Genomic DNA, 56,386 nt, shown 5'->3' with positions numbered 1-56,386 from the left:
AGCCCGCAAGATCCGCATCGGCATGGGCCTGCTCGCGACCATCGGCGCAACGTCGCCGTTCGTCGGCCTGTTCGGCACCGTGTGGGGCATCATGAACAGCTTCATCGGCATTTCGAAGTCGCAGACGACGAACCTTGCCGTGGTGGCGCCGGGTATCGCGGAAGCGCTGCTCGCCACCGCGATCGGCCTCGTCGCGGCGATCCCTGCCGTGATCATCTACAACCATTTCTCGCGCGTCACGAAGGTGTATCTCGAGCTCGTCAACCGCGCCTCGGGCGCCGCGGGACGGCTGCTGTCGCGCGATCTCGATCGCACCCATGGCAGCATTCCCGGCGAGGTTCCGCGCAGTGCGCATGGGCGCGCTGCCGCGGCGGAGTAGGCGATGGCAGTCTCGATCTCCGAGAACGACGGCGACGACGATTTCGCGGAATCCCACGAGATCAACGTCACGCCGTTCATCGACGTCATGCTGGTGCTGCTGATCATCTTCATGGTGGCGGCGCCGCTCTCGACCGTCGACCTGCCGATCGATCTGCCGACCTCCAGCGCGACGCCGCAGAAGAAGCCGGACAAGCCGACCTATCTCAGCATCAAGCCGGACCTGACGCTGGCGATCGGGGAGAACGCGGTGAAGCGGGCGGAGCTGATCAATTCGCTGGATGCGGTGCCCGACATGAGCCGGGACAAATACGTGTTCCTGCGCGCCGATCGCATGGTGCCTTATGGCGAACTGATGGGCGTCATGGAGCTGTTGCGCGCCGGCGGCTACACGCATGTGAAGCTGGTCACGCTCGAGGGCGTGCCGGGCGCGCCTGGAGCGGCGCCGGCCGAGCCGGCCAAACCCTGACGGCGAACCGCGATGTCCACCAACCCCGATCTCGATCTGCGTGCGTCGAAGCGGCTCTGGGTGATCGCCGCGGTGACGGCGGTCGGGCTGCATCTGGGCGGCGCGGCGCTGGCGCTGACGAATTTGCGCGGCGACGACGGCGACGAGGGGCTTGGCGCTGCCGGCGCGGAGTTTGCCGTCGAGCTTGCCTCTCCGGATGTGCCTGAAGAAGCCGCACCGCCGGGTGCACCGGCCGACGAGCAGCAGGCCGTGCAGGAGATGGCGCAGCAGAAGGCAGAGGTGAAGGACACCGACCTGCCTCAGGAAAAGCCTGTCGAGGCCGACGACCCCGATCGCATCGTGACGGAGGACACCGCCAAGAAGCAGAAGGAGGAGGAGGCCAAGGTCGCCAAGGTCGAGACCAACGCGCAGGAAGCGCAGCAGGCCTCGGAAGCGGCCGCGCCAACCAAGCTGGAGGATGCGCGTCAGTCGGAGACGACGAAGGCGCCCAATCCTGGGATCGGCAAGGACAAGTTCGCGCTGACGGCCAAATGGGGCAAGAAGATCAGCGCCTATCTCGACCTGCACAAGAAATTCCCGGAGAACACCAAGACCAAGGAGGGCAAGGTGAAGCTTGCCCTGGTGCTCAATCGTCTCGGCAAGGTCTTGTCCGTCGCGGTGATGGAAACGTCCGGGGATGCCGCGTTCGACGACGCGGCGGTCTCGATGGTCCACCGTTCCGATCCGGTGCCGGCGCCGCCGGCGGGGCTGACCGAGGACCAGTTCTCCTTCACGCTTCCCGTCACGTTCAACAAGCCGAAGATGTAGTCGCCGTCATTCCCCGATGCGCAATTGCGCATCTGAGGGCGCGACGAAGTCGCGAGCCCGGAATCCATTTCACCATTGACGTGCGTCGCCCAATGGATTCTGGGCTCTCGCTTCGCGAGCCCGGAATGGCGGGACGTCAGCTCTTCTTCACCAGCGGGCAGACGCTCTTCTCGAGTGGCAGCCAGGCTTCGTCAGCCGGGATCGTCGCGACCAGCTTGTAATAGTCCCACGGATATTTCGACTCTGACGGCTTCTTCACCTCGAACAAATAAGCGGGGTGGATCTTGCGGCCGTCGACGCGGATCGAGCCTTTGCCGAACAGCGGATCGTCGGTCGGCAACTCCTTCATCTTGGCGACCACGGCGCGGCCGTCATGCGGATTGCCGCCGAGCGCTTCCAGCGCTTTGAAATAGTGGATCAGCGACGAATAGACGCCGGCCTGCACCATGGTCGGCGGGTTCTTCTTGAAGCGCTCCATGAAGCGCTTGGTGAAGGCGCGGGTCTGGTCGTTCATGTCCCAGTAGAATGTCTCGGTGAAGTTCAACCCCTGTGCGACGTTGAGGCCGAGCGCGTTGATGTCGGTGATGAACAGCAGCATGCCCGCGAGCCGCTGACCGCCCGAGACGATGCCGAATTCGGCAGCCTGCTTGATCGCGTTGGTGGTGTCGCCCCCGGCATTGGCAAGGCCGACGATCTTGGCCTTCGAGCTTTGTGCCTGCAGCAGGAAGGACGAGAAGTCCGCATTGTTGAGCGGATGCTTGACGCTGCCGAGCACCTTGCCGCCATTCGCGGTGACGACGTTCGAGGTGTCGCGCTCCAGTGCCTGGCCGAACGCATAATCCGCGGTGAGGAAGAACCAGGTGTCGCCGCCGGACTTCACCAGCGCCTTGCCGGTGCCGTTGGCGAGCATGTAGGTGTCGTAGACCCAGTGCACCGTGTTCGGCGAGCACTGTGCGCCGGTGAGGTCGGACGAGGCGGAGCCCGAGTTCAAATTGACGACGTTCTTCTCCTTGGCGAGGTTGGCGATCGCAAGGCCGACATTGGAGGCCGCAAGATCGACGAACACGTCGACCTTCTCGACATCGATCCACTGCTTGCCGATGTTGACCGCGACATCGGGCTTGTTCTGGTGATCGGCCGAGATCAGGTCGATCTTCCAGCCCTTGGCCAGCAGCCCGGAATCCTCGATCGCCATCTGCGCCGCCACCGTCGAGCCGGGACCGCCGATATCCTGATAGAGACCGGACTGATCGCCGAGGGCGCCGACCTTGGCGACCTTGTCCATCGTCTGCGCCGACGCTGTGCCGGCGAATACGAGGCTCGTGGTCACAACCAGGGCTGCAATGGAACGCTTCATCTTCCCTCCAGTATGATTTTGTTTTTGAGTTCCGCATTATGCCCGGCATCGGGCGCATCGCCTAGGGCGCCGCTTCGATCGAGCGCGCGTGATATTCCACGCAGCGGCGATTGAGAGACCGAAAACGCGCGACGCGATGCCGCGGGTTCGCGCGTCGATCATGAAGTCGGCGAATGGGATGAAGCGCGGGCGGCGCTATTTCCAGTAGTAGCGGATCGCGACGTAGACCACGACGAGGCAGGCGAAGATCAGCGCCACCGGCATCGGACGCTTGGCGTTCGGATCGGCGGTGGTCGCCTTCTTGGCAGGCAGGCGGCGGAACGCGGTGACGTTGCCGGTGTCGGCGACCGGTTCGCGCGTGCGCGCCGGAACCTCGGGCGCCTTTCCGGCGCCGCCCATCTCCACGTAGTAGGTGCGATACATCTCCTGGATCGTCGCCTCGCTGGCCTCGGCGTCGCTCATCTGCTCCGTGAGCTTCTTGTAGATCGCCAGGAAATTCTGCGCCTCGGGCGGCAAAGCGGAAGCGCCGTTCAGCTTCGCCATCATCTTCCAGGTCGCAAAGTCCGCGCGCGCGCGGGTGTCGGCGCGTCGTGCAATCAGCATATCGGCAGCTTTGATCACCATGGCCTCGAAGCGTTCCTGTCCCCGCGCATGATCCGGAAAATTGGATACCGATTTTCCGATCAGGTCATGTGCAAATCAAGGCTATGTGTTTCCGGTAATAAGGAGAAGGGCGTTGATTACATAGCCGGTCAGAATTCGCAGTATCGTTGAAATAACATCAAGATTTAGGCCGACCTGCCTGCCGATCACGGGCAGCAGGATCAGCAGTCCGATCAGGATCAGCATGCCGTAGGGCTCGAGTCGGGCGAGCGGGATCGCCAGCGGCCGCGGCAGCAGCCCGACCGCGACCCTTCCGCCGTCCAGTGGTGGGATCGGCATCATGTTGAAGATCGCGAGCACGATGTTGATCAGGAACGCGTTTTTCAGATTGTCCGCGGTCCATTTTGCCGCATCGGCCGGAACCAATGGCAGCACGTGGAATGCCAGCGCCGCCGCGGTTGCCAGGATGATGTTGGTGACCGGGCCGGCCAGCGCCACCCACACCATGTCGAGCTTGGGATGGTTGAGCTTACGGAAATTCACCGGCACCGGCTTGGCGTAGCCGAACAGGAACGGCGAATGCGCGAACAGCAGCACCGCGGGCAGGATCAGCGTGCCGAACGGGTCGATATGCTTCAGCGGGTTGAAGCTGACGCGGCCGAGCTTCCAGGCGGTGTCGTCGCCGAGCCGGTGTGCGACGAAGCCGTGCGCGGCCTCGTGGAAGGTGATGGCGATGATCACCGGCAGCACCCAGACGGAGATGTCGTAAAGGGAGATGTTCAATTGCGTGCCGCCTTGAGTTCGCTTTGACCAGACCCTCAGGCTAGCACGGATTCGATAACGACTTCGCCGGCCAGTGGCGCTGTGGCTCAGCGCGCGTCGGGTGCGACGACGGGCTTCGCCGTGCGTGCCCGTTGCGGCTGGGTGGTCGCGATCCAGATGCCGGCGAACACGGTGACGATGCCTGCCATCAGATTCCAGCTCAGCGGCTCGCCGAGCAGGACCGCGCCGACCAGCGAGGCCGCGATCGGATTGACGGTGACCGAGATCGCCACCCGGGTCGGCGTCGTCCGCTCCAGCGCGAAGGCCCAGAGATAGAAGGTGAGCGCTGCGCCGAACGCGCCGAGATAGGTCGCGCCGAACCATTGCGGCACGCCAAACTCCGCGACCGGCGCGAAACTGCCGCGCAGCAGCGAGGCCGCGATCAGGACCGCGGCGCCAGCCGCCATGGCGAGCGTGGTGAAGGGGATCGGGCCGGAGCGTCGGATGAAGGGTTTCGACCAGATGCTGTAGAGCGCCATGCACAGCGCGGCCGCGACCATCAGCAGATCCCCGCGCCAGGCGCCCGGCGGCGCGGTGGCGAGGCCGGAAAGCAGCGCCATCGAGACACCCAGGATGGTGACCAGCACGCCTGTGGCCTTGCGCGCGGTGAGTGGCTCAGCACCGAGCGCCGCGCCGACCAGCATGGTCAGCAGCGGCAAGGTCGAGAGCGCGAGCGCGCCCCGCGCGGCTGTTGTTGATATCAGTGAGGCATTGAACAGGATCGGAAACGCCGCGAAGAACAGCAGGCCGAGACCGATGACGCCGAGCCAGTCGCGCCGCGGCGGCCAGCTTCCACGTTGCAGCAGGGCCAGCGGCAGCAGCAGCAGGACGCCGATGCCGAAACGGAACGCGCCGATCGCCAATGGATCGATCGCGCCGACCAGGAACCGCGTCGCTCCGATCGAGGTCCCGCCGATCGCACTGGACAGCAGCGCGGCCAGTACCCCCCAGATTTCGCCCATCCCGTTCGATCTCTCTGTTTCGCTTGCGCAATCTAGGGATGAGGAGGTATTCATGGAATGGAATAAATATGATGGATAAAATCACAGATCGTTATGAGTGCGCCCGTCCTGGACCCGGATCTCCTGCAAGCCTTTGTCGCGGTGGCGGACCATCGCTCCTTCACCCGCGCCGCCACGGCGCTGAACCGGACCCAGTCCGCCGTCAGCATGCAGGTGAAGCGGCTGGAAGAACGGCTGCAGGCCGAACTTTTTCACCGCAGCACGTCCAGCGTCGACCTCAGCGCCGCCGGCGAGGGGCTGCTCGGCTACGCCCGCCGTATTCTCAGCCTCAACGCTGAGGCGATCGGCCGGGTGCGCGAGCACGGCACCGACGGGCGGGTTCGCCTTGGCGTGATGGACGACTACGGGACGTTGATGGTGCCGCCGCTGCTCAAGGAATTTGTCGCCAACTATCCGCTGATCCATGTCGAGATGGAGACGGGGCTGACATCGTCGATGACGGACCGGCTCGGCGAAGCCTATGACCTCGTGATCGCGATGCACCCCGAGGGGCGCGGCGAGGGTGAGTTGCTGCGCACTGAGCAGGCGGTGTGGGCCGCCAGCGCATCGCATCGTGTCGAAGAACTTGATCCGCTGCCGGTCGCGCTCTATCCGCAGGGCTGTCTGTTCCGGGCCTGGGCGATGCAGGCGCTGGACGAAGCGAGCCGGCCGTGGCGGCTCGCTTTTGTCAGCCATAGTCTTTCTGCGGTCGAAGCGATCGCGGCGCAGGGGCTCGCCGTGACCGTGGTTAAGTCCGGTACTTTTCCGCCGGCGCTGCGACGCCTGACCGCGCGTGACGGCATGCCGCGGCTGCCGCGGGCCGAAATTCGTCTGCACCGCGCGCCAAATCTGTCGCGCGCGGCATCACTACTGGCAGATCATCTGGTCGCCGCGCTTCGGCAGCAGGCGAAGCGCGCGGGTTAGTAGGTCGCGCGGCCGCCAGAGATGTCGAACACCGCGCCGGTCGAGAAGGCGCAGTCCTCCGAGGCCAGCCACGCCGCCATCGCGGCCAGCTCCTCGACCTGCACGAAGCGGGCCTTCGGAATCTTCGACAGCATGAAGTCGATATGCGCTTGCGTCATCTGGTCGAAGATCGCCGTCTTCGCCGCAGCCGGCGTCACCGCATTGACCAGGATGTCGTGCTGCGCGAGCTCCTTGCCGAGCGACTTGGTGAGCGCGATCAGGCCGGCCTTCGACGAGGAATAATGCGCGGCGTTCGGATTGCCTTCCTTGCCGGCGATCGAGGCGATGTTGACGATGCGGCCGTATTTTCGGCCGATCATGGTCGGCACGATTGCCTTGCAGCAGATGAAGGGACCCTCGAGATTGATGCGCATCACCCTGCGCCAGTCGTCGAGATCGGTCTCCCATACCGGCTTGTTGGCGCCGGTGATGCCGGCGTTGTTGACGAGGATGTCGATCTTGCCGAATGCCCTGAGCGTTTGATCGCGCGCGGCGTCGACCGCAGCGGGATCGGTGACGTCGGTCTTGATCGCGATCACGTCCTCGCCGATCGCCCGCGCGGTCTGTTCGGCGAGCGGCTGGTCGAAATCCCAGATCGCGACCTTGGCGCCGGATGCGACGAAGCGCTCGGTGATGGCGCGGCCGAACCCTTGCGCGCCGCCGGTGACGACGGCGCAGCGGCCGTTGAGATCGATCTTGTTCATGCTGGATGCCTTTGCGTGCCCGTCAGAGCATGAAGCCGCCGTCGACGACCATGTCGACGCCGGTGGTGAAAGCGGCTTCGTCGCTCGCAAGATACACAGCCATGGCTGCGATCTCCTCGGCGGTTCCAAGCCGGCCCATCTTCTGGCGGGCGACGAACTTCTCGCGTCCGTCCGGACCCGCGGCAGCTGCGCGCTCCAGCATCGAGGGCGTTTCAACGGTGCCGGGGCAGATCGCGTTGCAGCGGATGCCCTGGGTGATGAAGTCGAGCGCGACCGCGCGCGTGAGCAGCGAAACCGCCGCCTTCGACGCACTGTAGACGTAGCGATTGGCCGGCGGCCGCAACGCCGCGCAGGACGAAATGTTGACGATGCTGCCGCCACCGCCTTCCAGCATCGCAGGCAGAAACGCCTTGATGGTCCGGTGCATGGATTTGACGTTGAGATCGAACGAGAAGTCGAAGTCTTCGTCGGAGCACTCCAGAATGGTGCCGTGATGCACGAAGCCCGCCGCATTGAGCAGGATGTCGATCTTGCCGACGCGCTTGGCGAAGCTGTTGACGTCGGCGGTGCTGCGAACGTCGAGCCGGGCGGTCTCGGCGATGCCTTCCTTGCCCAGCGTGGCGACGCCGCTCTCGTTGATGTCGGTGGCGATCACGGTCGCGCCTTCACGCGCGAATGCGATCGCGCATGCGCGCCCGATGCCGGCCGCCGCGGCGGTGACAACGGCGCGCTTTCCCTTCAGTCTGTCTGACATGCTTTTCTTCCCTTCCTCTTGCCCGTCATTCCGGGGCGCGCGCAGCGCGAACCCGGAATCTCGAGATTCCGGGTCTGGTGCTTACGCACCATCCCGGAATGACGGTTTGATGCTTCAATGATTATCCCGCGCCACGCCGACCTTGCCGGCGATGTCGTGGTAGCGCGTCGCAAGCTCGAGGCAGGCGCCGGTGGCGTGCTGGCCGACGGTCTGGCGGTAAAGCTCCTGCCACGGCGTCTGGTTGGCCGGGTGCGGGAAGCCGCCCTTGGCCTTCAATTCGGCGCGGCGGGTGCGCAGCTCATCTTCGGAGATCATGATGTTGGCGCTGCCCTTGTTGAGGTCGATGCGCACCTTGTCGCCGCTCCTCAGGATCGCGAGCCCACCGTCGGCGGCGGCCTCCGGCGAGGCGTTGAGGATCGACGGCGAGCCCGATGTGCCGGACTGCCTGCCGTCGCCGATGCAGGGCAGGGACAGGATGCCACGTTTGATCAGCGCCGCCGGCGGCTGCATGTTCACGACCTCGGCGCCGCCGGGATAGCCGATCGGGCCGGTGCCGCGGATGAACAGGACGCAGTGCTCGTCGATGTCGAGCGCGGGATCCTCGATGCGGTTGTGGTAATCCTCCGGGCCTTCGAACACGACGGCACGGCCCTCGAAGGCGTTGAGGTCCTTCGGGTTGGACAGATAGCGGTCGCGGAACTCCTTCGAGATCACGCTGGTCTTCATGATCGCGGAATCAAAGAGATTGCCGCGCAAGACCAGAAAGCCGGCGTCCTTCACCAGCGGCTTGTCGTAGCCCCAGATCACATCGCCGTCGGGCTTGGGCGCCTCCTTGCAATTCTCGCCCATGGTGCGGCCGTTGACGGTGAGGGCGCCTTCATGGATGCGCTTGTGCTTGATCAGCTCGCGCACGACAGAGGGCACGCCGCCGGCGCGGTGGTATTCCTCGCCGAGATAGAAGCCGGCCGGCTGCATGTTCACCAAGAGCGGAACGTCGTGGCCGTATTTCTGCCAGTCGTCGATCGACAGCTCGACGCCGACATGGCGCGCCAGCGCGTTGATATGGATCGGTGCATTGGTCGAGCCGCCGATCGCGGAGTTGACCACGATGCAGTTCTCGAACGCCTCGCGGGTCAGGAAGTCGGACGGCTTGACGTCTTCCCAGACCATGTCGACGATGCGTTTTCCGGTCTCGTAGGCGATCTGGCCGCGCTCGCGATAGGGCGCCGGGATCGCCGCGCAGCCCGGCAGCGAGAAGCCGAGCGCTTCCGCCAGCGAGTTCATCGTGGAGGCGGTGCCCATCGTGTTGCAATGGCCGACCGAGGGCGCCGAGGAGGCCACGATCTCGATGAACTGCTCATAGTCGATCTCGCCCGCGGCGAGCCGCTCGCGCGCCTTCCACACCACGGTGCCGGAGCCGGTGCGCTGGCCTTCGTGCCAGCCATTCAGCATCGGTCCGCCGGACAGCACGATCGCCGGCAGGTTGACGGTCGCAGCCGCCATCATGCAGGCCGGCGTGGTCTTGTCGCAGCCGGTGGTCAGCACCACGCCGTCGAGCGGATAGCCGAACAACACCTCGACGAGGCCGAGATAGGCGAGGTTGCGGTCGAGCGCCGCGGTCGGGCGCTTGCCGGTCTCCTGGATCGGATGGGTCGGAAACTCCATGGCGATGCCGCCGGCGGCGCGGATGCCCTCGCGGACGCGGTGGGCAAGCTCGAGGTGATGCCGGTTGCAGGGCGATAGGTCGTTGCCGGTCTGGGCGATGCCGATGATCGGCTTGCCCGACTGCAATTCCTCGCGGGTCAGGCCGTAATTGAGGTAGCGCTCGAGATAGAGCGCGGTCATGCCCGGATTGTGCGGGTTGTCGAACCATTCCTGGGAGCGGAGCCCGCGGCCCTTGCCCTTTGTGGTCTCGCCTGCGGCGCTATGCCCGTTGGTGTGGGGTTTTGTCATTGGTTTCTCCCGCAATGCAAATCTTGCTGGGCCCATTCAAGGGCTCTGGTTCAACGTCGTTCTACCTTGCGCAAATCGTCGGTTATTACAAACTCAGGCGATCACGCAGAGGTGTTTCACTGGATGGATTGGACCTTAGTTGAAGGCACTTGGTTGCGCTATCATTTTGTCATTTTTCGCGTCCTTGTGACGGGCTGGTGTCGGGTGGATGTCAGTTGCGTCGCGCCGAGCTTTGCCGATCCATGACACTAAAGCCGAGATCGACGACGGGCTCAGCGGGCCGGCGGCCTTCCAGCGTCTCGATCACCATCATGGCAGCGTTTCTGCCCATTTCGTAGCGATTGGTGCGGACGCTGCTCAGCGTCGGCTCGCTCGAGGCCATGAATTCGAGGTCGTTGAAGCCGACGATCGCCATCTGCTCCGGTACCGCCATGTGGCGGCGCTTGCATTCGAACAACGCGCCGAGCGCAAGGTCGTCATTGACGCAGAACACGGCGTCGATGTCGGGCGCCTTGGCGAGCAGGTCGGCAAACAGCGTCCCGCCCAAGGTCACCGAGGTCGGTATGGCCGTCGTGACGATGAGCTGCGGATCGAACAGCGCCGCCTCGGTCATCGCGGCGCGATAGCCGTCCAGCCGCCGCTGCACCCGCGGATCCATCCGCGCGCCGAGGAAGCCGATCCGCCGGTAGCCCTGCGCGAGGAGGTGGGCGATCGCACCTTTTGCCGCATCAAAATGCGAGAATCCGATCATCATGTCGATCGGGGCGGGGCCGACCTCCATGATCTGCACGATCGGGCAATCGACCGTTTCCATGATGCGGCGGGAATCGGCGGTCTGGTTGATGCCGGTAATGATCAGCCCGGCCGGCTTCTGTGCCAGAAAAAGACGCAGCAGGCGTTCTTCCTGGAGGATGCTGTAGCGGGTGTTGGCGAGCTGAATGCTGTAGCGGCTGCCGTCGAGCGCGTCATAGATGCCGCGCAGCACGTCGGCGAACACATTGTTGGTCAGCGACGGGATCAGGACACCGATCACCTCGGTGCGCTGCGACGCAAGCGCGCGAGCCGCGAGATTGGGCACGTAACCGAGTTCTTTTGCCGCACTCTCGACCCGGGCGCGCTTGCCGGCCGACAGTGCCTCCGGATTCCTGAAGAAGCGCGAGGCCGTAATCGGACTGACACCGGCGAGCTTCGCGACTTCGGCGAGCCGGATCTTGCCAGGCGTGATGCGCTTTCGGGCCATTTGCCGCTCATATCACGACGTTCGTCGCAGACAAACCGATATTGACAGCGCTACCAAGCGATTGCTAATCGAACGATTGCCAAAACCGGATAAACTGCGGACAATATCGTCAGTCCAACAGAGCCGCGCACCCAGCGTGGCCGGAACAAAACAGAGCGGTGGCGGCACTCGTCGTACGCCGTCGGGAACTTGAGGGAGGGAAGTGGATGTCGTCGGTCCAGATTCGCGACGTGCGGAAATCGTTCGGCAATTTTGAAGTCCTGCACGGCGTGTCGATCCCGATCGAGGACGGCGAGTTCGTCGTTCTGGTCGGCCCGTCGGGCTGCGGCAAGTCGACCCTGCTGCGCATGCTGGCGGGACTTGAGAACATTACCTCAGGAACGATCTCGATCGGCGACCGCGTCGTCAACAATGTCCAGCCCAAAGAGCGCGACATTGCGATGGTGTTCCAGAACTACGCGCTCTATCCGCACATGACGGTCGCCGACAACATGGGCTTCTCGCTCAAGCTGCGCGGCGCCAAGGCCGAGGAAATCTCGACCGGCGTCAAGCGGGCGGCGGAAATCCTCGCTTTGACGCCGCTGCTCGAGCGCTATCCGCGCCAGCTCTCCGGCGGCCAGCGCCAGCGCGTCGCGATGGGCCGCGCCATCGTGCGCGATCCGCAGGTGTTCCTGTTCGACGAGCCGCTGTCGAACCTCGACGCCAAGCTGCGCGTGGCGATGCGCACCGAGATCAAGGAGCTGCACCAGCGGCTGAAGACCACGACGGTCTACGTCACCCACGACCAGATCGAGGCGATGACCATGGCCGACAAGATCGTGGTGATGCATGACGGCATCGTCGAGCAGATGGGCTCGCCGCTCGAGCTGTATGACACGCCGGCGAACCAGTTCGTCGCCGGCTTCATCGGCTCGCCCGCGATGAACTTCCTCAAGGGCAATGTGAAGGTGAACGGCGCCGCCTATTTCGAAGGGCCGAACGGGGTCAAGCTGCCGCTGAAATCCGCGCCGGCCAATTCCGACGGCAAGCCCGCGGTCTATGGTGTGCGGCCGGAGCATTTCACCATCGCCGATGACGGCGCCGAGGCCGAGATCGTGGTGGTCGAGCCGACCGGCTCGGAGACCCAGGTGTTCGCCAAGCTCGGCGGCGAGCAGGTCGTCGCCGTGTTCCGCGAGCGCCATCTGTTCAATCCCGGCGACAAGGTTCGACTCAAGCCGGATCCGGGCCTGGTTCATCTGTTCGACGATGCGACGGGGAAACGACTAAATAGCTGACGGACTGATCGATCATAATGGCCGACCAACAGGCCAGATCAAAAAAACAATAAAAACACATTTATTGGGAGAAGGACGATGCACGATTTGACTCGCCGCTCGCTACTTCAGGGCGGCACCGCGCTGGCCGCAGCCGGGATGCTCACCGGGCCGGCGTTGTTTGACTTCGCCAAGGCCTGGGCGCAGAGCGCGCCCTGGAAGGCGGAGCCCGGCGCCAAGCTCACTGTGATGCGCTGGAAGCGCTTTGTGCCCGCGGAAGACGACGCGTTCAATGCCATGGTGGCGGCCTTCAAGGCGGCAACCGGCACCGAGATGAACGTATTCAGCGAGTCCTTCGAGGACGTGCAGCCGAAGGCTTCGGTTGCCGCCAACACCGGCTCGGGTCTCGACCTCGCCTGGGGCCTGCACACGCTGCCGCAGCTGTTCCCGACCAAGGTCCTCAAGATGAACGACGTTGCCGATTATCTCGGCAACAAGTATGGCGGCTGGACGGATGCGGCCGCCAAGACCTGCAAGCTCGGCAATGATTGGCTTGGCATCCCCGTCGCCACCAACGGCGGGTACATGACCTATCGCAAGTCGGCGACCGACAAGGCGGGCTTCAAGGAATTCCCGAAGGACTTTCCGGGCTTCCTCGAGATGTGCAAGGCGTTGAAGGCGAACAACACGCCGGCCGGCTTTGCGCTGGGACATGCCAGCGGCGACGCCAACGGCTGGCTGCACTGGTTGCTCTGGGGCCACAACGCCTGGACCGTCGACAAGGACGACAAGGTCATCATCAACTCGCCGGAGACGATGAAGGCGCTGGAATATGCCAAGGCGCTGTCGGAGACCTTCATTCCGGGCGTCGCGTCCTGGAACGACTCCTCCAACAACAAGGCGTTCCTGGCCGGCGAGCTCTATTGCACGCTCAACGGCATTTCCATCTACGTGGCCGCCAAAACTGATCCCACCAAGAAGGAACTTGCCGAAGACACCTATCACGCGCTGCACCCGATCGGCCCGATCGGCAAGCCGACGGAATTGCAGCTGGCGTTTCCAATCCTTGCCTTCAACTTCACCAAATATCCGAATGCCGCAAAGGCGTTTGTCGCGTTCATGCTGGAGAAGGAGCAGTACGACAAGTGGCTGGATGGCGCTCAGGGTTACCTTACGCAAACGCTGAATGCGTATGAGTCGGCGCCGGTGTGGACGGCGGACCCCAAGAACGCCGTGTTCGCGCAGGCCTCCAAGCGCACGCTCCCGGCCTCCGGCATCGGCACGCCCGGCGAGAAGGCGGCGACCGCAATCGCCGACTTCATCGTGGTCGACATGTTTGCGAACTACTGCACCGGTGCCAAAGACGGCAAGGCCGCGATGGTGGAAGCCGAGCGGCAATTGAAGCGTATCTATCGCTGATGTGATCGGCGCGGGCGGCGGATCGCCGCCGCCCGCACCGTCATTTGGAATGACATCACTGGAATATTGCGTGGTCATGCTCAATCTTTTGAGCAATCGGGACATCGCCTATGGCTGACATTGCGCTAGCGCCGCGACGTGCGAAGACCGAAATCCGCGAAGCGACCGCCTGGGACAAGCTCCGCCACAACAAGAACTGGCTCGGCTTCTGGTTCATGTTGCCGGCGTTGGCGTTCCTGATCTTCTTCCTGGCCTATCCGCTGGGGCTCGGCATCTGGCTGTCCTTCACGGATGCGCGGATCGGGCGCGTCGGCCACTACATCGGCACCGAGAACTATGAATGGCTGTGGGACGATTCGATCTTCTGGCTGTCGGTGTTCAACACGCTGATCTACACCTTCATCGCCAGCGCCATTAAATTCGCGGTCGGGCTCTATCTGGCGCTGCTGCTCAACGAGCGCATGCCGTTCAAGGCGCTGCTGCGCGCCGCCGTGCTGATCCCCTTCATCGTGCCGACGGTGCTGTCGGCGCTGGCGTTCTGGTGGATCTTCGATTCCCAGTTCTCGATCATCTCCTGGTCGCTGAAGCATCTCGGCCTGATCACGCAAAACATCAATTTCCTCGGCGACAGCACATGGGCCCGGATCTGCGTGATCTTCGCCAATATCTGGCGCGGCGTGCCGTTCGTCGCGATCACGCTGCTGGCGGGCCTACAGACCGTGCAGCCATCGCTCTATGAAGCGGCGACGCTCGATGGCGCCTCGCGCTGGCAGATGTTCCGCTTCATCACCTATCCCTTGCTGACGCCGATCATCGCAGTCGTGATGACGTTCTCGGTGCTGTTCACCTTCACCGACTTTCAGCTGATCTGGGCGATGACCCGCGGCGGCCCGGTCAACGCCACCCATCTAATGGCGACGCTGTCCTATCAGCGCGCGATCATCGCCGGGCAATTGGGCGAGGGGGCTGCGATCTCGAGCGCGATGATCCCGTTCCTGCTCGCCGCGATCATGGTGTCCTGGTTCGGCCTGCAGCGCCGGAAGTGGCAACAGGGAGAGAGCAATGATTGATCTCTGCCGCTTGCTGGTATCTTTGCGCGAACGGGGCAAGCCCCGCGCGCGCCCGGGAGAAAACAATGACTGATCTCCCCGCCCAGAAGGCCGACCTCAAGTCCATCCTGTCGACGCCGGCGCGCGTCGATAATAGCGAGGGCATGAGCTATTTGCAGTCGGTGCCGCGGCGGATCGTGACGCTCTACATCCCGCTGTCGATCATCGTCATCATCCTGCTGTTCCCGTTTTATTGGATGGGGCTGACGGCGATCAAGCCGGACGACCAGCTGCTCGACCTCGACAGGTACAATCCGTTCTGGACCTGGAATCCGACCTTCAAGCACATCCACAAGCTGCTGTTCGAGAGCTACTATCCGCACTGGCTCTGGAACACGATGTATGTGGCGATCGGCGCCACCGTGCTGTCGATCATCGCCAGCGTGCTCGCGGCCTACGCGATCGTGCGGCTGCGCTACAAGGGCGCCAATGTCGTCGGCGGTCTGATCTTCCTGGCCTATCTGGTGCCGCCGTCGATCCTGTTCATTCCGCTTGCCACCGTCGTCTTCCAGTACGGCCTGTTCGACTCGCCCTTAGCGCTGATCCTGACCTATCCGACGATCCTGATCCCGTTCTCGACCTGGCTGCTGATGGGCTATTTCAAGACCATCCCGTTCGAGCTCGAGGAGTGCGCGCTGATCGACGGCGCCAGCCGCTGGCAGATCCTGATCAAGATCGTGCTGCCGCTCGCCATTCCCGGCCTGATCTCGGCCTTCATCTTCTGCTTTACGCTGTGCTGGAACGAGTTCATCTACGCGCTGACGTTCCTGCAATCGACCCCGAACAAGACCGTGCCGGTCGCCATCGTCAACGAATTCGTTGACGGTGACATCTATCGCTGGGGTTCCCTGATGGCAGGGGCGCTATGCGGCTCGCTGCCGCTGGTTATTCTTTACGCCTTCTTCGTTGAGCATTATGTCTCGGCGATGACGGGTGCCGTGAAGGAATGACGCGCAAGGCCCGCAGCTGAATTCGAACAACAAAGCCAACAAGACAAGAAAAGGAGAGCAGGGTCGTGCACATTCTGATTCTGGGCGCCGCCGGCATGGTCGGCCGCAAGCTGACCGAACGTCTGCTGCGTGAGGGCCGTCTCGGCAAACAGGACATCACCAGGATGACCCTGCAGGACGTGGTCGCGCCGCAGAAGCCCGCGAATGCCGCGATCCCTGTCAGTGTCGTGGCGTCAGATTTCGCCGATGCCGGCGCTGCTGCACCCCTGATCGCTGAGCGTCCCGACGTGATCTTCCATCTCGCCGCGATCGTCTCGGGCGAGGCGGAGGCCGAGTTCGACAAGGGCTACCGGATCAATCTCGACGGCACGCGCTACCTGATCGACGCGATCCGCGCCGTCGGCGGCGGCTACAAGCCGCGGCTGGTGTTCACCTCTTCGATCGCGGTGTTCGGCGCGCCGTTCCCCGAGAAGATCGGCGACGAGTTCTTCCACACGCCGCTGACCAGCTATGGCACGCAGAAGTCGATCTGCGAGCTGCTGATCAACGATTACACGCGCAAGGGCCTGCTCGACGGCATCTCCATCCGTTTGCCTACAATTTGCGTGCGCCCGGGCAAGCCGAACAAGGCGGCGTCCGGATTCTTCTCCAACATCATCCGCGAGCCGCTGGCGGGCGAGGAGGCGGTCCTGCCGGTCTCCGAGGACGTCCGGCATTGGCACGCCTCGCCGAAGTCTGCGGTCGGATTCCTGGTCCATGCCGGCACGATGGACCTCAATGCGATGGGGTCGCGGCGCAATCTCAGCATGCCCGGGATGTCCGTCACCGTCGGCGAGCAGATTGCCTCGCTGGAGCGCGTCGCCGGCAAGAACGTCACCGCGCGGATCAAGCGGGTGCCCGATCCGACCATCATCAGCATCGTCTCGGGCTGGCCGCGCGATTTCGCCACCGACCGCGCGCTGAAGCTCGGCTTCACCACCGCCGAGAAGACGTTCGACGACATCATCCGTATCCACATCGAGGACGAGCTGGGCGGCAAGTTCGCCGCCTAGCTCAGCAGGCGCACGGGTCTTGGGATGACCAGGGTTGCCAGCATCGGCGAATGCATGATCGAGCTGCGGCAGGCGCCGGGCGGCCAGCCCGGCGGGCTGTATTCGCGTTCCTATGGCGGCGACACGCTCAACACCGCGGTCTATCTGTCCCGGCTGGGCGTCCACATCGATTACATCACGGCGCTTGGCGATGATCCGCTCAGCGATGAGATGATCGCCGGCTGGGCGGCGGAAGGCATCGGGACCAAGCATGTCGCGCGATTGGCGGGCAAGCTGCCCGGGCTCTATCTGATCCAGACCGATGATAGGGGCGAGCGGCGGTTCTTCCACTGGCGCGACAGCGCCGCCGCGCGCGAGCTGATGGACCTGCCCGATACGGAAGATTTGCTGAACTCGCTCGCGACGTACGATCTCGTCTATCTCTCGGCGATCACGCTCTCGATCCTGCGCGAGGAGGGGAGGGAACGGTTGATGGCGGCGCTGAAGCGCGCGCGGCTTCTTGGCACGCGCTTCGCGTTCGACACCAATTTCCGCGCCCGCGGCTGGCCGGACCTGACCGTCGCGCGGAAGGTGTTCAGCAGCGCGTTCGAGACCGCCGATATCGTGCTCGCTTCGACCGAAGATCTGGCGCCGCTCTACCCCGGCGAGAGCAACACGGCGCTGCTCGCCGGCATCTCGAGCCCCGAGGTCGTGCTCAAGCTCGCCGAGCCCGCTTGCATCGTGCGCTCCCCCGCGGGGACCAACGAGGTGAGGGCGGAGCCGCTGATCAAGCCGGTGGTCGATACCACGGCGGCCGGCGACAGTTTCGCCGCGGCCTATCTCGCCGCACGCCTCGGTGGCGCCGAGCCCATCGAGGCGGCGCGCGCCGGCCATCGTCTGGCCGGCGTCGTGGTGTGCTATCCCGGTGCGATCATTCCACGCTACGCCATGCCGCCGAAGAAGGCGCCTCGTCCCCCACCATCCCGCAAGGCCTCGCTATGACAACGACACCAAAGCAGGACCAGATCGCCGAGTTGATCCGTCAGGCCACCGTGATCCCGGTGCTGACCATCGAGCGGCTCGCCGACGCCGTACCGCTCGCCAGGGCGTTGGTCGCCGGTGGCGTGCGGACGCTGGAGGTGACGCTGCGTACGGCGGTCGCGGTCGATGCGGCCAAGGCCATCATCGCCGAGGTGCCGGACGCTGTGGTCGGGATCGGCACGATCCTCAACACCGACGATCTGGCGCGCGCCGAGGCGCTCGGCGCCAAGTTCGGCATCAGCCCGGGCGCGACGCCCGAGCTGTTGAAGGCGGTGGCCGCCAGCCGGCTGCCCTTCGCACCGGGGATCGCGACCGCATCCGAGCTGATGCAGGCGCTGGCGCACGGCTTCGACGTCGTCAAATTCTTCCCCGCCGAGCAAGCCGGCGGTATCAAGGCACTGCGAGCCTTGGCCGGCCCATTCCCGAACGTCAGGGTCTGCCCGACCGGCGGTATCGGCGAGGCCAATGCGGCGACCTGGCTTGCCGAGCCCAATGTGCTTGCGGTCGGCGGCTCCTGGCTGTGCCCGGCCTCCGATATCCGCGCCGGCAACTGGGCCGGCATAACCGCCATGTGCGCCAAGGCGATGAAAACGCTGAAAGCTGGCTGAAGATACGCTACATAACTCCCGAACAGGAACAGGGAGATACGGCCATGACAGCAGCCAGCATCGTGGGTTGGGCGCACACGCCATTCGGAAAGTTCGACGCGGAGACCGTCGAAGGTCTCGTGGTCAAGGTCGCCAATGAGGCGCTCGCCGATGCCGGCATTGCCGCGTCCGATGTCGATGAGATCATGCTCGGCCATTTCAATGCCGGCTTCTCGCCGCAGGATTTCACGGCCTCGCTGGTGCTGCAGGCCAATCCGGCGCTGCGCTTCAAGCCGACCACCCGGGTCGAGAACGCCTGCGCCACCGGGTCGGCCGCCGTGCACCAGGGCATCCGCGCCATCGAGGCGGGCGCCGCGAAGATCGTGCTGGTGGTCGGCGTCGAGCAGATGACCAGGACGCCTGGCCCGGAGATCGGCAAGAACCTCTTGAAGGCGTCGTACCTGCCCGAGGACGGCGACACGGTCGGCGGTTTCGCCGGCGTGTTCGGCAAGATCGCGCAGGCCTATTTCCAGAAGTACGGCGACCAGTCGGATGCGCTGGCGATGATCGCCGCCAAGAACCACAAGAACGGCGTCGCCAACCCCTATGCGCAGATGCGCAAGGATTTCGGCTTCGAGTTCTGCCGCGCCGAGAGCGAGAAGAACCCGTTCGTCGCCGGCCCCTTGAAGCGCACCGATTGCTCGCTGGTCTCTGACGGCGCTGCCGCGCTGGTGCTGACCGATGCCGAGACCGCCAAGTCCATGGGCAAGGCGGTGAACATCCGCGCCACCGCCCATGCGCAGGATTTCCTGCCGATGTCCAAGCGCGACATCCTGCAGTTCGAAGGCTGCACCACCGCCTGGCAGCGCGCGCTGGACAAGGCCGGCCTGCAGCTCTCCGATCTCTCCTTCGTCGAAACCCACGACTGCTTCACGGTCGCCGAGCTGATCGAATATGAAGCGATGGGCCTGACCCCGAAGGGGCAGGGCGCGCGCGCGATCATGGAGGGCTGGACCCAGAAGGACGGCAAGCTGCCGGTCAATCCGTCCGGCGGGCTGAAGGCCAAGGGCCATCCGATCGGCGCCACCGGCGTCTCGATGCATGTGATGACCGCGATGCAGCTTACGGGCCAGGCGCCCGAGGGCATGCAGCTCAAGAACGCGCAGATCGGCGGCATCTTCAACATGGGCGGCGCTGCGGTCGCCAACTACGTCTCGATCCTCGAGCCGGCGAAGTAGCTTGAACATTGCCGAATGGCTGGCGGCGACGGCGCGGGCACGTCCCGATGCGCCGGCGCTGCTGACCGGCTTTGATCTGGACGCCGACTACGCGACCTTCGCTCGCCGCGCCGCCTCGATCGGGGCGGCGCTGGCGCGCGATCATGGCATTGCCGCGGGCGACCGCGTCGCGCTGTTTGCGTCGAACTGCACGCAATATCTCGAATGCCTCTACGGCATCTGGTGGATCGGCGCCGCGGCGATTCCGATCAACGCAAAACTGCACGGCCGCGAGGCGGCGTGGATCTGCGGCAATGGCGGCGCAAAACTCGCTTTCGTCTCCGATAACACGGTCGGTGCGCTGAGCGAGGCGAAGGACGATTGTCCCGCCGGCATGACCCTGCTGTCGGTCGACAGCGACGCCTACAAAACGATGCGGAGTGGCGAGGGCGCGCCCGCGCCGCTGCCGCGCGAAAGCAACGATCTCGCCTGGCTGTTCTATACATCGGGCACGACCGGCCGGCCCAAGGGCGTGATGCTCAGCCACGGCAATCTGCTGGCGATGTCGCTGTGCTATCTCGCCGACGTCGATCCGGCGACGCCGCACGATGCCTCGCTCTATGCGGCGCCGATCTCGCATGGCGCCGGCCTCTACAATTTCCCGCATGTCCGGATGGGCGGCCGCCACGTCGTTCCCGAGTCCGGCGGCTTCGATCCGGACGAGGTGCTCAACCTCGGCCGCCAGCTCGACAATGTCGTGATGTTCGCGGCACCGACGATGGTGCGCCGGCTGGTCGATGCCGCCAGGAAGCGCGGCGAGAACGGCGAGGGGCTGCGCACCATCATCTATGGCGGCGGCCCGATGTATACCGCAGACATCCGCGACGCGATGGCGACGATGGGCCAGCGCTTCGTGCAGATCTATGGCCAGGGCGAGTCGCCGATGACGATCACGGCGCTGTCGCGCGGCTGGCACGCCCGGAGCGATCATCCGCGCTATCTGGAATGGCTGGCCTCGGTCGGCACCGCGCAGAGCGTCGTCACCGTGCGCATCACCGGCAAGGACGGCAAGCCGCTGCCCGCAGGCGAGACCGGCGAGATCGAGGTCAAGGGCTTAACCGTGATGCTCGGCTACTGGAACAATCCGAAGGCCAATGCCGAGACGCTGAAGGACGGCTGGCTGCGCACCGGCGATGTCGGCCGGCTCGATGCCGACGGCTTCCTGACGCTGTCGGACCGTTCCAAGGACGTCATCATCTCCGGTGGCACCAACATCTATCCGCGCGAGGTCGAGGAAGCGCTGCTGACGCATCCCGACGTCCGTGAGGTCTCGGCGATTGGCGTGCCGGATCCGGAATGGGGCGAGATCGTCGTCGCCTGCGTCGTGCTGGAGGATGGCGCCACCCCCAACGACGGCAGGCTCGACGCCCACTGCCTTGCCTCGATCGCCCGCTTCAAGCGGCCCAAGCGCTACGTCTATCTCGATGCCCTGCCGAAGAACAACTACGGCAAGGTGCTGAAGACCGCGCTGCGGGAGATGATGGCCAAGGGCATGGGCCAAGGCGCGATGAGGCCGGGTTGAATCGAAAACATCGAAAACAACCCCATGCACAGTAGGGATTGGGGTGACTAAAGCCGTTAGGGGATAGGCCACAGCCTCCCGTCGCGCTAAGCTGGCTGCGCCCAGTCACCGGGAGAACGGACCATGGGAATCGAGACGTCTCTGTCGCTGTCGGAAGTGAACGATCGCATCGCGATCCTCCGGGACAATATCAGGCAGCTGATCGAGCAGGCCGCAGGCGCTGCGGGCGCCGAAGTCGAGGAGCGCATCGCCCAGCGGCTCGAGCAGCAGAATGCGGAACTGGAGAAGCTCCTGAAGGCGCGCGAGGTGATGACGGGGCAGTAACCGGCATCGGGCCGGCGGTAGGCACGCTTCGCCCGCCCTGCGTTCCGTCGCGCGGAAACGATCCGGCCGCCACCGCGCATACGCCCATACGCCCGGCGCAGCTTGATCTCGGCAAAGACCTCCCGTTACTAGGCTTCAATCCAGAACAGCCGGGGAGCGAGCAGCACGATGGGACCATTGCAGGGTATCAAGGTCGTCGACATGACGACCGTGCTGATGGGACCCTACGCCACGCAGATGCTTGGCGACTACGGCGCCGACGTCATCAAGGTGGAATCGCCCGATGGCGACGTGACGCGGCAGATCGGTCCGACCCGGCATCCCGGCATGGGCCCAGTGTTCCTCAACACCAACCGCAGCAAACGCTCGGTCTGCCTCGACCTGAAGAAGCCGGCAGGGCGCGAGGCCGTGCTGCGGCTGATCGCGAAGGCCGATGTGCTGGTCTACAATGTGCGCCCGCAGGCGATGGCGCGGCTGCAGCTCGGCTACGACGTCGTCGCCAAGGTCAATCCGCGGCTGATCTATGCCGGCGTGTTCGGCTTCGGCCAGGACGGGCCGTATGCCGCGAAGCCCGCCTATGACGATCTGATCCAGGGCGCGACCGCGCTGCCGGCGCTGATGGCGCAGACCTCGGACGGCGTGCCGCGCTACGTGCCGAATGCGCTGGTCGATCGCATCGTCGGCCTCACCGCGGTCGGCGCGATCTGCGCGAGCCTCGTGCACCGCGACCGCACCGGGCAGGGCCAGCGCGTCGACATCCCGATGTTCGAGACCATGGCCGGGTTCGTCATGGGCGACCACATGGGCGGGTTGACTTACGACCCGCCGCTCGACAAGGGCGGCTATGCCCGTCACCTCTCGCCGGACCGGCGGCCGTACAAGACGCTCGACGGCTATATCTGCGTGATCGTCTACAACGACAAGCAGTGGGAGAACTTCTTCAAGGCGACCGGCCGCAACGATCTGCGCAGCGATCCGAAGTTCGCGACCTTCGCCGGCCGCGCCAACAACATCGATGTCGTCTACGCCGAACTCGCGCGCATCCTGCAGACCAAGACGACGGCCGAATGGAACGAGATCCTCGAGAAGGCCGACGTGCCCGTGATGCCGATGCACGATCTCGAGAGCCTGCTCGAGGACCCGCATATGGTCGCGACCGGCGTCTTCCCCGTCGTCGAGCATCCGACCGAAGGTCGTATCCGCAGCATGACGCCGTCGGCGCGATGGTCGGAGACCAAGGTGGAACGGAACCGGCTGGCGCCGCGGCTCGGCGAGCACAGTGAAGCGATCCTGCGCGAGGCGGGTTTCTCGACTGAGGAGATCGCGGCGATGCTGCGCGACGGCGCGGCCAAGGCGCTGAAGGCATAGGAGACGACAGATGGATTTCGCACTCTCCGCCAACCAGGAATCGATCCGCGACGCGGTGGCAAAAATCTGCTCGCGCTTTGACGAGGCCTATTGGCTGAAGAAGGACAAGGAGGGCGGCTATCCGGCCGACTTCCATCGCGCGCTGGCCGATGCCGGCTGGCTCGGCATCTGCATCCCCGAGGAGTATGGCGGCTCCGGCCTCGGCATCACCGATGCCGCGATCATGATGCGCACGATCTCCGAATCCGGCGCCGGCATGTCCGGCGCATCGGCCGTGCACATGAACGTGTTCGGGCTCAATCCGGTGGTCGTGTTCGGCACCAAGGAGCAGTGCCAGCGCATGTTGCCGCCGATCATCGACGGTCGCGACAAGTCCTGCTTTGCGGTCACCGAGCCCAACACCGGCCTCAACACCACCCAGCTCAAGACCCGCGCGGTGCGGCACGGCGACAAATACATCGTCAACGGCCAGAAGGTGTGGATCTCGACCGCGCAGGTCGCCAACAAGATCCTGCTGCTCGCGCGCACCACGCCGCTGGAGGAGGTGCGGAGCCCGACCCACGGCCTCAGCCTGTTCTACACCGACTTCGACCGCAAGCGCGTCACCGTGCATGAGATCGAGAAGATGGGCCGCAAGCCGGTCGACTCCAACGAGCTGTTCTTCGAGAATTTCGAGATCCCGGTCGAGGACCGGATCGGCGAGGAAGGTCGTGGTTTCGAATACATCCTGCACGGCATGAACCCCGAGCGCATCCTGATCGCGGCGGAAGCCGTCGGCCTCGGTCAGATTGCGCTGAAGCGGGCGTCGGAATATGCCAAGGGCCGCATCGTGTTCAACCGTCCGATCGGCATGAACCAGGCGATCCAGCATCCGCTGGCGAAGTGCTGGATGGAGCTCGAGGCGGCCTGGCTGATGGTGCTGCGCGCCGGCTGGCAATATGACCAGAACCTGCCGTGCGGCCCCGCGGCGAACTCCGCAAAGTATCTGGCGGCGGAAGCCGGCTTCCACGCCTGCGAGCAGGCCGTGATGACCCATGGCGGCTTCGGCTACGCCAAGGAGTACCACGTCGAGCGTTACCTCAGGGAGTCGCTGATCCCGCGCATCGCGCCGATCAGCCCGCAGCTCATTCTCAGCTTCATCGGCGAGAAGGTGCTCGGCCTTCCGAAGTCGTATTGATGATGGGAAGTGTTAGTGATGGTCGTCATTCCGGGATGGTCCGAAGGACCAGACCCGGAATCTCGAGATTCCGGGTTCGATGCTTCGCATCGCCCCAGAATGACGCTCTGAGAGAGGTGAGGTGAAATGAGCTTCGTCACCGGCGTCGGCCTCACATCTTACGGCAAGCATGAGGGCTTGTCCTCGCTCGACCTGATGAGCAAGGCAGCCGAGCTTGCGATCTCCGATGCCGGGCTGAAGCGCGCCGACATCGACGGCATCCTGTGCGGCTATTCCACGGTCGCGCCGCACATCATGCTGGCGACCGTATTCGCCGAGCATTTCGGCATCCGCCCGTCCTACGCCCACGCCGTGCAGGTCGGCGGCGCGACGGGACTCGCGATGACCATGCTGGCGCATCACCTCGTCGATGCCGGCGTGGCGAAACACGTGCTGGTGGTCGGCGGCGAGAACCGGCTGACCGGGCAGAGCCGTGACGCCTCGATTCAGGCGCTGGCCCAGGTCGGGCATCCCGACTACGAGGTGACGCTGGGGCCGACGATCCCGGCCTATTACGGCCTGGTCGCGACCCGCTACATGCATGAATACGGGCTGACGCAAGAGGATCTCGCCGAGTTCGCCGTGCTGATGCGCAAGCACGCCCTGACGCATCCCGGCGCGCAGTTCCACGAGCCGATCACGGTTGCCGATGTGATGGCCTCGAAGCCGGTGGCGATGCCGTTAAAGCTGCTCGATTGCTGCCCGGTGTCCGACGGCGGCGCGGCCTGCGTGATCAGCCGCGAGCCGACCGGCGAGCGGCGGGTCCGCATCCGCGGCTGTGCCCAGGCGCACACCCATCAGCACATCACGGCCGCGCCCGCGTTGAGTGAACTCGGCGCGGAGATTTCGATCGCGAAGGCGAAAGCGGCGTCGGGCATCGCGATCTCGGACGTCCGTTACGCCGCGGTCTACGACAGCTTCACGATCACGCTGGCGATGCTGCTGGAAGATCTCGGCCTCGCCGGACGCGGCGAGGCCGCGGCGCGAGTGCGCGCCGGCTATTTCAATGGGGATGGTGAGATGCCGCTCAACACCCATGGCGGCCTGCTCAGCTACGGTCATTGCGGCGTCGGCGGCGCGATGGCGCATCTGGTCGAGACCCATCTGCAGATGACCGGCCGCGCCGAAAACCGCCAGGTGCGCGATGCCTCGGTCGCGCTGCTGCACGGCGACGGCGGCGTGTTGTCGTCGCATGTCAGCATGTTCCTGGAGCGCGTGCGATGAGTGGACCGATCGCTGACTGGACCAAGGGCGCGGAAGCCATCATCTATCAGACCTGCAACGCTTGCGGCGCGCGGCAATATTTTCGCCGTAGCTTCTGTGCGGCGTGCGGCTCGCCTGATCTCGCCGAGCATCGCGCGAGCGGGGCAGGGACGGTGTATGCGACATCGCTGGTCTGCCGTGCCGCAACGCCGGAGACGCGGGCGCATGTGCCCTACAACATCGTGCTGGTCGATGCCGACGAGGGCTTTCGCATGATGGCGCATGGCGATAGCGACCTTGCCATCGGCGACAAGGTCTCGGCGCGCTTCACGCAATTTGCGGGACGGCTGGTGCCGTATTTCGAAAAGGCGAAATGAGAGGGGCTGAACGATCCAGTCAGAACGCGAAACCAGGCTGAATTGGTTCGCTCTCGCCCCTCCAGTTGCGGATGACTTGTTTAGGCATGATCTTTCCGAAAACCGCTACACACTTTTCGGGATCATGCCTCAGTGCCAGTAAAAGACAAAGCTGGCGATGACGAGCATCGCCGTCACCGCCAGCATTTGCGCAAGCGCTTCCGAGGCCGCCCTCTTGGTGGCTTCCTTCATGCGTTTCCCCTAGACTTGGGCGTGACTCATCGTTGCGCAGATTACGCGCTCGACGGCCAGATTTTTTACTCGGAACACCCCGCGTCGAGCATTCGCTTTGATGAGTCCCCACTCAGCGAATATCGACTTTGGCAGGGTTGTCTTTGAATGCGGCGGCAATTTGACTCGGGCGTGTTGCTCCTGCGACGGCTGCCCGATACTGTTTCGAACCCGACAGAAACGACAGCAAGATCAAGGTTAGGAAATGGCCCGTATCGACTACTCCGATCCCGCGAAGGCAAGCCCGCGGACCCGCGAGATCCTCGACAAGAACCGCAACGCCAACATCTTCCGCATGATGGCGCATTCGCCGAGCTACTTTGAACAGTACTGCCGGCTCGGCGGCGCGATCCGCCACAAGGGTGAGCTCGATCCGATCGTGCGCGAGCTTGCGATCACGCGCACCGGCATTCTGTGCGAGGCGCCTTACGAGATCGTCGCGCACAAGCGCATCGGCAAGAATGTCGGCGTCACCGACGAGCAGAATGCCGCGCTGGAGAATTGGCAGTCTGCGACCTGCTTCAACGAGGTGCAGCGCGCCGCGCTCACCTTCACCGACGAGATCGTCAAGCTGAAGAAGCCGACGGATGCGACGTTCAAGGCGATCGCGTCGCTGTTGACGCCGGCCGCGCTGATCGAGCTGCAGCTCTCGGTCGGTTTCTACATCATGACGTCGAAGTTTCTCGAGACGTTCGAGATCGACATGCAGCCTGTGACGGAAGTGGTGAGCTGAGGTCTAGCCGGGCGCAGACTCCTTTGCCTCGCCCCGCTTGCGGGGAGAGGCCGGAGCGCATGAAATGCGATCCGGGTGAGGGGGAGCCTCCGCGAGTCTAACTCGGAGTCATTTTGCGGAGGCGGCCCCTCACCCCAACCCTCTCCCCGCAAGAGCGGGGCGAGGGGGACGAGAGACCTACCCCGACGTCAGCAGATCCACCTTCGCGTTCGCCACGATCAGCCGCTCGGTAAGGATCTGCGCGAGGTTGCGCATGATCCGCTCGCCCGCGCGCGGGTGCTGCTCGCGGAAGCGCTCGAAATCCGTGATCGCGACCTCATAGGCGGTGGCCGACATATCGGCGATCACGTCTGCGGTCCGCTTCGGCTCCAGCAGTGCCATTTCGCCGAACGCCATGCCGGCAGTCAGGGTCGCGAGACGGATGCCGTCGGGCAGGGTGACGTGGACCACGCCGCTGCGCAGGAAGAACAGCGAGGTCGCCTCGGTGCCCGCGGTGATGATCTTTTCGTTCGGCTGGTAGGTCCTGACCGCGCAGAGCGCGGCGAGATCGGCGATCTCGGCCTCGCTCAATCCGGCGAGCAGCGGCTGCTCGGAAAGCTCTGTCGTCTCGAGGAAGTCGATCGAGCCGCCATAGCGGTAGACGATCTGGTCCTCGGCCCATTCGATCGCGGTGTCGAGCAGGTAGAAATCCCTGATATTGCTGAGCCGGTTGGTCCACTCGCTGATTGTGGTCCATTCGCGCGAGGTCCGCTTGATGCCGGAGAGGATCACGGTGACGCCAAGCTCCGCCAGTTCCTGGAAGGCCTCCGCGACCAGCCTAGCGCCGGCGCGGGTCGTCGCGGTGACGCGACGCAGGTCGAAGATCACGAACTCCGGCCGCGGGCTGCCGGCGAGGCGGCGCGAGACATAGTCGACATTGGAGAGTGACAGCGTGCCGACCAGTTCGATCACGCGCACCTCCTGGAAGTGCTTTGCCAGGATCTCCTGTTCCTGCGGCCGCCGCACCCGGCGCGACGGGTTCTTGCCGATATTGTAGTCGGCGATGATGCTGTGGCGGGCGTCGTCGCTGCGGTTCAGCATGTGCAAATCGTAATGCGCCGACAGCGCCTCGCAGACCTTGATGCCGCGCACGCTGTTGCCGTGCTTGTCGAGTTTTGGCGAGTAGCTACCGAGCCCGAGCCGCGCCGGCAGTGCCGCCAGGATGCCGCCGCCGACGCCGCTCTTGGCAGGGATGCCGACGCGGTAAATCCATTCGCCGGCGTAGTCGTACATCCCGGACGACGTCATCACGGACAGCGTGCGCGCGATCGCGTAGGGCGTCACCACCTGTTCGCCGGTCAAGGGATTGATGCCGCGGTTGGCCAGCGTCGCCGCCATCACGGCGGTGTCGCGCGCGGTGACGAGGATCGCGCATTGCCGGAAATAGACGTCGAGCACCGCAGGCACGTTCTCGGTGATCACGCTGTTGGTGCGCAGCAGATAGCCGATCGCCCGGTTGCGGTCGCCGGTGGCGCTCTCGGAGGTGTAGACCGCATCGTCGACGTCGAGCTCGCGGCCGGCGAAGCGGCCGAGCGCATGGCGGATATAGTCGAACGCGCCGTCGCCCTTGTCGGCATGGAGCAGGCCGGAGCAGGCGATCGCGCCAGCGTTCACCATCGCATTGAACGGGTGGTTGTCGGCATTGAGCCGGATCGAATTGAAGGGGTCGCCGGATGGTTCGACGCCGATCACGCTTTCCACCCGCTCGGCGCCCAGCGTGTCCAGCGCCAGCGCGAACACGAACGGCTTCGACATCGACTGGATGGTGAAGGGCACCCGGGTGTCGCCGACCTCGTAGACATGGCCGTCGAGCGTCGCCAGGCTGATGCCAAAATGGGCAGGATCGGCCTTGCCGAGCTCGGGGATGTAGTCGGCAACCGCGCCGGCCTCCTCCGGCAGGAAGTCTGCGTAACAAGTATGCAGAAACCGCAGCAGCGGCGGCTGCGAGCGGGCCCAGTTGACGGTAGAGGCAGTGACGGGAGGAGGTGATCGCTTCATCGCCTCCAGTTGTGCAACGCAATCAGGGCGCGCGCAACCGAGCGCGCCTCGACGTCAGCCGTGAGGCGGCCGGATCGGACGCGATCGGAGGGGCCACCGACTTTCGAACAGATGTTCACAAAACGAGCGGTTGCTCGGCATTTGTTTCGTCATACGAAACTTCCTGATCGGGAATGTTTCGAAAGCGAAACAGCGTGCGCCATTGTGTTGGCTGCAGGGCAACCACCACCCAGGATGCGGCATCTGGGAATTTGATCCGTGCGAGGCGGCGGCACGCCCGCCGTCAGGTCTCGACGATCGCGATCGCCTGGCCTTCGGCGATGACATCGTCAATCCTCACCAGAATCGACTTGATTTTGCCTGCTGCCGTCGATGTGACCGGTATCTCCATCTTCATCGCTTCGACGAACGCAATCTCGTCGCCATCGCCGATGCTGCTGCCGGTTTCAACAGGAAGCGCGCAAACGCGCCCGGCAACTTCGGTCACAACCTTGATCTCTGGCATTCCACTCTCCGATACCGTCTAGCGGAAATTTCATCCGGCGAACGGCTTTTTGTTGTGGCGGCAGATTGCCTGAGGTAGCTTCATCTGCAAGTGGAATTTTATTCCGCATGACGGAATGGAGCCAAACAAAATGGGACGGCGCTCGGAACGGCTTAGCAGGCAGGGAATGCTCGCCAGCGAGACTGGCGATGGCGATGTGATCCAGGTGGTGTCGCGCGCCTTCGATGTGTTGCGGTGCTTCGAGGGACATGAAGCGCGGCTCGGCAATCTCGAGATCTCGAACCGCTGCGGTCTGCCGCGTTCGACGGTGTCGCGCTTGACGCACACGCTGACGCGGATGGGACAACTCGTCTATCTGCCGCGCGACCAGAAATATCGCATCGGGCCGAGCGCGGTCGCGATGAGCACCACGATGATGAAGGGGCTGCAGCTTCGCAACCTGATCCGGCTGCGCTTGCAGGATGTCGCGGACCAATTGCCCGGCACCGTGGGCTTCGTCATCCCCGACCGTTTTCATCTGGTCTATCTGGAGTTCGCCCGCGCGGCGAACGCGCTCGGCCTGCATGAGGCGACCGGCAGCCGCATCTCGATGGCGACCACCGCCGCCGGCCATGCCTACACCGCCGCGCTCGATCCCGCGATCGGTGATGCGCTGATCGCGGAGATGGAAGGCGAGTTGCCGGAGGGCGCCAAGATGCTGACGCCGCGCATCGCGGCCAACCGCCGGCATCTGCAGGAGCACGGCTATGTCGTCGCCTGCGGCCTGTGGAGCCCGCACATCAACGGCGTCGCGGTGCCGCTGTGGTCGCCGCAATATCAGACCTATGTGGTTACCACGATCGGCCTGCTCTCGGCGATGTATGACGAGGCGCGGCTGCATCGCGAGGTGGCGCCGCAGATGGTCGATCTCGCCGCCGCGCTCGGCAGCCTGCTCGAAGGCGCCGACGGCGACATCTTCAACAATCGGATCGAACGCAAGTCGCTTCCGGTGACCGCCCATAACAACAACAAAATCATCAAGACGGAGGCAATGAATGAACTGGAAGCCGGAACTCGACGACCTCGCCCGGCGCGAAGCGTTCGCGCGGGAGATGGGAGGCGTTGACAAGGTCAAGCGGCAACGCGACCAGGGCCGGCTCACAGTTCGTGAGCGCATCGACAAGCTCGTCGACCAGAACAGCTTTCACGAGGTCGGTGCCATCTCCGGCATCGCCGAATACGACGAGAGCAACGAACTCAAGCATCTGACGCCGGCGAACTGCGTGTTCGGCCGCGCCAAGGTCGACGGCCGCACCGTGGTCGTGGTCGGAGACGATTTCACCGTGCGTGGCGGCTCGGCCGATGCCTCGATTTCCGCCAAGCCGCTGATGGCGGAGGAGATGGCGCACGACTTCCGCCTGCCGATCATCCGCGTGATCGAGGGATCCGGCGGCGGCGGCTCGGTGAAGACCATCGAGACCAGGGGCGCCGCCAATCTGCCCGGTGGCGTCGGCGGCACCCGTTCGTACTGGTTCACGCTTGCCAATCTGGCGCAGGTGCCGGTGGTCGGCCTCGGGCTCGGCTCGGTCGCGGGCCTGGGTGCCGCGCGGCTGGCGGCCACGCATTACTCGGTCATGACCAAGAGCTCCGCGATGTTCGTCGCCGGTCCGCCGGTGGTGAAGCGGCTCGGCCAGGATCTGACCAAGCAGGAGCTCGGCGGCGCCGACATCCAGACCCGTGCCGGCGGGATCGACCAGGCCGTTGACACCGAGGAGGAGGCGTTCGACTACGCGCGGCGCTTCCTGTCCTACTTGCCGTCGTCGGTCTACGATTTGCCGCCGACCATTCCCTGCACCGACGACCCGGAACGTGCCGAGGAATCGCTGATGAAGGCCGTGCCGCGCAACCGCCGGCAGGTCTACAAGATGCGGCCGATCATCGAGGCCGTGGTCGACAAGGGCTCGTTCTTCGAGGTCGCCGCCAATTTCGGCCGGCCTGTCATCACCGGGCTGGCGCGGATCGAGGGCCGGGCGGTGCTGCTGCTCGCCAGCGATCCCTTCCACTATGGCGGCTCGTGGACCTCGGACGCGTGCCAGAAGGTGGTGCGCTGGGTCGACTTCGCCGAGACCTTCCATCTGCCGGTGGTCTATCTGATGGATTGCCCCGGCTTCATGATCGGGCTCGAGGCGGAGAAGTCGGCGACCATCCGCCACGGCGTGCGCGCGATGGCCGCGGTCAACCAGAGCACGGTGCCCTGGTGCACCATTATCATCCGCAATGCCTTCGGCGTCGCCGGCGTGGTGCATCAGCCGGCCAACCGCTTCTCGATGCGCTATGCTTGGCCGTCCGCCTATTGGGGTTCGCTGCCGCTCGAAGGCGGCATCGAAGCGGCCTATCGCGCCGAGATCGATGCGGCCGAAGATCCCGCCGCCAAGCTGCGCGAGATCGAGGATCGCCTCAACAAGCTGCGCTCGCCGTTCCGCTCGGCCGAGAAATTCTGGGTCGAGGAGGTGATCGACCCGCGCAAGACGCGCTCGCTGCTCTGCGAGTTCGCGCGCCTCGCCGAGCCGATCCGCAAGGCCGGGCCGCCGAGCAACATGTCGACGCGGCCGTAAGCCTTTGATGTTGTCATTCCGGGGCGGTCCGCAGGACCGAACCCGGAATCTCGAGGTTCCGGGTTCGATGCTACGCATCGCCCCGGAACGACATCACGCTACTACTCCGCCTCGCGATGCACGTCGTGGATCACGATGCCCATGCCGTTCTCGGGCATCTTGATCCATTCGCGGCGCTTCAGCGAGCGCTTGGTATCCTCATGTCCGCTCGCCCAGTGCTCGCGCATCGAGGTGCCGGAGAATTCGTGGTCCTTGGCGTCGCCCTCATAGGCCTTCTGCTGATAGATCAGCTGCAGCAGCGTGATGCCGGGCAGCCGGCTGTTGGCCTTCTTGAGCTGGCGCTCGTCGTCCGAGAGCTGCTCGTCCGGAATCTTTCCCAGCGCGTTATGCAGGGCGGTGCGCAGATTGTAGGTCTTGCGGTAGACGTCGGTGTTGTAGCGGGTGCGCGACGAATACATGATGTCCTTGTGGCGGGCCATCACGTCCTGGATGTCGCGCGGCAGCGCGCCGCGCGCCGAGAACAAATCGACCTGGAACACCAGCGAATTCATGTTGTCTTCCTGGTCGAGCAGATGCTGCAGCGGCGTGTTGGAGACGATGCCGCCGTCCCAGAAGTGATCGGTGCCGACCTTCACCATCGGCAGCGCCGGCGGCAGCGCGCCGCTCGCCATGATGTGCTCGGGGATGATCTCGTCATGGGCGTTGTCGAAATAGATGAAGTTGCCGGACAGCACGTTCACCGCGCCGACCGCAAAGCGCAGCTTCTTGGAATTGATGCGGTCGAAATCGACCAGTTCGAGCAGCGATTCACGCAAGGGCGTCGTGTCGTAATAGCTGGTGGCGGTGCGGGCGCCGGCCGGGCTCAGCCACGGATTGGACTGATGCGGGGTGAAGAAGCCGGGCTGCCCCAGCGTCGTCGTCAGCCATGAGCTGGTGAAATTGCGCGCCTTGCGGAAGATGTCGCCATCAGGCGTGTAGTGCCAGATCTTGCGGCTGGTGATGCGATCCCAGAAGGTGTGCAGCCGCTCCAGCCGCTTGTCGGGCGGATTGCCGGCGATGATCGCCGAGTTGATCGCGCCGATCGAGACGCCGCAGACCCAGTCGGGCTCGATGTTACACTCATGCAGCGCCTGATAGACGCCGGCCTGATAGGCGCCGAGCGCGCCGCCGCCCTGCAGCACCAGCGCCACGCGATCGCATCCTTGGGGACGCCAGCCTGGCGTCGCGTGCTCGATATCGTCGACATGAGGGGTACGCGCGTCCATATCGGACACTCCAAAAAATTCGCGGCGAGAATTCAGGGCGCCGATGACGCGGTGATGACAAGCGTCGCGCCGACGCACGGCGCATCCGCCATGCCTGCCTGCATGGTTAGCATTGGCCTCATCAGGCAAATGCGGGTCACGCCCCGGGGGTCATGCCCCTGAAGGAAATCCCTCATATCGCTGTCAATCTCGGCCGCTAGCCTCCGCGCAAACTTTGCAAAACAGGGGGTGATTGCGATGCGCAGGGAAGATCTGCTCAAGCTTCCGTCCATGCCGGCCGCCGGTCCGAGCTATCCCGCCGGTCCCTACCGCTTCATCGATCGCGAATTCCTCGTCATCACCTATGAGACCGATCCGGAATTGATCCGCGCCGGCCTGCCTGAGCCGCTGGAGCCGATCGAGCAGGCGATCGTGCATTACGAATGGATCAAGATGCCCGACAGCTCCGGCTTCGGCAGCTACACCGAGTCCGGCCTCGTGATCCCCGCGCGGCTGCGCGGCGAAGAGGTCAACTTCGTCTGCCAGATGTATCTCGACGATGATCCGCCGATCGCGGCCGGCCGCGAGATCTGGGGCTTTCCGAAGAAATACGCCCATCCCAAGCTCGAGATCGTCAAGGACACCCTGACCGGCACGCTGGAATATGCCGGCCAGCTCGTCGCAATGGGCACGATGGGCTACAAGCACGAGAGCATGGCGGGCAACGGCGACGTCACCCGCGCCACGCTGTCGAAGACGCAAGTCAATCTGAAGATGATCCCCGGCGTCGACGGTCATCTCGAGGTCTGCCAGCTGGTCGCGATTAACCTGACCGACATCGTCGTCAAGGGATCGTGGATCGGGCCGGGCCGCCTGCACCTCGTGCCGCACGTCAACGCGCCGGTCGCCGACTTCCCGGTCAAGCGCGTGGTCGGCGCGCATCATTACATCGCCGATCTGACGCTGCCGTTCGGCCGCGTCGTGCACGACTACAACAAGGAAGCAGCCGAGGCGGCTGCGCCGACCGGCCTTGCGGCGGAGTAGAGCTGTCGCCGACACAGACCAAGGCGGGCAGCGGCCTCAGGCCGCCGCCGGCTTCGGCTCTGCTGCCGGCTTCGGCCGTGCGATCGCGAGCGTGATCACCGCCGCGCAGACGCAGAGCGCGCCGGCGATGAAGAACGCCGGCAGATAGCTGGAATAGACCGTGCGCGATACGCCGGCACCGAACGCGGCGGCGCCGGCGCCGAGCTGGTGGCCGGCGAAGATCCAGCCGAACACCAGATTGGCGCGCTCGGCGCCGAAGCGCTGCGCGGTGAGCCGCACCGTCGGCGGCACGGTCGCGATCCAGTCGAGCCCGTAGAACATCGCGAACAGCGACAGGCCGTAGAACGTGAAATCGGAGTAAGGCAGGTACAGCAGCGACAGGCCGCGCAGGCCATAGTACCAGAACAGCAGATAGCGGTTGTCGTAACGGTCCGACAGCCAGCCCGAGATGATGGTGCCGAAGAAGTCGAAGATGCCCATCGCGGCGAGCAGGCTCGCGGCCTGCACCTGCGGAATGCCGAAATCGAGACACATCGGGATCAGATGGACCTGGACCAGACCGTTGGTCGAGGCGCCGCAGACGAAGAAAGTCGCGAACAGGATCCAGAACACCGACGATTTCGAGGAGTCGCGGAGCGTGCCGAGCGCGACCGCCATGATCGGCGCATTGGCCGGCGGCGGCGCGGGGAGCGGCGCGGTGCCCGCATCGCCGAACGGGCGCAGGCCGACGTCGCTCGGCCGGTCGCGGAGCAGCATCAACACCGCAAAGGCGGCGATGCCGAGCATGACGCAGACGAATCCAAGCGCAACGCGCCAACCATGGCGCTCCGTGATGGTGGCGAGCAGCGGCAGGAAGGCGAGCTGCCCGGTCGCGACGCTCGCGGTGAGCATGCCGATCACGAGGCCGCGCCGCGCCACGAACCAGCGCGTGGCAATGGTCGCGCCGAGCACCAGCGCGGTCATGCCGGTGCCGATCCCGATCACGACGCCCCACAGCAGGATGAGCTGCCAGACCTGCGTCATCGCCAGCGACGCGACAAGGCCGGAGACCACGATCAGCTGCGCCGCCAGCGTCACATTGCGCAGGCCGTAGCGGTTCATCAGCGCGGCGGCGAACGGTGCCATCAGCCCGAACAGGATGAAGCGGATCGACAGCGCCGAGGAGATTTCGGCGGTGGACCAGCCGAACTCCTTCTGCAGCGGCACGATGAAGACGCCGGGCGCGCCGACGGTGCCGGCCGAGATCAGCGCGGCCAGGAAGGTCACGGCGACCATCACCCAGCCATAGTGGATGTTGCGGCGGGCGAGAGTGGAAGCAAGCCAGTTCGAGATCATTATGGTCCAGGTCAAATGCAATGAGGGGGCTGTTGGTGATGCGCAATATGGCACGAGGGAGCCATGTCTAAAATGACATTGTTCCCTCGTTTTCGGACTCAAGCACGGACGGTCCCGTCGCGCCCGGACGGACGATCCGGAGGGGTGCCATCTCTCCGCGTCATTGCGAGCGAAGCGAAGCAATCCATCGATCCGCGCATGTGGATGTATGGATTGCTTCGTCGCTATCGCTCCTCGCAATGACGGATGGCGCTGGTCAGTGCGTCACCCGCTCGACGGCGATGGCGGTGGCTTCGCCGCCGCCTATGCACAGCGCGGCGACGCCGCGCTTCAGGTTCTGCGCCTCCAGCGCGTGCAGCAGCGTCACGATCAGCCGCGCCCCGGTGGCGCCGATCGGATGGCCGAGCGCGCAGGCGCCGCCGTTGATGTTGAGCCGGTCTCTGGGGATGCCGAGGTCGCGCTGCGCCGCCATCGCGACGACAGCAAACGCCTCGTTGATCTCGAATAAATCGACATCGCCGACGCTCCAGCCGACCTTGTCGAGCAGTTTTCTGATCGCCGGGATCGGCGCGGTGGTGAACCACTGCGGCTCCTGGCTGTGGGTGGCGTGGCCCTTGATCTCGGCGAGCACCGGCAACCCGTTGCGATCCGCGAGCGAGCGCTTTGCCAGGATCAACGCCGCGGCGCCGTCCGCATTGGCCGAGGAGGCGGCCGGGGTGATGGTGCCGTTGGCGCGGAATGCCGGCTTCAGGCCGGGGATCTTGGCCGGATCGACCTTCAGCGGGTGCTCGTCATTGGCGATGATGCGCGGACCGGCCTTCTCGCTAAGCGTAATCGGTGCGATCTCGGCCTTGAAGGCGCCGCCCTCGACCGCCCTGCGGGCGCGGCTCAGCGTCTCCATCGCAAAAGCGTCCTGGTCGGCGCGGGTGAACTGATAGGCCTCCGCGGTCGCCTCGCCGAAATCGCCCATCGAGCGGCCCGTCTCATAGGCGTCCTCGAGCCCGTCCATCATCATGTGGTCGATGATGCGGTCGTGGCCGGCGCGATAGCCGCCGCGTGCCTTCTGCAGCAGATACGGCGCGTTGCTCATGCTCTCCATGCCGCCGGACAGCACGATCTCGGCCGAGCCCGCCTTGATGATGTCGTGGGCCAGCATGGTCGCCTTCATGCCGGAGCCGCAGACCTTGTTGACGGTGGTGGCGCCGGTGGCATCCGGCAGCCCCGCGCCGCGCGCGGCCTGGCGGGCAGGGGCCTGGCCCTGGCCGGCGGGCAGCACGTTGCCCATGAACACCTCGTCGATGCGCTCGGGCGCAAGTTTCGCGCGCTCCAGCGCCGCGCCGATCACATGCGAGCCGAGCTTGTGGGCGGCGAGCGGCGTCAACTCGCCCATGAAGCGGCCGAGCGGGGTGCGGGCCGCGGAGAGGATGACGACGGGATCGGTGCTGGATGCCATGGCGGAACTCCGTTCCGTGCGGGAATCTGATTGGATTATATGCATCATATGATGCAGCACAAAAAATGCAACCGCGTCATCCATGACAAAATGTCGTGTTCGCATGAGTTGGTGCGGGGATGTTTCACCCCGATCTCCGCTGTCGTCCCTGCGAAAGCAGGGACCCATACGCCGCGGCGGGTGTAGTAAAGGGACTCGTCGTTCCGGCGTCGTGCACCAATAACCATTCGTGGTTATGGGTCCCTGCTTTCGCAGGGACGACACCGAATGTGTTGCATGCGCTGTGAGAGGCCGACAGCTTTTACCGCATGTATGGCTTCCAGCCAGAATACTTCGAGAAGATGAAGGGCGCGCTGCGGCAGGCTGGGCTGCCTGAATGAGCGCAGGGGCGCCTAGACGCCGGAGCGCATGGCCGGCACATACGGGCCGGCCATCAATAGCGGCCACCATCGCGCTTTTGCTGCGTGAGCCATTCCGACAAGGTTTTCGTTTTCGGTGCTGGATCGCGGGAGGGCTCTCGGCGGATGTTGTTGCCGGAACGCGTTGACCGGAGCTCGATCGATTCGGTTTTCATGGTTGCAGCCGCGGATGCGGTCGATCTATCCGCAGCTTCCTTTTCGAGGCGCAGCTTTTTCAATCGCGCCATCTTGTCCCGCTCTGCCTCGGTTTCAGCAGTGTCGGATAGCAGCGCCTTGTGGTGAGCAGTCTCTGCCGAACCCAGCACTCCGATAATCGTGGTCTCGCCCAGCGCTTTGCAGGCCTCGAGCCGATGCAATCCCTCGAGCAAGACGAGCCGGCTCTCATCCGGCCGAACGAGAATCGGGACTTGTTGTCCAATTTCCAGAATGCTGGCCGCTATCTCTTGAACGACCTCAAGCCTGAGGGTCTTCCTCTTCTTCAAGGGAACGTAGATCTGGTCGATTGGAAGGCTTTCCGGGCCAGGCACGCTGTCACTTCCTCCTCAGGGGCGACCCAAAACAGGTTCAAGGATGCAGCGCTACGCCGTGGCTGGAGCCTTGTAAATCGGAGCGGGGCCTCAAGCGCTCGACTTGATGCCCTAATCCGACCGCCAGGCGCCGAGCAAGAATCGCCGCTTCGGCGCCGAGCCCGCCTGCTTTTGCACGTCGGGCAGATCGACGGCGTAACGCTTCATCAGCAGCTTGATTGCGATCCCGATGATCACAAAGGGCGTCACGTAGATCGCGAAAACTTCGAAGGCTGTCATGGTGTCCTCCGCGGTCTCGGACAGGCATTGTAGCACATCATCGCATGGGGCGGAGCAGACGGATGCTCCGGCAGCGCGTGCTGGTGGGCAGTGCAACACGCCGCTACCACCGCGCATGGCCGCATGCGGCGGCTTCGATTGACACGTCCTGCCTCGGCGTTACGCTGCCGGAACAGGGGCTTTTTCCCAAGAGAATCAATATCTGCAATCAAGACCCAGAAGAACCAAGAAAAGGGCAGGACACGCCGTGACACGCGTCATCGCGTCGTGAGCGGGACCACGCGGACCTCCGCGCTCGCACCGTTTCGCATCCGCAGCTATCGCTTCCAATGGCCGTCCGACCTGCTCACCTCCTGGGCGTTCGAGGTCGAGACGCTGGTGCTCGGCTGGTACATCATGGTCGAAACCGGCTCGGTGCTGCTGCTGACCGTGCTCGCTTCGCTGCAATATGTCGGCACCCTGGTCGCGCCTGTCGTCGGCATGATCGGCGACCGGATGGGGCACCGCGATCTGCTCGCCGTGATGCGCTTTGCCTATACCGCGCTCGCCGGGACCATCATGACGCTGGCGCTGACCGGACATCTGGCACCGCTCAACGTCATGATCATCGTCGCGGTCATGGGGCTGATCCGCCCGTCAGACCTCGGCGTGCGCGGCGCGCTGCTCGCCGACATCATGCCGCCGGAGCAACTGGTCGGCGCCATCAGCCTGGCGCGCACCACGCAGGATTCGGCGCGCATCGCCGGCGCCTTGACCGGGGCCGGATTGTTCGCCGCGCTCGGCATCGGCTATGTGTATGTCGGGATCGCCAGCTTCTATTTCATCGCCGCGATCCTGATGCTGTGCATGGGCCGGCCGAAGTCACACGGCGCCGCCGATCAGTCTGATATCGACCTGCCGGGCTCGAAACTGCTGCGCGACCTCAAGGAGGGCATTGTCTACGCCTGGAGCGGCCCAGGCATGCGCGCTGCGCTCTGCGTCGCCTTCCTCGCCAATCTCACCGCGTTTCCGCTGACCAACGGGCTATTGCCCTATGTCGCGCGCGACATCTTCCACACTGACCAGACCGGTCTCGGCTATCTCTCCGCGAGCTTTGCGGTCGGCTCGCTGATCGGCTCGATCACCCTCAGCATGGCCGGCGGCGTGCGGATCGCGCGGCTCCTGATCGGCGCGACGCTCGCCTGGTACGCGATGCTGCTGGTGTTCGTCGAGCTCAGAACCATGCCGGTGGCGATGGCCTGCCTGGTGCTCGCCGGCATCGCGCAGAGCATGTCGATGATCTCGGCCGCGGTGATGCTGATGCGCAACGCCAGCGCGCATCTGCGCGGCCGCGTGATGGGCGTGCGGATGATGGTGATCTACGGCCTGCCGCTCGGCCTGCTCGCGGCCGGCAGCCTGATCGACCTGATCGGCTACACCGCGACCGGCACGCTGCTTGCCGCCGCTGGCTTCATCGCGATGCTCGCGATCGCGCTGCACTGGCGGGCCGACCTGTGGCCGGTGCACGCGCCGGCGAATGCGAGGTGAGGGGAATGCGTAACCCGGATGAAGCGAAGCGTAATCCGGGGCAGTCATTCCCGCACGTCGCTTCGCTCATGCGGGCTACGGCTACATACTAAAAGATAACTCCCGAAGTGAAGTGATGATCACTGGTAGAGACATCGTCAGGTACATCATCTGGGTGAGCTTTGTTCTGACCATCCTCGCCTTTTGCGCGACGTTCCTGCCGCGCGCAGGCCACTCCCAAACACCAAGAGGGCTTGGCATTTGTAGCCCGGATGACGTGCAGCGAAATCCGGGGCGACTGTCCTGCCGAGCGCGCAGTCCCGGATTGCGCTTCACTTCATCCGAGCTACAAGACTGGCCACAGAACTGAACCACCGATTGAGGATGTGCATGGACGAGCAGCACAGAATTCGGCTGATTGGCGGTCAATATGAGGAAACAGCTCTCTTCAGATTATTCGATGAGGGTGACGCCTGCAGGCTTCTGTGCGAATACCGACACAAAACCATCGAGCACACTGCGAGCGATTTCTTCCAGGCTCTGTGTGATATTCGCAGTCTGTTAGCCGAAAATGGCCTCATACCGTTCTGCTACGGAGCAAGCCTGAACGTATATCCGTCGGGGATGGCAAGAGATATGGGCCAAGGTCTCAAGGCCTATAAACTCGCCGTGGGCCGGCATGCCAAGATGAGCGATCTTGTAGAGATATTTGGTAGCGGTCCCGACGTGAATCCGGCTTCTGTCGCCGCGCAGGAGCAGTTTTTCAGCAATTGGCTTGCGTCGCCACGCTCGTAACTACCATTTCGGCACGAGTCCAAGGCAACTATAGCCCCCCGATGAGGGAAACGGCATCTGGGGCGGCCAGTCCCGCAGATCGCTGAGCTAATGCGGGCTACTAGCTGACCGTATGATCCCTATGGCCTAAGAAGAATTGCGGGCAGCCTCAAGTTGGCGGTGCAGCTCATCAGCGATTTCGGATTCATCTTGCTCGCGGACCGGCCCGAGCTTGGTCGCGAAATCCCTTGCCTGTTCGACAGTAGCGCCAGCGTAGGCCATGACGTGAAGATGTGTGTCCTGCCATGCCGGTCCATTGATCCGCACGGTCCAGCGCCACTGATCATCGTGGCATATCCCGAAGATCCGCCGTCCGTTTATCGGGTGCGTGACGCATAGTGGTCCTTCCCACCATGTTTCTTCATGCATAGCGCAGTCTCTCGGTCAGCGGCGAGTATAGCCTGGATGAAGCGAAGCGTAATCCGGGGCGGCTCGATCCGCGATGACGCGTCCCCGGATTTCGCTGCGCTCCATCCGGGCTACGAGGCGCGCGTTTTGTGTCGATCATGCCGCCTGCGCGGCGCGGCGGATGTGCACCGGTACCGACTTGTACGACGGCGTGCCGCTTTCCTTGTCCTGATAGTCCAGTGGCACGAGGCCGTTGGCTTCAGGATAATAGGCGGCGACCGAGCCGCGGGCGATGTCGTAGACGATCGCGGTCAGCGTCAAACGGCGCGGCTCGCCGGATGGCAGCGCGGTTTCGATCTCGACGAGGTCGCCATGGGCGAGGCCGCGCGCTGTGAGATCAGCCTCGTTGGCGAACAGCACGTCGCGCCGGCCGAACACGCCGCGATAGCGGTCGTTCAAGCCGTAGATCGTGGTGTTGTACTGGTCGTGGCTGCGGATGGTGGCGAGCTTGAGGACCGACTTGTCCGCCAGCACCGGGTCCTCCTCGAGGCCGTCGAAGATCAGGAATTCGGCCTTGCCGGATGCGGTGGTCCATTTGCGCTCGGTCGGCGGCAGCGGCAGGCGGAAGCCGCCGGGAATCCGGATCCGCGCGTTGAAATCCTTGAAGTCCGGGAAGACGCCCTCGATGGCGTCGCGGATGCGGTCATAATCGGCGATCAGCTCGGCCCACGGCACTTTGCTCGCCGGCAATGTCGCCATCGCGATGCCGGCAATGATTGCCGATTCCGAAAGCAGATTCTCGGAGGCCGGGGTCAGCTTGCCGCGCGAGGCGTGCACCATCGACATCGAATCCTCGACGGTAACGACCTGCGGGCCCGAGGCCTGGATGTCGCGCTCGGTGCGGCCGAGCACCGGCAGGATGATCGACTGCTTGCCGACCAAGAGATGCGAGCGGTTCAGCTTGGTGCCGAGGTGGACGGCAAGCTCCAGCTTGCGCATCGCGGACGTGCAGCGTTCGGGGTCGGGGAGGGCGATGGCAAAATTGCCGCCGAGGCAGACCAGCACTTTCGATCGGCCGTCGTCGATCGCCTCCATCGCGGCGACCGCGTCATGGCCGTGATGGCGCGGCGGCTTGAAGCCGAAGGTGCGCTCGATGCCCTCGAACATCGCGATGTTGGGTTTCTCGGTGATGCCGACCGTGCGGTTGCCCTGCACGTTGGAGTGGCCGCGCAGCGGGCAGATGCCGGCGCCGGGCTTGCCGTAATTGCCCTTCAAGAGCAGCAGGTTTGCGATCTGCTGCACATTGTCGGTGCCGCGCATGTGCTGGGTGATGCCCATGCCGTAGGTGACGATGGTGGCTTTGGACTTCGCGTAGGCGGCCGCGACCTCGCCGAGCTGGGCACGGCTGAAGCCGGAGACGGTCTCGATCTTGTCCCACGCCGTTGCGCGCAGATCGGCGGCGAACGCGTCAAAGCCGTTGGTGTGCTCGGCGATGAAGGCGTGATCGAGCACGTCGTGGCTCGCATCATCCTTCTCGATGAGCGCCTTCATGACGCCCTTCAGCACCGCAGCGTCGGCGCCGACCTTCGGCTGGTAGTAGGTCGAGGCGATCCGGGTCGAGCCGAGCGTCGCCATCTCGATCGGGTCCTGCGGATCGGCAAAGCGCTCCAGCGCGCGTTCGCGCAGCGGATTGAACACGATGATCGGCACGCTGCGGCGCGAGACCTCCCACAAGGTGCCCATCATGCGCGGATGGTTGGTGCCGGGATTGTGGCCCATCGCGATGATCAGCTCACAATGATCGAAATCGTCCAGCGACACCGTGCCCTTGCCGATGCCGATCGATTGCGGCAGCCCGACGCTGGTCGCCTCGTGGCACATGTTCGAGCAGTCGGGGAAATTGTTGCTGCCGTATTCGCGCGCGAAGATCTGGAACAGGAAAGCGGCTTCGTTCGAGGCGCGGCCGGAGGTGTAGAACTCGGCCATGTCGGGATCGGGCAGGCTGCGCAGCGTCTCGCCGATCCGCGCGAGGGCGTTGTCCCAGCTGATCGGCTGGTAGGTGTCGCTCGCGGCATCATAGGCGAGCGGCTCGGTCAGCCGGCCCTCGTTCTCCAGATGGAAATCGGTCCAGCCGAGCAGCTCGGTCACGGTGTGCGCGGTAAAGAACTCCGGCGTGACGCGCTTGCTGGTCGCCTCCCAGGTCACGGCCTTGGCGCCGTTCTCGCAGAACTGGAAGGTGGAGGTGTGTTCCTTGTCTGGCCAGGCGCAGCCCGGACAATCGAATCCGTCGGGCTTGTTGGTCCGCAGCAGCGTGATCGGCGCCTCGACCAGATCCATCTGGGTGCGAACCGCCTCCGCGGTGGCCTTGAGGGCGCCCCAGCCGCCGGCCGGAGCATCATAGGGGCGGATACCGGGAACGTCGCGCTTTTGGACCATATGTCCTCCTGCAGCTTTTGAGTGGCGACCCCGTGCGTTTGCCCCGAAATTGATCGTTGGTTTTGGCACCGGCGCTCAGATCGACGTTCTCGATCCGAGACGGCTGGTTTGTGATTGAGGTTAGACTAGTTGGCTGGGCTCGGCGGTCAACAGTCTGTCAGATGCCTAGCCCGGATGAAGCCAACGGGTCGCGCGAACGCGCGCCCGATGACAGGCTCTGCGCAATCCGGCGGAGTGGTCTCGCGGATAAAGTCTCCCGAATTTTGCCGCGCTCCATCCGGACTACGAGACCGCCGTTCGATGAGCAAAGTCCACTCGCGTTGGCTGTGGAGGACATCCCGGCGTCACATATCTGTTGGAGCCCGGTGTTAGGACCGGCTTGCACCGCCTCGCATTTTCCGCGGGGTGCTCTCCGCATTGCCTGATCTATCGTATTGCTCCCCCCTGACAAAAAAGGCTCAGCTCCATGACGCGCTTGCTCTTTGGCACTGCCGCCGGTGTCTTGCTTGCGGTCGCATCGACCGCCCATGCCGGCTCCACGCTCTCATACGTTCCGGACAGCCTGACACAATCCGTGATCGAACACGGACCGTGGACGCTGCATCAGTCCGGACATCATTTTCATCACGACGCTTCCGGCATCGTGCCGCCGGGCACGCTCACGCCGCCCTACAATCCGACCCTCTATGGGACGCCCTATGCCGACTATTGCTCGGCGAGCGGCGAGACCACGATCAATCACGGCAAGAGCGTGATGCAGCCCTACTATTTTCCGTTCGTTCGCCGTCGCGGCGCCGTCCTCGAAGGCCTGTTCGACTATCGCCCGCGCAATGAGCAGGAGGCGACGGTCGCCGCGATCTCGACGGATTGGGGCGCGACCTGGCAGTTCAAGGGCAAGGCGCTGGCGCTCAACCCCTACTGCCCGTGGGATGCGACCGATCCGGACAACCAGAACGTCAACGTCAATGGCGTGAAGACGGCGTACGGCTCGTCGAGCGCAAATGCCGGCGACAACGGGCTTGGCCACGCCTTCGTGCTGTCCGTGAAGGGCAAGCAACGCGTCTATCATCTCAACCGCGCCGATGGTCACATCGACAGCGATCAGCTCGTGGTCCATCCGCTGCATCGCGGCGAGGACTTCTCGCTGTTCGGACTTCCGGAGCTCGGATTTGTCAGCCCGCTTGCGTCCGGCGGCTATCCCAAGCTCGAGGCCACCGCGGGCGCGACCACCGGCCTGATCGATCCCGACGCCATTCTCGGCGCCGTGCACATGGGCGAGAAGACCGCCGTCGTCTACGTCTCCAAGAGCCTCACCCCCGGCGACAAGAGTTTCCCGGCCAACCAGGTGTGCTCGCCAACGCCGGCCTTCGCGCTGACCAACCTCGTCAACAAGAAGCCGCGGAAGCCCAACCATGACGTGATCACGATTCGTATTGCAACGACGTCTGATGGCGTGAACTTCACCGACGTCGGCGCGGCGACCGGCCTCAACGACCAGACCACGGTTGCGCTGAACGGCATTCGCTGGCTCGGCAGCGGCAGCATCCTGCGCATCCATGACGGGCGCTTCGGCATGTTCTTCGGCGCCGGAAACTGCCTGGACAACGACTCTGACGGCTTCCACTTCATCGGCTACGCCGAAACCGACAATCCGGTTCGCGGCGCCGGCGATCTCCTGAAGTGGCACGTGGTCAACGGCTTCGACAATCCGATCCTGTCCACGGACAAGGTCGTCGATCCCGCCGGCCCGCGGCCGTATCCACTGAATGCGCCGCTCGTGAACGTTCATGGCGCAGACGCCCTGACGGCCGCGCAAGTCGCGCCCTTCGTACCGCCGGGCGAGGGCTACACCACGAACTTCTTCAGCGGCCGGGTCTACGATCCGCAGGCGGTGCTGACCGACGAGCGGACCGTGACGATCGTGTTCGCCGGTTACAACACGCCGCAGCCGAGCAACAATCTCGGTGATTACCGGTCGATCGGTCGGTTCCAGCTTGGCGTCCAGCGCGGCTACTTCATGCCGCCCTTCGTCGAGTCCGACGACTGAGGCGCACGGAAATCCGGACCAACAAGGACGCGGATCGAGGTCCGAACGCCTCGATCCGCGTCTTCCTATTTCCTATTTCTTCCGATCCAGGAAACCCTGCAGCAGCCGCTGCGGCTCGCCGGTCTGGAACGATTTCCCGAATACGCCGACGCTGAGGTTGACCGACTCGGTCAGCGGCAGCTCTTCCCATTGCCTTAGCAGGTCCTTCTGGATCCGCAGCGCTTCGGGGCCGCATTCCAAGAGCGCCTTGACGGTGTGCTCGACGGCCTCGTCGAGGCCGCCGGGCTTTGCGACCGTGTCGACCAGGCCCCAGGCGAGCGCGGTCGGCGCGTCGATGTTCTCCGCGGTCATCATCAGCCAGCGGGCGCGGCCCCAGCCGATCAGGCGCGGCAGTAGCGCGGCATGGATCACCGAAGGGATGCCGACCTTGACCTCGGGCATGCCGAACATCGCATCATGCGCCGCGATACGGACGTCGCAGGCGGCCGCGACCTCGAGGCCGCCGCCGAGGCACCAGCCGGGCAGGCGGGCGATGACCGGCGCCGGGAATTTGCGCACGGCCTCGCAGAGGTCGCGCAGGCAGCTGATGAAGGCTTCGGCGGATTTCTGATCGAGCGTCGCCATCTCCTTGATGTCGGCGCCGCCGATCATGCTGCGCTCGCTTTCGCCGGTCAGGATCACCGCACGGATGGTCGGATCGGCGGCCAGGTGCTCAAAGCCTTCGCGCACGCCGTTGGTCACAGTCGAACTGACGATGTTCAGCTTGCCGGCGTTGCAGATGGTGAGGCGGACGACGCCTCTGTCGTCGCGGTCGATGCCGCAGTGGGGATTGAGCATGTCCATGGAATGGTTCCGGCGCAGGAATTGATCGACACGTCATTCCGGGATGGTGCGAAGCACCAGACCCGGAATCTCGAGATTCCGGGTTCGATGCTGCGCATCGCCCCGGAATGACTCCTGCATGTCCCGGACAAACCCCGTCCCTGTCAAGGCACTGGCGCTGTGGTTGCGTCGCGCCGCTTCGATCTATAGAATTATATGCATCATATAAATGGAGCCGTCATGACCGCCGCCGAGACATCAGATCTTCATTCCCCCGAGCTGACGCGCACGCGCGTGGTGGAATGGCAGGCGCCCGGGCCGGTGGCAAAGGCGGCGATGCCGATGTCCGGGATCGAGGCGATGCGTGCGATCCGCGACGGCGTGTTGCCGCCGCCGCCGATGGCCAAGCTGATCGGCTTCCGCGTGGCCGTGGTCGACGAGGGGCGGATCGTGATGGAACTCGATCCGCATGAGAGCCTGGAGAACACCATCGGCCTGCTGCACGGAGCGACCGCCGCGGCGCTGCTCGACACCGCGATGGGCTGCGCGATCTCGACCATGCTGCCGGCGGGGCAGACCTCGGTCACGCTCGACCTCAAGCTGACCTATCTGCGCCCGCTCTCAGTGCGTTCCGGAACCATTTCGGCCGAGGGCAAGGTGATCAAGCTCGGTCGCCAGACCAGCTACGCCGAGGGCTTCGTCCGCGACAGCAGGGGCAATCTTGCGGTGCACGCGACTGCGACATTCTCGATGCTCGGCGGGGAACCCCAGGGGGTGAACAAGACGAAATAACTGCAGCATTCCCGGCGCAAGTCTGCTATTATATGATTAGAAACATTCCATGAGATCGGCATGCGCTATTCGAAAGAACACAAGCAGGAGACCCACGCGCGAATCGTGAAGAAGGCCGCAACGCGGCTGCGCGAGAAGGGCGCCCATGGCATCGGCGTCGCCGACCTGATGAAGGACGCCGGGCTGACCCATGGCGGCTTCTACGCGCATTTCGACTCGCGCGAGGCGCTGGTGATCGAGGCCTTCAATTATGCGATGGACCGCGCCACCGAGCGCTGGCGCAAGGTCACCGCGGAGGTGGCGCCGGAGAAGCGGCTTTCGACCATCGTCGACGGCTACCTTTCGGCAACCCATCGCGACGATCCCGGCCAGGGCTGCGCGGTCCCGGCGCTCGGCGCCGAGATCGCCCGCGAAAGCCCGAAGACCCGCAAGGCCTTCGCGCTCAAGCTCGACCAGATGATCGACATGATTACCGACCAGATCCAGGACGTGCCGCGCAAGACCGCACGCAAGCAGGCGATGGCGACACTGGCGACCATGATGGGCGCCATCGTGATGTCGCGGATCGCCGGCAACGGCGAAATGTCCGACGAGATTTTGAGCGCGGGCCGCGAGGCGGCGCTGGGACGCGCGGCGGCGAAGGCGCCGGCGAAGAAGAAGGTGAATTAGGCAACCTGCTTCCCCAACGTCGTCCCGGCGAAAGCCGGGACCCATAACCACAGGATCGTGTTCTGACGGGGATCGTGGCCCCAGCGCAGCCAAGCAATCAAGATTCGGGGTAATGGGTCCCGGCTTTCGCCGGGACGACGGAGAGAGATCACGCCCCGCTGAACAGCGCGCGCTCGGCTTCCACGGTCTCGTAGATGTAATCCGCCACGGCGCGGATGCGGGCGAGGTCCTTGCTGTCGGCGTGCATCAAAAGCCAGAAGGTGCGCGAGATCCGCACCTCGTCGCGCAGCACCGGCTGCAATTCGGGGTGGGCTGATGCCATGAAGTGCGGCAGCACGGCGATGCCGAAGCCGGCGATGGTGGCGTTGAGCTGGGCGATCAGATTGGCGCTGCGGAATTTCGCGGAGATCTTCGGCGAGACCTGCGGCAGGTAGTCCAGCTCCGGCGTGAACAGCAGCTCCTCGATATAGCCGACGAAGCGGTGCCGCGGCAGGTCGACGCGCGCGGCAATCTTGGGCGCCTGCGCCAGATAGGCGGGTGCGGCATAGAGCCCGAGCGTGTAGTCGAGCAGCTTGCGGCCGACGATGCGGCCTTCCTTCGGCATGGTCAGGCTGATCGCGATGTCGGCCTCTCGCTTGGACAGCGAGAACAGCCGCGCGGTGGCGACGAGCTGCAGATCGAGATCGGGATACCGCTCCGTGAACTTGACCAGCCGCGAGGCCAGGAAGTGACTGCCGAAGCCGTCGGGTGCACCGATCCGCACCGTGCCGGTGAGATGCGCGCGGGAGCCGCCGACCGCCTCCTGGTTGGCGACGATGGTCGATTCCATCGCCTCCGCGCTGTCGGCGACGCGCTGGCCGGCCTCGGTCAGCAGGTAGCCGGTCTTGCGGCGATCAAACAGTTTTGCGGAGAGGTGGCGCTCCAGCCGGTCGACACGGCGGATCACTGTGGCATGATCGACGCCGAGCTGCTTGGCGGCAGCCGAAACCGACCCGCCGCGCACGATGGCAAGCACGAAGCGGAAGTCGTCCCAGTCGATTGTGCCGCCGCCTTGATCCAGCATTTCCGCACATCTATGGTGCAATTTATCGGACTTGAATCCTATAAAATGCAGGGTCAATAGGGTTTGTAAAGTGATCCCGCCGGCCGGCTGGCGATTCAGGTCCTTCAGGGAGGTTTATCCATGCGCTCGATCGGACATTTCATCGGTGGCAAGGAGGTCAAGGGCACCTCGGGCCGTACCGCAGACGTTTTCGAGCCGATGACCGGCGACGTCCAGGCCAAGGTCGCGCTGGCCTCGAAGGCCGAAGTCCGCGCCGCGGTCGAGAACGCCAAAGCCGCTCAGCCGGAATGGGCCGCCACCAACCCGCAGCGCCGCGCCCGCGTCATGATGAGGTTTGTCGAGCTGGTGCAGCGCGACTACGACAAGCTCGCCGAGCTTTTGGCGCGCGAGCACGGCAAGACGGTTCCCGACGCCAAGGGCGACATCCAGCGCGGCCTCGAGGTCGCCGAATTCGCCTGCGGCATCCCGCATCTGATGAAGGGCGAGTACACCGGAGGCGCCGGCCCGGGCATCGACATCTATTCGATGCGCCAGCCGCTCGGCGTCGTCGCCGGCATCACGCCGTTCAACTTCCCGGCGATGATCCCGATGTGGAAGTTCGCGCCGGCGATTGCCTGCGGCAACGCCTTCATCCTGAAGCCCTCGGAGCGCGATCCGGGCGTACCGATGAAGCTCGCCGAGCTGATGATCGAAGCGGGCCTGCCGGCCGGCATCCTCAACGTCGTCAACGGCGACAAGGAAGCGGTCGACGCCATCCTCGACGATCCCGACGTCAAGGCGATCGGCTTCGTCGGCTCGACGCCCATTGCCCAGTATATCTATGAACGCGCCGCGCAGACCGGCAAGCGTTGCCAGTGCTTCGGCGGCGCCAAGAACCACGCCATCATCATGCCCGATGCCGACATGGACCAGGCGGTCGATGCGCTGATCGGCGCCGGCTACGGCTCGGCTGGCGAGCGCTGCATGGCGGTGTCGGTCGCCGTTCCCGTCGGCAAGACCACCGCCGACCGGCTGATGGACAAGCTGATCCCGCGCGTCGAGTCGCTCAAGATCGGCACCTCGGTCGATCCGTCGGCCGACTACGGTCCGCTGGTGACCCGCGAGGCGGTCGAGAAGGTCAAGAGCTACATCGACATCGGCGTCAAGGAAGGCGCGACGCTCGCGGTCGACGGCCGCGGCTTCAAGATGCAGGGCTACGAGAACGGCTTCTATCTCGGCGGTTCGCTGTTCGACAATGTCACCAAGGACATGCGGATCTACAAGGAAGAGATCTTCGGCCCGGTGCTCTCGGTGGTGCGCGCCAAGGACTATCACGAGGCGCTGGCGCTGCCGTCCGACCATGACTACGGCAACGGCGTTGCGATCTTCACCCGCGACGGCGACGCCGCGCGCGACTTCGCGGCCAAGGTCAACGTCGGCATGGTCGGCGTCAACGTGCCGATCCCGGTGCCGATCGCCTATTACACCTTCGGCGGCTGGAAGAAGTCGGGCTTCGGCGATCTCAACCAGCACGGTCCGGACTCGGTCCGCTTCTACACCAAGACCAAGACGGTGACCTCGCGTTGGCCGTCCGGCGTCAAGGACGGCGCGGAGTTCTCGATCCCGACGATGAAGTGATTTCCGGGGCCGTCATTGCGAGGAGCGCAGCGACGAAGCAATCCATTCTTTCCCTGTGTGGAGACGTGGATTGCTTCGCTTCGCTCGCAATGACGACGGGGTAACAAGGGTAGGCGGCGCGATGCAGTTCGCTCTCAACGAGGACCAGATCGCGGTTCGCGACATGGCGCGGGCGTTTGCGGCGCAGAAGATCGCGCCGCACGCGCTCGAGTGGGACGAGAAGAAGCACTTTCCGGTGGACGTGATGCGCGAGGCGGCTGGCCTCGGCATCGGCGGCATCTATATCAAGGACGACGTCGGCGGCTCGGCGATGACGCGGTTCGACGCGGCGTTGATCTTCGAGGCGCTGGCGACGGGCTGTCCGACCACGTCCGCCTTCATCTCGATCCACAACATGGCGTCCTGGATGATCGATGCCTATGGCAACGACACCCAGCGCCACACATGGTTGCCGAAACTCTGCACCATGGAGCTGATCGCCAGCTACTGCCTGACCGAGCCGGGCGCCGGCTCGGATGCTGCCGCGCTGCGCACCCGTGCGGTGCGCGACGGCGATCATTACGTGCTCAACGGCCAGAAGCAGTTCATCTCGGGCGCCGGCAGCACCGACCTCTTGGTGGCGATGGTGCGCACCGGCGGCGATGGTCCGGGCGGCGTCTCGACCATCGTCATCGACGGCAAGACGCCGGGCGTGTCGTTCGGCAATAACGAGCGCAAGATGGGCTGGAATGCGCAGCCGACCCGCGCTGTCATTTTCGAGAATGCCCGCGTGCCGGTCGCGAACCGGCTCGGCGAGGAGGGCATCGGCTTCAAGATCGCGATGGCCGGCCTCGACGGCGGCCGTCTCAACATCGCGGCGTGCTCGCTCGGCGGCGCACAGGCGGCGCTCGACAAGGCGCTAGCCTACATGAAGGACCGCAAGGCCTTCGGTAAACGCCTCGACGAATTCCAGGCGCTGCAATTCAAGATCGCCGACATGGCGACCGAGCTGGAAGCCGCACGCACTTTCCTGTGGCGCGCGGCCGCCGCCCTCGACCGCAAGGATCCCGACGCATCCATGCTGTGCGCGATGGCCAAGCGGTTCGGCACCGATGTCGGCTTCGAGGTCGCCAACCAGGCGCTGCAACTGCACGGCGGCTACGGTTACTTAAGCGAATACGGTGTCGAGAAGATCGTGCGCGATCTGCGCGTGCACCAGATCCTCGAAGGCACCAATGAAATCATGCGGCTGATCGTGTCGCGCAAACTGATCGAGGGCGCACGATGAACGATGTGGCAGCTGCCGAGGGCGACCTGATTGCGCGGAAGGAGGGGGCGGCCGGCATCATCCGGCTCAACCGGCCGAAGGCGATCAATGCCGTGACGCTGGAGATGTTCCACGACATCGACAAGGCGCTCGACCTGTTCGAAGCCGATCCCGACGTTGCGGTCATCGTGTTGGAAGGCGCCGGCGAGCGCGGCCTGTGCGCCGGCGGCGACATCCGCGCGCTCTGGGAAAGCTCCAAGGTTCAGGGTGATCTCGGCAAGATCCTGTGGCGTGACGAGTACATCCTCAACGCGCGGATCAAGCAGTTCCCGAAACCCTATGTCGCCTTCATGGACGGCATCGTGATGGGAGGCGGCGTCGGCCTGTCGGCGCACAGCCGCCACCGCGTCGTAACGGAGCGGACCAAGCTCGCGATGCCCGAGGTCGGGCTCGGCTTCTTCCCCGATGTCGGCGGCACCTATCTGCTGTCGCGTTCGCCGGGCGAGATCGGCACCTATTTTGGTCTCAGCGGCACCACCATGAACGGCCCCGATGCGATCTATGCCAGGTTTGCCGACGCCGTGGTGCCGAGCGCAAAGCTACCTGCACTGCGCGAGGCGCTGACCAAGGTTGCCCCTCGCACCGGCTCGGCCGAGATCGACCGGCTGATCGCGGGCTTCGCCACCGACGAGAAGGCCGGCCCCGTTGCCGCGATGCAGGCCAAAATCGACGGCTGGTTCGCGCGCGGCCGGATGGAGGAGATCGTCGCGGCGCTGACGGCCGACGGTTCCGAGCTGGCGCAAGCGACGCTGAAGACGCTCGGCGAGAAGTCGCCGCGCGGCATGGTGGTGACGCTGAAGCTGCTGCGGCTGGCGCGGGCGACCGCGACGCTGGAAGAGTGCCTGGTGCGTGAATATCGCGCAGCGCTCGAGGTGTTCGCCAGCGACGATTTCCGCGAGGGCGTGCGTGCCGCCGTGATCGACAAGGACCGCAATCCGAAATGGTCGCCGCCCAGGATCGAGGACGTGACGGCGGAGATGCTGGCGCCTTACTTCGCCGAGATCGGCGCCGACGAACTGAAATTTCCTGACAGCAAATAGAAACGTCGCAAGCGGAGGACTTCCCATGGCAAACGTCGCATTCATCGGGCTCGGCAATATGGGCGGGCCGATGGCGGCCAATCTGGTCAAGGCCGGCCACAAGGTGACCGCGTTCGATCTGGTCGCTGCATCCCGCGATCAGGCCAAGAGCGACGGCGCCGCGATCGCCGAGAGCGGCGTTGCCGCGGTGAAGGGCGCCGACGTCGTCATCACCATGCTGCCGGCCGGCAAGCATGTGCTCGGCGTCTGGAACGAGGTGCTCCCCGCGATGGCCAAGGGCGCGCTGATCATCGATTGCTCGACCATCGACGTCGAAAGCGCCAAGCAGGCGCATGCGCTCGCCGCGAAGCACGGCATGGCTTCGGTCGATGCGCCGGTCTCCGGCGGCACCGGCGGCGCCAAGGGCGCGACGCTGACCTTCATGTGCGGCGGTGACGACAAGGCCTTCGCGGCGGCGCAGCCGATGCTGGCCAACATGGGCAAGAAGATCGTGCATTGCGGCGCCGGCGGTGCAGGGCAGGCGGCCAAGATCTGCAACAACATGATCCTCGGCATTTCCATGATCGCGGTCGGCGAGGCCTTTGTGCTGGCCGAAAAGCTCGGCCTGTCGCACCAGGCGCTGTTCGACGTCGCCTCGACCTCGTCAGGGCAGTGCTGGTCGCTCACCACCTATTGCCCGGTTCCCGGTCCCGTTCCGACGTCGCCCGCGAACAATGATTACAAGCCGGGTTTCGCCTCCAACCTGATGGTGAAGGACTTGACGTTGGCGCAGGACGCCGCCAACGGCGCCGGCGCGGTGACACCGCTCGGCAAGCATGCGCAAGAGCTCTATAAGACCTTCGACGCGTCGGGCCACGGCGGGGTCGACTTTTCCGGAATTATCCAGCACGTTCGCAGCCTCGCTGGGAAGTAGTATTGGTTCCGTCATCCCCGCGCAAAGGCTTCGCCTTTGTCGCTGGAGGTGCGAGCGCCAGCGAGCCTCGAAGGATGCGGTGCCTGTGGCCCATCCTTCGAGACGCCGCTTCGCGGCTCCTCAGGATGACGACAGCGGATGTGGAGAAGCCGGATGACCACATTTCAGGACGCACGCGCCTTTCTGCTCAAGCACCGCACCGACTACGACGCCGCGGTGAAGGGATTCCGCTGGCCGGATCCGGTGCCGTTCAACTGGGCGCTGGACTGGTTCGATGCCGAGCTGGCGCGCGCGCCTGACAGCCGCGACCGTCCGGCGCTGTGGATCGTCGATGCCGCGAGCGGCAACGAGACCAAGCTGTCCTTCGCCGAGCTGTCGCGCCGCTCAAATCAGGTCGCCAATTTCCTGCGCGGGCAGGGGCTGAAGCGTGGCGATCATCTGTTGCTGCTGCTCGGCAATGTCGTGCCGCTGTGGGAGACCATGCTGGCGGCGATGAAGCTCGGCGTCGTCGTGATCCCTGCGACCACGTTGTTGACCGCGGATGAACTGCGCGACCGGCTCGATCGCGGCAAGGCGAGGGCGGTGGTCGCCACCCAGGATCAGGTTGCGAAGTTCGCGGGGCTCGGCAGCGACAGTCTCGTGCGCATCGTGGTCGGCGCGCAGCAGACGCAGGACGGCTGGCTGCCGTTCGAGGATGCGGCGAAGGCGTCGGACGCTTTCTCCGCCGACGGCCCGACCAAGGCCGACGACCCGATGCTGCTCTATTTCACCTCGGGCACCACGGCGAAGCCGAAGCTGGTGCGGCACAGCCAGCGCAGCTATCCGGTCGGTCATCTCTCGACCATGTATTGGATCGGCTTGCAGCCCGGCGACGTCCATCTCAACATCTCCTCGCCTGGTTGGGCCAAGCATGCCTGGAGCTGCTTCTTCGCGCCGTGGAATGCGGGCGCAACGATCTTCATCGCCAACCAGCCACGCTTCGAGGCGAAGGGCCTGCTCTCGATCATCGGCCGCTGCGGCGTCACCACGCTGTGCGCGCCGCCGACGGTGTGGCGGATGTTCATCCAGGAAGACCTCGCCAGCTTCAAGGTCTCGCTGCGCGAAGTCTGCGGGGCCGGCGAGCCGCTCAATCCTGAGATCATCGACCAGGTCAAATCGGCCTGGGGCCTCACCATCCGCGACGGTTACGGCCAGACCGAGACCACGGCGCTGGCCGGCAACTCGCCGGGGCAGAAGGTGAAGGTCGGCTCGATGGGCCGTCCGCTGCCGGGCTATCGCGTCCAGGTCACCGACAGTGACGGCCACGCCGCCAAGGAGGGCGAGGTGACGCTGTTGCTCGGTGCCGACAAGCCGGCGGGCCTGATGCAGGGCTATCAGGGCGACGACGGCAGGCTGATCGGCACCGACGGCGAGATCTATCGCAGCGGCGACGTCGTGTTCACCGATGACGAGGGCTATCTCACTTTCGTCGGCCGCACTGACGACGTGTTCAAATCCTCCGATTACCGCATCTCGCCGTTCGAATTGGAGAGCGTGCTGCTGGAGCATGACGCGGTGGCGGAGGCCGCCGTGGTGCCGAGCCCGGACCCGATCCGGCTCGCGATCCCCAAGGCTTATGTGTTGCTGGTTTCCGGTGTCGAGCGCAGCCCCGAGACGGCGCTGTCGATCTTCCAGCACCTGCACACGAGGCTCGCGCCGTTCAAGCGCATCCGCAAGATCGAGCTCGTGACCGAACTGCCGAAGACGATCTCCGGAAAAATCCGCCGGGTGCAGTTGCGCCGGCTCGAACATGACGATAATCGCTCAGATGCGTTGCGCGGGGTCGAGTTCCGCGAGGAAGAATTTCCGGAGCTGCAGAAGGTGCGGACCTCCGGTTAGGAGGTTAGCCAATGAATGAAGTCTGGAAGAAGCCGCCGGTGTCGCTGGAAACCTACCAGGGCATGGTCGGCAAGGAGATCGGCGTGTCCTCGTGGCATCTGCTCGATCAGGGCCGCATCGACACCTATGCCGACGTGATCGAGGATCACCAGTTCATCCATGTCGATCCCGAGCGTGCCAAGAAGGAGACCGCGTTCGGCACCACGATCGCCCACGGCTTCCTCACGATGTCGCTGCTCAGCATCATGTCCTACGAGGTGATGCCGGTGCTCGAGGGCACCGCGATGGGCGTCAATTACGGCTTCGACAAGCTGCGCTTCATCTCGCCGGTGCGCTCAGGCAAGCGTGTCCGCGGCCGCTTCGTGCTGGCCGAAGCTACGCTGCGCAAGCCGAAGGAACTGCTGTCGCGCACCAACGTCACGGTCGAGATCGAGGGCGAGGACAAGCCCGCGCTGGTCGCCGACTGGCTCGGCCTGATCTATTTCAGCTAGCAGGCTGTTGAAGAAGTCGGTAGCGAAGCGTTTCGTATCGTGATTCTCTAGGACCGGGATTTGACTAGGGGACGCGATGCGGGGAAGTGACGAACGGTCCGGGTCGCTTTTCAGTTATGTGGACCTGGAGGCTCGGGTTCGCATCGATCACCCGCTGCGAATGATCCGGGACTTGGCGAATGCGGCGCTGGGCGACCTTTCTGGGGAGTTCGGCAAGCTCTATACGGACTTCGGTCGTCCGTCGATCGCACCGGAGAAGTTGCTTCGGGCGATGCTGCTCCAGGCGTTTTATGGGATCCGCTCGGAACGGCAGCTGATGGAGCGAATGGAGCTCGATCTTCTGTTCCGCTGGTTCGTTGGGCTGGGGGTGGACGATCCCGTCTGGGACCATTCGACCTTCTCGAAGAATCGCGACCGGCTGCTGGAGGGCGAGATTGCGGCCAAGTTCCTGAACGC

General features: G+C 64.5%; 54 protein-coding genes (1 of these 54 cut by a window edge). 35 read left to right on the top strand and 19 right to left on the bottom strand.

What is annotated here, in order from left to right; all coding sequences use genetic code 11:
* The 3 genes in view from exbB to QMZ05_RS08240 are tightly spaced (at most 12 nt apart) and all read left to right on the top strand, a layout consistent with a single transcriptional unit that may run on beyond the window.
* A protein-coding gene (exbB, locus tag QMZ05_RS08250; RefSeq protein WP_353700350.1) for a tonB-system energizer ExbB crosses the window boundary here: on the top strand, nt 1–379 show its final stretch. The gene continues 689 nt to the left of window position 1, outside the view; the window shows 379 of its 1,068 coding nt (coding positions 690–1,068); its start codon lies beyond the left edge, outside the window; the stop codon is at nt 377–379.
* A gap of 3 nt (nt 380–382) precedes the next feature.
* A complete protein-coding gene (exbD, locus tag QMZ05_RS08245) occupies nt 383–847 on the top strand; it encodes a TonB system transport protein ExbD (RefSeq protein ID WP_353700349.1) in 465 nt (154 codons plus the stop codon).
* Nucleotides 848–859: 12 nt separating this feature from the next.
* On the top strand, nt 860–1,654 hold the full coding sequence (locus QMZ05_RS08240; protein ID WP_353700348.1) for a TonB family protein: 795 nt from the start codon (nt 860–862) through the stop codon (nt 1,652–1,654).
* A 136-nt stretch (nt 1,655–1,790) separates the two neighbouring features.
* On the opposite strand, the gene QMZ05_RS08235 is transcribed toward QMZ05_RS08240, so the two are convergent.
* From QMZ05_RS08235 to QMZ05_RS08220, 4 genes are all read right to left on the bottom strand, one after another.
* On the bottom strand, nt 1,791–3,011 hold the full coding sequence (locus QMZ05_RS08235; RefSeq protein WP_353700347.1) for an ABC transporter substrate-binding protein: 1,221 nt from the start codon (nt 3,009–3,011) through the stop codon (nt 1,791–1,793).
* Between the two features lie 195 nt (nt 3,012–3,206).
* Nucleotides 3,207–3,635, bottom strand: a complete 429-nt coding sequence (locus tag QMZ05_RS08230; RefSeq protein WP_353700346.1) for a hypothetical protein — start codon at nt 3,633–3,635, stop codon at nt 3,207–3,209.
* 81 nt (nt 3,636–3,716) lie between these two features.
* The gene (locus tag QMZ05_RS08225) at nt 3,717–4,397 is read right to left on the bottom strand and encodes a site-2 protease family protein (RefSeq protein ID WP_353700345.1); all 681 of its coding nucleotides are present in this window, start codon (nt 4,395–4,397) and stop codon (nt 3,717–3,719) included.
* Nucleotides 4,398–4,483: 86 nt separating this feature from the next.
* Entirely contained in the window at nt 4,484–5,398 is a 915-nt protein-coding gene (locus QMZ05_RS08220) for a DMT family transporter (RefSeq protein WP_353700344.1), read from the bottom strand.
* A 93-nt stretch (nt 5,399–5,491) separates the two neighbouring features.
* Between QMZ05_RS08220 and QMZ05_RS08215 the strand changes: the two genes are divergently transcribed.
* On the top strand, nt 5,492–6,361 hold the full coding sequence (locus tag QMZ05_RS08215; protein ID WP_353700343.1) for a LysR substrate-binding domain-containing protein: 870 nt from the start codon (nt 5,492–5,494) through the stop codon (nt 6,359–6,361).
* Here the strand turns inward: QMZ05_RS08215 and QMZ05_RS08210 are convergent.
* The 4 genes from QMZ05_RS08210 to QMZ05_RS08195 all read right to left on the bottom strand — a co-directional run bounded on the left by QMZ05_RS08210 (nt 6,358) and on the right by QMZ05_RS08195 (nt 11,051).
* Nucleotides 6,358–7,104: an SDR family NAD(P)-dependent oxidoreductase gene (locus QMZ05_RS08210; protein WP_353700342.1), complete on the bottom strand. Its 747-nt coding sequence runs from the start codon at nt 7,102–7,104 to the stop codon at nt 6,358–6,360. The genes QMZ05_RS08215 and QMZ05_RS08210 overlap by 4 nt on opposite strands.
* Before the next feature lie 22 nt (nt 7,105–7,126).
* Nucleotides 7,127–7,858 carry an SDR family oxidoreductase gene (locus QMZ05_RS08205; RefSeq protein ID WP_353700341.1) on the bottom strand — a complete coding sequence of 244 codons (732 nt, stop codon included), beginning with the start codon at nt 7,856–7,858 and terminating at the stop codon, nt 7,127–7,129.
* Between the two features lie 114 nt (nt 7,859–7,972).
* On the bottom strand, nt 7,973–9,811 hold the full coding sequence (locus tag QMZ05_RS08200) for an IlvD/Edd family dehydratase (RefSeq protein ID WP_353700340.1): 1,839 nt from the start codon (nt 9,809–9,811) through the stop codon (nt 7,973–7,975).
* Nucleotides 9,812–10,022: 211 nt separating this feature from the next.
* Entirely contained in the window at nt 10,023–11,051 is a 1,029-nt protein-coding gene (locus QMZ05_RS08195) for a LacI family DNA-binding transcriptional regulator (RefSeq protein WP_353700339.1), read from the bottom strand.
* Between the two features lie 206 nt (nt 11,052–11,257).
* On the opposite strand from QMZ05_RS08195, the gene ugpC reads away from it, so the two are divergent.
* The 15 genes from ugpC to QMZ05_RS08120 all read left to right on the top strand — a co-directional run bounded on the left by ugpC (nt 11,258) and on the right by QMZ05_RS08120 (nt 26,731).
* On the top strand, nt 11,258–12,325 hold the full coding sequence (gene ugpC, locus QMZ05_RS08190) for a sn-glycerol-3-phosphate ABC transporter ATP-binding protein UgpC (protein WP_074127520.1): 1,068 nt from the start codon (nt 11,258–11,260) through the stop codon (nt 12,323–12,325).
* Between the two features lie 78 nt (nt 12,326–12,403).
* Nucleotides 12,404–13,723 (top strand): ABC transporter substrate-binding protein, encoded by a 1,320-nt coding sequence (locus QMZ05_RS08185; RefSeq protein WP_050418825.1) that lies wholly within the window; start codon nt 12,404–12,406, stop codon nt 13,721–13,723.
* Nucleotides 13,724–13,833: 110 nt separating this feature from the next.
* Entirely contained in the window at nt 13,834–14,793 is a 960-nt protein-coding gene (locus QMZ05_RS08180; protein ID WP_050418826.1) for a sugar ABC transporter permease, read from the top strand.
* Nucleotides 14,794–14,858: 65 nt separating this feature from the next.
* Nucleotides 14,859–15,782, top strand: a complete 924-nt coding sequence (locus tag QMZ05_RS08175; protein WP_050418827.1) for a carbohydrate ABC transporter permease — start codon at nt 14,859–14,861, stop codon at nt 15,780–15,782.
* Between the two features lie 65 nt (nt 15,783–15,847).
* Complete coding sequence (denD, locus tag QMZ05_RS08170; RefSeq protein ID WP_353700338.1) at nt 15,848–16,834, top strand: D-erythronate dehydrogenase; 987 nt, start codon at nt 15,848–15,850, stop codon at nt 16,832–16,834.
* 24 nt (nt 16,835–16,858) lie between these two features.
* A complete protein-coding gene (locus QMZ05_RS08165) occupies nt 16,859–17,815 on the top strand; it encodes a sugar kinase (RefSeq protein ID WP_353700337.1) in 957 nt (318 codons plus the stop codon).
* Nucleotides 17,812–18,462 (top strand): bifunctional 4-hydroxy-2-oxoglutarate aldolase/2-dehydro-3-deoxy-phosphogluconate aldolase, encoded by a 651-nt coding sequence (gene eda / locus QMZ05_RS08160; protein ID WP_353700336.1) that lies wholly within the window; start codon nt 17,812–17,814, stop codon nt 18,460–18,462. The genes QMZ05_RS08165 and eda overlap by 4 nt, the downstream gene beginning before the upstream one ends.
* Nucleotides 18,463–18,506: 44 nt before the next feature.
* The gene (locus QMZ05_RS08155) at nt 18,507–19,679 is read left to right on the top strand and encodes an acetyl-CoA acetyltransferase (RefSeq protein WP_353700335.1); all 1,173 of its coding nucleotides are present in this window, start codon (nt 18,507–18,509) and stop codon (nt 19,677–19,679) included.
* Nucleotide 19,680: 1 nt separating this feature from the next.
* Nucleotides 19,681–21,240 carry an AMP-binding protein gene (locus QMZ05_RS08150; protein WP_353700334.1) on the top strand — a complete coding sequence of 520 codons (1,560 nt, stop codon included), beginning with the start codon at nt 19,681–19,683 and terminating at the stop codon, nt 21,238–21,240.
* Nucleotides 21,241–21,363: 123 nt separating this feature from the next.
* Entirely contained in the window at nt 21,364–21,564 is a 201-nt protein-coding gene (locus QMZ05_RS08145) for a hypothetical protein (protein ID WP_146984508.1), read from the top strand.
* 168 nt (nt 21,565–21,732) lie between these two features.
* Nucleotides 21,733–22,932 carry a CoA transferase gene (locus tag QMZ05_RS08140; RefSeq protein WP_353700333.1) on the top strand — a complete coding sequence of 400 codons (1,200 nt, stop codon included), beginning with the start codon at nt 21,733–21,735 and terminating at the stop codon, nt 22,930–22,932.
* A 10-nt stretch (nt 22,933–22,942) separates the two neighbouring features.
* A complete protein-coding gene (locus QMZ05_RS08135) occupies nt 22,943–24,109 on the top strand; it encodes an acyl-CoA dehydrogenase family protein (protein WP_353700332.1) in 1,167 nt (388 codons plus the stop codon).
* 126 nt (nt 24,110–24,235) lie between these two features.
* A complete protein-coding gene (locus tag QMZ05_RS08130; RefSeq protein ID WP_353700331.1) occupies nt 24,236–25,372 on the top strand; it encodes a thiolase family protein in 1,137 nt (378 codons plus the stop codon).
* On the top strand, nt 25,369–25,728 hold the full coding sequence (locus QMZ05_RS08125) for an OB-fold domain-containing protein (protein WP_353700330.1): 360 nt from the start codon (nt 25,369–25,371) through the stop codon (nt 25,726–25,728). Before QMZ05_RS08130 ends, QMZ05_RS08125 begins: the two co-directional genes overlap by 4 nt.
* Before the next feature lie 475 nt (nt 25,729–26,203).
* Nucleotides 26,204–26,731 (top strand): carboxymuconolactone decarboxylase family protein, encoded by a 528-nt coding sequence (locus QMZ05_RS08120; RefSeq protein ID WP_353700329.1) that lies wholly within the window; start codon nt 26,204–26,206, stop codon nt 26,729–26,731.
* A gap of 177 nt (nt 26,732–26,908) precedes the next feature.
* On the opposite strand, the gene glsA is transcribed toward QMZ05_RS08120, so the two are convergent.
* Nucleotides 26,909–28,768 (bottom strand): glutaminase A, encoded by a 1,860-nt coding sequence (gene glsA, locus QMZ05_RS08115; RefSeq protein ID WP_353700328.1) that lies wholly within the window; start codon nt 28,766–28,768, stop codon nt 26,909–26,911.
* A 283-nt stretch (nt 28,769–29,051) separates the two neighbouring features.
* Entirely contained in the window at nt 29,052–29,273 is a 222-nt protein-coding gene (locus QMZ05_RS08110) for an acetyl-CoA carboxylase biotin carboxyl carrier protein subunit (protein WP_353700327.1), read from the bottom strand.
* A gap of 130 nt (nt 29,274–29,403) precedes the next feature.
* On the opposite strand from QMZ05_RS08110, the gene QMZ05_RS08105 reads away from it, so the two are divergent.
* Both QMZ05_RS08105 and QMZ05_RS08100 read left to right on the top strand, forming a co-directional pair.
* Nucleotides 29,404–30,378: a helix-turn-helix domain-containing protein gene (locus QMZ05_RS08105; protein ID WP_050418843.1), complete on the top strand. Its 975-nt coding sequence runs from the start codon at nt 29,404–29,406 to the stop codon at nt 30,376–30,378.
* Complete coding sequence (locus QMZ05_RS08100; RefSeq protein ID WP_353700326.1) at nt 30,308–31,867, top strand: carboxyl transferase domain-containing protein; 1,560 nt, start codon at nt 30,308–30,310, stop codon at nt 31,865–31,867. Before QMZ05_RS08105 ends, QMZ05_RS08100 begins: the two co-directional genes overlap by 71 nt.
* A 101-nt stretch (nt 31,868–31,968) precedes the next feature.
* Here QMZ05_RS08100 and QMZ05_RS08095 read toward each other — a convergent pair whose 3' ends face one another.
* Nucleotides 31,969–33,132: a patatin-like phospholipase family protein gene (locus QMZ05_RS08095; RefSeq protein WP_353700325.1), complete on the bottom strand. Its 1,164-nt coding sequence runs from the start codon at nt 33,130–33,132 to the stop codon at nt 31,969–31,971.
* Between the two features lie 237 nt (nt 33,133–33,369).
* Between QMZ05_RS08095 and QMZ05_RS08090 the strand changes: the two genes are divergently transcribed.
* On the top strand, nt 33,370–34,155 hold the full coding sequence (locus tag QMZ05_RS08090; protein WP_353700324.1) for an acetoacetate decarboxylase: 786 nt from the start codon (nt 33,370–33,372) through the stop codon (nt 34,153–34,155).
* Nucleotides 34,156–34,191: 36 nt separating this feature from the next.
* Here the strand turns inward: QMZ05_RS08090 and QMZ05_RS08085 are convergent, their stop codons facing one another.
* The 4 genes from QMZ05_RS08085 to QMZ05_RS08070 form a co-directional block, all read right to left on the bottom strand.
* Entirely contained in the window at nt 34,192–35,490 is a 1,299-nt protein-coding gene (locus QMZ05_RS08085; RefSeq protein ID WP_353700323.1) for an MFS transporter, read from the bottom strand.
* A gap of 256 nt (nt 35,491–35,746) precedes the next feature.
* On the bottom strand, nt 35,747–36,943 hold the full coding sequence (locus QMZ05_RS08080) for an acetyl-CoA C-acyltransferase (protein ID WP_353700322.1): 1,197 nt from the start codon (nt 36,941–36,943) through the stop codon (nt 35,747–35,749).
* Nucleotides 36,944–37,376: 433 nt separating this feature from the next.
* Nucleotides 37,377–37,889, bottom strand: a complete 513-nt coding sequence (locus QMZ05_RS08075) for a ParB/RepB/Spo0J family partition protein (RefSeq protein ID WP_353700321.1) — start codon at nt 37,887–37,889, stop codon at nt 37,377–37,379.
* Between the two features lie 111 nt (nt 37,890–38,000).
* Entirely contained in the window at nt 38,001–38,168 is a 168-nt protein-coding gene (locus QMZ05_RS08070; RefSeq protein WP_167350138.1) for a hypothetical protein, read from the bottom strand.
* 62 nt (nt 38,169–38,230) lie between these two features.
* On the opposite strand from QMZ05_RS08070, the gene QMZ05_RS08065 reads away from it, so the two are divergent.
* The 3 genes from QMZ05_RS08065 (at nt 38,231) to QMZ05_RS08055 (ending at nt 40,469) form a co-directional block, all read left to right on the top strand.
* Entirely contained in the window at nt 38,231–38,419 is a 189-nt protein-coding gene (locus tag QMZ05_RS08065; RefSeq protein WP_353700320.1) for a hypothetical protein, read from the top strand.
* Between the two features lie 16 nt (nt 38,420–38,435).
* Nucleotides 38,436–39,695, top strand: coding sequence for an MFS transporter (locus QMZ05_RS08060; protein ID WP_353700319.1), 1,260 nt, complete (start codon nt 38,436–38,438; stop codon nt 39,693–39,695).
* Nucleotides 39,696–40,064: 369 nt separating this feature from the next.
* A complete protein-coding gene (locus QMZ05_RS08055) occupies nt 40,065–40,469 on the top strand; it encodes a hypothetical protein (RefSeq protein ID WP_353700318.1) in 405 nt (134 codons plus the stop codon).
* 126 nt (nt 40,470–40,595) lie between these two features.
* Here the strand turns inward: QMZ05_RS08055 and QMZ05_RS08050 are convergent, their stop codons facing one another.
* Entirely contained in the window at nt 40,596–40,877 is a 282-nt protein-coding gene (locus tag QMZ05_RS08050) for a hypothetical protein (RefSeq protein ID WP_353700317.1), read from the bottom strand.
* A 135-nt stretch (nt 40,878–41,012) separates the two neighbouring features.
* Nucleotides 41,013–43,292 (bottom strand): FdhF/YdeP family oxidoreductase, encoded by a 2,280-nt coding sequence (locus QMZ05_RS08045; protein ID WP_353700316.1) that lies wholly within the window; start codon nt 43,290–43,292, stop codon nt 41,013–41,015.
* A gap of 466 nt (nt 43,293–43,758) precedes the next feature.
* Here QMZ05_RS08045 and QMZ05_RS08040 point away from each other — a divergent pair, with 466 nt between their 5' ends.
* Nucleotides 43,759–45,339 (top strand): hypothetical protein, encoded by a 1,581-nt coding sequence (locus QMZ05_RS08040; protein ID WP_353700315.1) that lies wholly within the window; start codon nt 43,759–43,761, stop codon nt 45,337–45,339.
* 72 nt (nt 45,340–45,411) lie between these two features.
* On the opposite strand, the gene QMZ05_RS08035 is transcribed toward QMZ05_RS08040, so the two are convergent.
* Nucleotides 45,412–46,182 carry an enoyl-CoA hydratase gene (locus QMZ05_RS08035; protein WP_353700314.1) on the bottom strand — a complete coding sequence of 257 codons (771 nt, stop codon included), beginning with the start codon at nt 46,180–46,182 and terminating at the stop codon, nt 45,412–45,414.
* A gap of 219 nt (nt 46,183–46,401) precedes the next feature.
* Between QMZ05_RS08035 and QMZ05_RS08030 the strand changes: the two genes are divergently transcribed.
* A complete protein-coding gene (locus tag QMZ05_RS08030) occupies nt 46,402–46,953 on the top strand; it encodes a PaaI family thioesterase (RefSeq protein WP_353700313.1) in 552 nt (183 codons plus the stop codon).
* A 60-nt stretch (nt 46,954–47,013) separates the two neighbouring features.
* Nucleotides 47,014–47,622: a TetR/AcrR family transcriptional regulator gene (locus tag QMZ05_RS08025; protein WP_353700312.1), complete on the top strand. Its 609-nt coding sequence runs from the start codon at nt 47,014–47,016 to the stop codon at nt 47,620–47,622.
* Between the two features lie 148 nt (nt 47,623–47,770).
* On the opposite strand, the gene QMZ05_RS08020 is transcribed toward QMZ05_RS08025, so the two are convergent.
* A complete protein-coding gene (locus QMZ05_RS08020) occupies nt 47,771–48,685 on the bottom strand; it encodes a LysR family transcriptional regulator (RefSeq protein WP_353700311.1) in 915 nt (304 codons plus the stop codon).
* A gap of 120 nt (nt 48,686–48,805) precedes the next feature.
* Between QMZ05_RS08020 and QMZ05_RS08015 the strand changes: the two genes are divergently transcribed.
* From QMZ05_RS08015 to QMZ05_RS07985, 7 genes are all read left to right on the top strand, one after another.
* Nucleotides 48,806–50,302, top strand: a complete 1,497-nt coding sequence (locus QMZ05_RS08015; RefSeq protein ID WP_353700310.1) for a CoA-acylating methylmalonate-semialdehyde dehydrogenase — start codon at nt 48,806–48,808, stop codon at nt 50,300–50,302.
* Between the two features lie 121 nt (nt 50,303–50,423).
* Nucleotides 50,424–51,569 carry an isobutyryl-CoA dehydrogenase gene (locus QMZ05_RS08010; protein WP_353700309.1) on the top strand — a complete coding sequence of 382 codons (1,146 nt, stop codon included), beginning with the start codon at nt 50,424–50,426 and terminating at the stop codon, nt 51,567–51,569.
* Entirely contained in the window at nt 51,566–52,648 is a 1,083-nt protein-coding gene (locus QMZ05_RS08005; RefSeq protein WP_353700308.1) for an enoyl-CoA hydratase/isomerase family protein, read from the top strand. Before QMZ05_RS08010 ends, QMZ05_RS08005 begins: the two co-directional genes overlap by 4 nt.
* Nucleotides 52,649–52,673: 25 nt before the next feature.
* Nucleotides 52,674–53,561: a 3-hydroxyisobutyrate dehydrogenase gene (gene mmsB / locus QMZ05_RS08000; protein WP_353700307.1), complete on the top strand. Its 888-nt coding sequence runs from the start codon at nt 52,674–52,676 to the stop codon at nt 53,559–53,561.
* A gap of 153 nt (nt 53,562–53,714) precedes the next feature.
* Entirely contained in the window at nt 53,715–55,439 is a 1,725-nt protein-coding gene (locus QMZ05_RS07995; RefSeq protein ID WP_353700306.1) for an AMP-binding protein, read from the top strand.
* Nucleotides 55,440–55,450: 11 nt separating this feature from the next.
* Nucleotides 55,451–55,930 (top strand): MaoC family dehydratase, encoded by a 480-nt coding sequence (locus QMZ05_RS07990; RefSeq protein WP_050418862.1) that lies wholly within the window; start codon nt 55,451–55,453, stop codon nt 55,928–55,930.
* A 76-nt stretch (nt 55,931–56,006) separates the two neighbouring features.
* A partial coding sequence (locus QMZ05_RS07985; RefSeq protein ID WP_353700305.1) for a transposase occupies nt 56,007–56,386 on the top strand: 380 nt, incomplete at its 3' end.

Source organism: Bradyrhizobium sp. INPA03-11B (assembly GCF_040446015.1).
GTDB lineage: Bacteria > Pseudomonadota > Alphaproteobacteria > Rhizobiales > Xanthobacteraceae > Bradyrhizobium > Bradyrhizobium macuxiense_A.
Note: the sequence above shows the minus strand (reverse complement) of the source record. Positions and strands in the feature narration are given on the sequence as shown.

Bases quoted from the DNA above. Each gene is read 5' to 3' on its own strand.
- exbD (WP_353700349.1), top strand. From the start codon at position 383: ATGGCAGTCTCGATCTCCGAGAACGACGGCGACGACGATTTCGCGGAA.
- QMZ05_RS08240 (WP_353700348.1), top strand. From the start codon at position 860: ATGTCCACCAACCCCGATCTCGATCTGCGTGCGTCGAAGCGGCTCTGG.
- QMZ05_RS08235 (WP_353700347.1), bottom strand. From the start codon at position 3,011: ATGAAGCGTTCCATTGCAGCCCTGGTTGTGACCACGAGCCTCGTATTC.
- QMZ05_RS08230 (WP_353700346.1), bottom strand. From the start codon at position 3,635: ATGGTGATCAAAGCTGCCGATATGCTGATTGCACGACGCGCCGACACC.
- QMZ05_RS08220 (WP_353700344.1), bottom strand. From the start codon at position 5,398: ATGGGCGAAATCTGGGGGGTACTGGCCGCGCTGCTGTCCAGTGCGATC.
- QMZ05_RS08215 (WP_353700343.1), top strand. From the start codon at position 5,492: ATGAGTGCGCCCGTCCTGGACCCGGATCTCCTGCAAGCCTTTGTCGCG.
- QMZ05_RS08210 (WP_353700342.1), bottom strand. From the start codon at position 7,104: ATGAACAAGATCGATCTCAACGGCCGCTGCGCCGTCGTCACCGGCGGC.
- QMZ05_RS08205 (WP_353700341.1), bottom strand. From the start codon at position 7,858: ATGTCAGACAGACTGAAGGGAAAGCGCGCCGTTGTCACCGCCGCGGCG.
- QMZ05_RS08200 (WP_353700340.1), bottom strand. From the start codon at position 9,811: ATGACAAAACCCCACACCAACGGGCATAGCGCCGCAGGCGAGACCACA.
- QMZ05_RS08195 (WP_353700339.1), bottom strand. From the start codon at position 11,051: ATGGCCCGAAAGCGCATCACGCCTGGCAAGATCCGGCTCGCCGAAGTC.
- ugpC (WP_074127520.1), top strand. From the start codon at position 11,258: ATGTCGTCGGTCCAGATTCGCGACGTGCGGAAATCGTTCGGCAATTTT.
- QMZ05_RS08185 (WP_050418825.1), top strand. From the start codon at position 12,404: ATGCACGATTTGACTCGCCGCTCGCTACTTCAGGGCGGCACCGCGCTG.
- QMZ05_RS08180 (WP_050418826.1), top strand. From the start codon at position 13,834: ATGGCTGACATTGCGCTAGCGCCGCGACGTGCGAAGACCGAAATCCGC.
- QMZ05_RS08175 (WP_050418827.1), top strand. From the start codon at position 14,859: ATGACTGATCTCCCCGCCCAGAAGGCCGACCTCAAGTCCATCCTGTCG.
- QMZ05_RS08165 (WP_353700337.1), top strand. From the start codon at position 16,859: ATGACCAGGGTTGCCAGCATCGGCGAATGCATGATCGAGCTGCGGCAG.
- eda (WP_353700336.1), top strand. From the start codon at position 17,812: ATGACAACGACACCAAAGCAGGACCAGATCGCCGAGTTGATCCGTCAG.
- QMZ05_RS08155 (WP_353700335.1), top strand. From the start codon at position 18,507: ATGACAGCAGCCAGCATCGTGGGTTGGGCGCACACGCCATTCGGAAAG.
- QMZ05_RS08145 (WP_146984508.1), top strand. From the start codon at position 21,364: ATGGGAATCGAGACGTCTCTGTCGCTGTCGGAAGTGAACGATCGCATC.
- QMZ05_RS08140 (WP_353700333.1), top strand. From the start codon at position 21,733: ATGGGACCATTGCAGGGTATCAAGGTCGTCGACATGACGACCGTGCTG.
- QMZ05_RS08135 (WP_353700332.1), top strand. From the start codon at position 22,943: ATGGATTTCGCACTCTCCGCCAACCAGGAATCGATCCGCGACGCGGTG.
- QMZ05_RS08130 (WP_353700331.1), top strand. From the start codon at position 24,236: ATGAGCTTCGTCACCGGCGTCGGCCTCACATCTTACGGCAAGCATGAG.
- QMZ05_RS08125 (WP_353700330.1), top strand. From the start codon at position 25,369: ATGAGTGGACCGATCGCTGACTGGACCAAGGGCGCGGAAGCCATCATC.
- QMZ05_RS08120 (WP_353700329.1), top strand. From the start codon at position 26,204: ATGGCCCGTATCGACTACTCCGATCCCGCGAAGGCAAGCCCGCGGACC.
- glsA (WP_353700328.1), bottom strand. From the start codon at position 28,768: ATGAAGCGATCACCTCCTCCCGTCACTGCCTCTACCGTCAACTGGGCC.
- QMZ05_RS08110 (WP_353700327.1), bottom strand. From the start codon at position 29,273: ATGCCAGAGATCAAGGTTGTGACCGAAGTTGCCGGGCGCGTTTGCGCG.
- QMZ05_RS08105 (WP_050418843.1), top strand. From the start codon at position 29,404: ATGGGACGGCGCTCGGAACGGCTTAGCAGGCAGGGAATGCTCGCCAGC.
- QMZ05_RS08100 (WP_353700326.1), top strand. From the start codon at position 30,308: ATGAACTGGAAGCCGGAACTCGACGACCTCGCCCGGCGCGAAGCGTTC.
- QMZ05_RS08095 (WP_353700325.1), bottom strand. From the start codon at position 33,132: ATGGACGCGCGTACCCCTCATGTCGACGATATCGAGCACGCGACGCCA.
- QMZ05_RS08090 (WP_353700324.1), top strand. From the start codon at position 33,370: ATGCGCAGGGAAGATCTGCTCAAGCTTCCGTCCATGCCGGCCGCCGGT.
- QMZ05_RS08085 (WP_353700323.1), bottom strand. From the start codon at position 35,490: ATGATCTCGAACTGGCTTGCTTCCACTCTCGCCCGCCGCAACATCCAC.
- QMZ05_RS08080 (WP_353700322.1), bottom strand. From the start codon at position 36,943: ATGGCATCCAGCACCGATCCCGTCGTCATCCTCTCCGCGGCCCGCACC.
- QMZ05_RS08070 (WP_167350138.1), bottom strand. From the start codon at position 38,168: ATGACAGCCTTCGAAGTTTTCGCGATCTACGTGACGCCCTTTGTGATC.
- QMZ05_RS08065 (WP_353700320.1), top strand. From the start codon at position 38,231: ATGCTCCGGCAGCGCGTGCTGGTGGGCAGTGCAACACGCCGCTACCAC.
- QMZ05_RS08055 (WP_353700318.1), top strand. From the start codon at position 40,065: ATGGACGAGCAGCACAGAATTCGGCTGATTGGCGGTCAATATGAGGAA.
- QMZ05_RS08050 (WP_353700317.1), bottom strand. From the start codon at position 40,877: ATGCATGAAGAAACATGGTGGGAAGGACCACTATGCGTCACGCACCCG.
- QMZ05_RS08045 (WP_353700316.1), bottom strand. From the start codon at position 43,292: ATGGTCCAAAAGCGCGACGTTCCCGGTATCCGCCCCTATGATGCTCCG.
- QMZ05_RS08040 (WP_353700315.1), top strand. From the start codon at position 43,759: ATGACGCGCTTGCTCTTTGGCACTGCCGCCGGTGTCTTGCTTGCGGTC.
- QMZ05_RS08035 (WP_353700314.1), bottom strand. From the start codon at position 46,182: ATGGACATGCTCAATCCCCACTGCGGCATCGACCGCGACGACAGAGGC.
- QMZ05_RS08030 (WP_353700313.1), top strand. From the start codon at position 46,402: ATGACCGCCGCCGAGACATCAGATCTTCATTCCCCCGAGCTGACGCGC.
- QMZ05_RS08025 (WP_353700312.1), top strand. From the start codon at position 47,014: ATGCGCTATTCGAAAGAACACAAGCAGGAGACCCACGCGCGAATCGTG.
- QMZ05_RS08020 (WP_353700311.1), bottom strand. From the start codon at position 48,685: ATGCTGGATCAAGGCGGCGGCACAATCGACTGGGACGACTTCCGCTTC.
- QMZ05_RS08015 (WP_353700310.1), top strand. From the start codon at position 48,806: ATGCGCTCGATCGGACATTTCATCGGTGGCAAGGAGGTCAAGGGCACC.
- QMZ05_RS08010 (WP_353700309.1), top strand. From the start codon at position 50,424: ATGCAGTTCGCTCTCAACGAGGACCAGATCGCGGTTCGCGACATGGCG.
- QMZ05_RS08005 (WP_353700308.1), top strand. From the start codon at position 51,566: ATGAACGATGTGGCAGCTGCCGAGGGCGACCTGATTGCGCGGAAGGAG.
- mmsB (WP_353700307.1), top strand. From the start codon at position 52,674: ATGGCAAACGTCGCATTCATCGGGCTCGGCAATATGGGCGGGCCGATG.
- QMZ05_RS07995 (WP_353700306.1), top strand. From the start codon at position 53,715: ATGACCACATTTCAGGACGCACGCGCCTTTCTGCTCAAGCACCGCACC.
- QMZ05_RS07990 (WP_050418862.1), top strand. From the start codon at position 55,451: ATGAATGAAGTCTGGAAGAAGCCGCCGGTGTCGCTGGAAACCTACCAG.